General features: G+C 53.7%; 52 protein-coding genes, 6 tRNA genes and 1 rRNA gene. 16 read left to right on the top strand and 43 right to left on the bottom strand.

Going from position 1 to position 57,671, the window contains the following annotated elements:
• The first annotated feature begins 99 nt into the window (after window positions 1-99).
• Window positions 100-720 (top strand): homoserine/homoserine lactone efflux protein, encoded by a 621-nt coding sequence (gene rhtB / locus VH187_RS07765; RefSeq protein ID WP_329700883.1) that lies wholly within the window; start codon window positions 100-102, stop codon window positions 718-720.
• Here rhtB and rhtC read toward each other — a convergent pair whose 3' ends face one another.
• The 3 genes from rhtC to pldA form a co-directional block, all read right to left on the bottom strand.
• Window positions 721-1,341 (bottom strand): threonine export protein RhtC, encoded by a 621-nt coding sequence (rhtC, locus tag VH187_RS07760; RefSeq protein WP_329700882.1) that lies wholly within the window; start codon window positions 1,339-1,341, stop codon window positions 721-723.
• A gap of 63 nt (window positions 1,342-1,404) precedes the next feature.
• Window positions 1,405-3,234, bottom strand: coding sequence for an ATP-dependent DNA helicase RecQ (gene recQ / locus VH187_RS07755; RefSeq protein ID WP_329700910.1), 1,830 nt, complete (start codon window positions 3,232-3,234; stop codon window positions 1,405-1,407).
• A gap of 65 nt (window positions 3,235-3,299) precedes the next feature.
• On the bottom strand, window positions 3,300-4,169 hold the full coding sequence (gene pldA, locus VH187_RS07750; RefSeq protein ID WP_329700881.1) for a phospholipase A: 870 nt from the start codon (window positions 4,167-4,169) through the stop codon (window positions 3,300-3,302).
• 153 nt (window positions 4,170-4,322) lie between these two features.
• Here pldA and yigI point away from each other — a divergent pair, with 153 nt between their 5' ends.
• The 4 genes from yigI (at window position 4,323) to VH187_RS07730 (ending at window position 7,553) form a co-directional block, all read left to right on the top strand.
• A complete protein-coding gene (gene yigI / locus VH187_RS07745; protein ID WP_125353410.1) occupies window positions 4,323-4,790 on the top strand; it encodes an acyl-CoA thioesterase YigI in 468 nt (155 codons plus the stop codon).
• Window positions 4,791-4,840: 50 nt separating this feature from the next.
• Window positions 4,841-5,734: an EamA family transporter RarD gene (gene rarD / locus VH187_RS07740; RefSeq protein ID WP_329700880.1), complete on the top strand. Its 894-nt coding sequence runs from the start codon at window positions 4,841-4,843 to the stop codon at window positions 5,732-5,734.
• A 108-nt stretch (window positions 5,735-5,842) separates the two neighbouring features.
• Window positions 5,843-6,829, top strand: coding sequence for a fatty acid desaturase (locus VH187_RS07735; protein ID WP_329700879.1), 987 nt, complete (start codon window positions 5,843-5,845; stop codon window positions 6,827-6,829).
• Entirely contained in the window at window positions 6,819-7,553 is a 735-nt protein-coding gene (locus VH187_RS07730; RefSeq protein ID WP_329700878.1) for a phosphate/phosphite/phosphonate ABC transporter substrate-binding protein, read from the top strand. The genes VH187_RS07735 and VH187_RS07730 overlap by 11 nt, the downstream gene beginning before the upstream one ends.
• On the opposite strand, the gene corA is transcribed toward VH187_RS07730, so the two are convergent.
• The 8 genes from corA to lptM all read right to left on the bottom strand — a co-directional run bounded on the left by corA (window position 7,531) and on the right by lptM (window position 14,446).
• Window positions 7,531-8,481, bottom strand: coding sequence for a magnesium/cobalt transporter CorA (corA, locus tag VH187_RS07725; protein ID WP_329700877.1), 951 nt, complete (start codon window positions 8,479-8,481; stop codon window positions 7,531-7,533). The genes VH187_RS07730 and corA overlap by 23 nt on opposite strands.
• A gap of 149 nt (window positions 8,482-8,630) precedes the next feature.
• Window positions 8,631-8,687 carry a YsgD/CorL family protein gene (gene ysgD, locus VH187_RS23460; RefSeq protein WP_414713914.1) on the bottom strand — a complete coding sequence of 19 codons (57 nt, stop codon included), beginning with the start codon at window positions 8,685-8,687 and terminating at the stop codon, window positions 8,631-8,633.
• 148 nt (window positions 8,688-8,835) lie between these two features.
• Window positions 8,836-10,998, bottom strand: coding sequence for a DNA helicase II (uvrD, locus tag VH187_RS07720; protein ID WP_329700876.1), 2,163 nt, complete (start codon window positions 10,996-10,998; stop codon window positions 8,836-8,838).
• A 64-nt stretch (window positions 10,999-11,062) separates the two neighbouring features.
• Window positions 11,063-11,779, bottom strand: a complete 717-nt coding sequence (gene yigB, locus VH187_RS07715) for a 5-amino-6-(5-phospho-D-ribitylamino)uracil phosphatase YigB (protein ID WP_329700875.1) — start codon at window positions 11,777-11,779, stop codon at window positions 11,063-11,065.
• Window positions 11,779-12,681 (bottom strand): tyrosine recombinase XerC, encoded by a 903-nt coding sequence (xerC, locus tag VH187_RS07710; RefSeq protein WP_329700874.1) that lies wholly within the window; start codon window positions 12,679-12,681, stop codon window positions 11,779-11,781. Before xerC ends, yigB begins: the two co-directional genes overlap by 1 nt.
• Window positions 12,678-13,385, bottom strand: a complete 708-nt coding sequence (locus tag VH187_RS07705; protein ID WP_329700873.1) for a DUF484 domain-containing protein — start codon at window positions 13,383-13,385, stop codon at window positions 12,678-12,680. The genes xerC and VH187_RS07705 overlap by 4 nt, the downstream gene beginning before the upstream one ends.
• Window positions 13,382-14,206, bottom strand: a complete 825-nt coding sequence (gene dapF, locus VH187_RS07700; RefSeq protein ID WP_329700909.1) for a diaminopimelate epimerase — start codon at window positions 14,204-14,206, stop codon at window positions 13,382-13,384. Before dapF ends, VH187_RS07705 begins: the two co-directional genes overlap by 4 nt.
• A gap of 36 nt (window positions 14,207-14,242) precedes the next feature.
• The gene (gene lptM / locus VH187_RS07695) at window positions 14,243-14,446 is read right to left on the bottom strand and encodes an LPS translocon maturation chaperone LptM (RefSeq protein ID WP_329700872.1); all 204 of its coding nucleotides are present in this window, start codon (window positions 14,444-14,446) and stop codon (window positions 14,243-14,245) included.
• Window positions 14,447-14,584: 138 nt separating this feature from the next.
• Between lptM and cyaY the strand changes: the two genes are divergently transcribed.
• Window positions 14,585-14,905, top strand: coding sequence for an iron donor protein CyaY (cyaY, locus tag VH187_RS07690; protein WP_329700871.1), 321 nt, complete (start codon window positions 14,585-14,587; stop codon window positions 14,903-14,905).
• Here the strand turns inward: cyaY and cyaA are convergent.
• Window positions 14,902-17,448: a class I adenylate cyclase gene (gene cyaA / locus VH187_RS07685; protein WP_329700870.1), complete on the bottom strand. Its 2,547-nt coding sequence runs from the start codon at window positions 17,446-17,448 to the stop codon at window positions 14,902-14,904. The two genes, cyaY and cyaA, sit on opposite strands and share 4 nt — an antisense overlap.
• 336 nt (window positions 17,449-17,784) lie before the next feature.
• Between cyaA and hemC the strand changes: the two genes are divergently transcribed.
• Genes hemC through hemY form a run of 4 tightly spaced genes read left to right on the top strand, consistent with a single transcriptional unit; the run spans window position 17,785 to window position 21,868 of the window.
• Complete coding sequence (gene hemC / locus VH187_RS07680) at window positions 17,785-18,726, top strand: hydroxymethylbilane synthase (protein ID WP_329700869.1); 942 nt, start codon at window positions 17,785-17,787, stop codon at window positions 18,724-18,726.
• Complete coding sequence (gene hemD / locus VH187_RS07675; protein ID WP_329700868.1) at window positions 18,723-19,463, top strand: uroporphyrinogen-III synthase; 741 nt, start codon at window positions 18,723-18,725, stop codon at window positions 19,461-19,463. Before hemC ends, hemD begins: the two co-directional genes overlap by 4 nt.
• A 21-nt stretch (window positions 19,464-19,484) precedes the next feature.
• Window positions 19,485-20,669, top strand: a complete 1,185-nt coding sequence (hemX, locus tag VH187_RS07670) for a uroporphyrinogen-III C-methyltransferase (protein ID WP_329700867.1) — start codon at window positions 19,485-19,487, stop codon at window positions 20,667-20,669.
• Window positions 20,670-20,671: 2 nt separating this feature from the next.
• Window positions 20,672-21,868: a protoheme IX biogenesis protein HemY gene (gene hemY, locus VH187_RS07665; protein ID WP_329700866.1), complete on the top strand. Its 1,197-nt coding sequence runs from the start codon at window positions 20,672-20,674 to the stop codon at window positions 21,866-21,868.
• A gap of 569 nt (window positions 21,869-22,437) precedes the next feature.
• On the opposite strand, the gene VH187_RS07660 is transcribed toward hemY, so the two are convergent.
• The 19 genes from VH187_RS07660 to trxA all read right to left on the bottom strand — a co-directional run bounded on the left by VH187_RS07660 (window position 22,438) and on the right by trxA (window position 39,511).
• Window positions 22,438-22,514 (bottom strand) — tRNA-Pro (locus VH187_RS07660).
• Window positions 22,515-22,555: 41 nt separating this feature from the next.
• Window positions 22,556-22,642 (bottom strand) — tRNA-Leu (locus VH187_RS07655).
• Window positions 22,643-22,662: 20 nt separating this feature from the next.
• Window positions 22,663-22,738: transfer RNA gene (locus VH187_RS07650), tRNA-His, on the bottom strand.
• Between the two features lie 68 nt (window positions 22,739-22,806).
• Window positions 22,807-22,883, bottom strand: a tRNA-Arg gene (locus VH187_RS07645).
• 102 nt (window positions 22,884-22,985) lie between these two features.
• Entirely contained in the window at window positions 22,986-24,371 is a 1,386-nt protein-coding gene (gene thrP / locus VH187_RS07640; protein WP_329700865.1) for a bifunctional threonine/serine APC transporter ThrP, read from the bottom strand.
• Between the two features lie 202 nt (window positions 24,372-24,573).
• Window positions 24,574-25,314, bottom strand: a complete 741-nt coding sequence (gene wecG, locus VH187_RS07635; protein WP_329700864.1) for a lipopolysaccharide N-acetylmannosaminouronosyltransferase — start codon at window positions 25,312-25,314, stop codon at window positions 24,574-24,576.
• An 11-nt stretch (window positions 25,315-25,325) separates the two neighbouring features.
• Window positions 25,326-26,672 carry an ECA oligosaccharide polymerase gene (wzyE, locus tag VH187_RS07630; RefSeq protein WP_329700863.1) on the bottom strand — a complete coding sequence of 449 codons (1,347 nt, stop codon included), beginning with the start codon at window positions 26,670-26,672 and terminating at the stop codon, window positions 25,326-25,328.
• Window positions 26,669-27,748: a TDP-N-acetylfucosamine:lipid II N-acetylfucosaminyltransferase gene (locus tag VH187_RS07625; protein WP_329700862.1), complete on the bottom strand. Its 1,080-nt coding sequence runs from the start codon at window positions 27,746-27,748 to the stop codon at window positions 26,669-26,671. Before VH187_RS07625 ends, wzyE begins: the two co-directional genes overlap by 4 nt.
• A complete protein-coding gene (gene wzxE, locus VH187_RS07620; protein ID WP_329700861.1) occupies window positions 27,745-28,995 on the bottom strand; it encodes a lipid III flippase WzxE in 1,251 nt (416 codons plus the stop codon). The genes VH187_RS07625 and wzxE overlap by 4 nt, the downstream gene beginning before the upstream one ends.
• Window position 28,996: 1 nt before the next feature.
• Complete coding sequence (gene rffA, locus VH187_RS07615; protein ID WP_329700860.1) at window positions 28,997-30,127, bottom strand: dTDP-4-amino-4,6-dideoxygalactose transaminase; 1,131 nt, start codon at window positions 30,125-30,127, stop codon at window positions 28,997-28,999.
• A 4-nt stretch (window positions 30,128-30,131) separates the two neighbouring features.
• The gene (gene rffC / locus VH187_RS07610; RefSeq protein WP_329700859.1) at window positions 30,132-30,806 is read right to left on the bottom strand and encodes a dTDP-4-amino-4,6-dideoxy-D-galactose acyltransferase; all 675 of its coding nucleotides are present in this window, start codon (window positions 30,804-30,806) and stop codon (window positions 30,132-30,134) included.
• Window positions 30,784-31,665, bottom strand: coding sequence for a glucose-1-phosphate thymidylyltransferase RfbA (gene rfbA / locus VH187_RS07605; protein ID WP_329700858.1), 882 nt, complete (start codon window positions 31,663-31,665; stop codon window positions 30,784-30,786). The genes rffC and rfbA overlap by 23 nt, the downstream gene beginning before the upstream one ends.
• 17 nt (window positions 31,666-31,682) lie before the next feature.
• Entirely contained in the window at window positions 31,683-32,750 is a 1,068-nt protein-coding gene (gene rffG, locus VH187_RS07600; RefSeq protein ID WP_329700857.1) for a dTDP-glucose 4,6-dehydratase, read from the bottom strand.
• Entirely contained in the window at window positions 32,747-34,009 is a 1,263-nt protein-coding gene (wecC, locus tag VH187_RS07595; protein WP_329700856.1) for a UDP-N-acetyl-D-mannosamine dehydrogenase, read from the bottom strand. The genes rffG and wecC overlap by 4 nt, the downstream gene beginning before the upstream one ends.
• Entirely contained in the window at window positions 34,006-35,136 is a 1,131-nt protein-coding gene (gene wecB, locus VH187_RS07590) for a non-hydrolyzing UDP-N-acetylglucosamine 2-epimerase (RefSeq protein WP_329700855.1), read from the bottom strand. Before wecB ends, wecC begins: the two co-directional genes overlap by 4 nt.
• A gap of 58 nt (window positions 35,137-35,194) precedes the next feature.
• Entirely contained in the window at window positions 35,195-36,241 is a 1,047-nt protein-coding gene (gene wzzE / locus VH187_RS07585; RefSeq protein WP_329700854.1) for an ECA polysaccharide chain length modulation protein, read from the bottom strand.
• Window positions 36,242-36,254: 13 nt separating this feature from the next.
• Window positions 36,255-37,358, bottom strand: coding sequence for a UDP-N-acetylglucosamine--undecaprenyl-phosphate N-acetylglucosaminephosphotransferase (gene wecA / locus VH187_RS07580; RefSeq protein WP_329700853.1), 1,104 nt, complete (start codon window positions 37,356-37,358; stop codon window positions 36,255-36,257).
• A 230-nt stretch (window positions 37,359-37,588) separates the two neighbouring features.
• Complete coding sequence (gene rho / locus VH187_RS07575; RefSeq protein ID WP_319629701.1) at window positions 37,589-38,848, bottom strand: transcription termination factor Rho; 1,260 nt, start codon at window positions 38,846-38,848, stop codon at window positions 37,589-37,591.
• A gap of 333 nt (window positions 38,849-39,181) precedes the next feature.
• Window positions 39,182-39,511 (bottom strand): thioredoxin TrxA, encoded by a 330-nt coding sequence (trxA, locus tag VH187_RS07570; protein ID WP_329700852.1) that lies wholly within the window; start codon window positions 39,509-39,511, stop codon window positions 39,182-39,184.
• A gap of 152 nt (window positions 39,512-39,663) precedes the next feature.
• On the opposite strand from trxA, the gene rhlB reads away from it, so the two are divergent.
• Both rhlB and gppA read left to right on the top strand, forming a co-directional pair.
• Window positions 39,664-40,935: an ATP-dependent RNA helicase RhlB gene (gene rhlB / locus VH187_RS07565; RefSeq protein WP_329700851.1), complete on the top strand. Its 1,272-nt coding sequence runs from the start codon at window positions 39,664-39,666 to the stop codon at window positions 40,933-40,935.
• Between the two features lie 7 nt (window positions 40,936-40,942).
• Complete coding sequence (gppA, locus tag VH187_RS07560; protein WP_329700850.1) at window positions 40,943-42,430, top strand: guanosine-5'-triphosphate,3'-diphosphate diphosphatase; 1,488 nt, start codon at window positions 40,943-40,945, stop codon at window positions 42,428-42,430.
• A 42-nt stretch (window positions 42,431-42,472) separates the two neighbouring features.
• Here gppA and rep read toward each other — a convergent pair whose 3' ends face one another.
• On the bottom strand, window positions 42,473-44,494 hold the full coding sequence (gene rep, locus VH187_RS07555; protein WP_329700849.1) for a DNA helicase Rep: 2,022 nt from the start codon (window positions 44,492-44,494) through the stop codon (window positions 42,473-42,475).
• A gap of 84 nt (window positions 44,495-44,578) precedes the next feature.
• Between rep and ppiC the strand changes: the two genes are divergently transcribed.
• A complete protein-coding gene (gene ppiC / locus VH187_RS07550) occupies window positions 44,579-44,860 on the top strand; it encodes a peptidylprolyl isomerase PpiC (RefSeq protein ID WP_329700848.1) in 282 nt (93 codons plus the stop codon).
• A 74-nt stretch (window positions 44,861-44,934) separates the two neighbouring features.
• Here ppiC and ilvC read toward each other — a convergent pair whose 3' ends face one another.
• Window positions 44,935-46,410 (bottom strand): ketol-acid reductoisomerase, encoded by a 1,476-nt coding sequence (gene ilvC / locus VH187_RS07545; RefSeq protein ID WP_329700847.1) that lies wholly within the window; start codon window positions 46,408-46,410, stop codon window positions 44,935-44,937.
• Window positions 46,411-46,561: 151 nt separating this feature from the next.
• Between ilvC and ilvY the strand changes: the two genes are divergently transcribed.
• Window positions 46,562-47,455, top strand: coding sequence for an HTH-type transcriptional activator IlvY (gene ilvY / locus VH187_RS07540; protein WP_329700846.1), 894 nt, complete (start codon window positions 46,562-46,564; stop codon window positions 47,453-47,455).
• A 34-nt stretch (window positions 47,456-47,489) separates the two neighbouring features.
• Here the strand turns inward: ilvY and ilvA are convergent, their stop codons facing one another.
• The 6 genes from ilvA to ilvL all read right to left on the bottom strand — a co-directional run bounded on the left by ilvA (window position 47,490) and on the right by ilvL (window position 54,034).
• Entirely contained in the window at window positions 47,490-49,031 is a 1,542-nt protein-coding gene (ilvA, locus tag VH187_RS07535; protein ID WP_329700908.1) for a threonine ammonia-lyase, biosynthetic, read from the bottom strand.
• A 2-nt stretch (window positions 49,032-49,033) separates the two neighbouring features.
• Window positions 49,034-50,884 (bottom strand): dihydroxy-acid dehydratase, encoded by a 1,851-nt coding sequence (gene ilvD / locus VH187_RS07530; protein ID WP_329700845.1) that lies wholly within the window; start codon window positions 50,882-50,884, stop codon window positions 49,034-49,036.
• A gap of 59 nt (window positions 50,885-50,943) precedes the next feature.
• Complete coding sequence (locus VH187_RS07525; protein ID WP_329700844.1) at window positions 50,944-51,873, bottom strand: branched-chain amino acid transaminase; 930 nt, start codon at window positions 51,871-51,873, stop codon at window positions 50,944-50,946.
• Window positions 51,874-51,890: 17 nt separating this feature from the next.
• Window positions 51,891-52,154, bottom strand: a complete 264-nt coding sequence (ilvM, locus tag VH187_RS07520; RefSeq protein ID WP_329700843.1) for an acetolactate synthase 2 small subunit — start codon at window positions 52,152-52,154, stop codon at window positions 51,891-51,893.
• Window positions 52,151-53,797 carry an acetolactate synthase 2 catalytic subunit gene (gene ilvG, locus VH187_RS07515; RefSeq protein WP_329700842.1) on the bottom strand — a complete coding sequence of 549 codons (1,647 nt, stop codon included), beginning with the start codon at window positions 53,795-53,797 and terminating at the stop codon, window positions 52,151-52,153. The genes ilvM and ilvG overlap by 4 nt, the downstream gene beginning before the upstream one ends.
• A 138-nt stretch (window positions 53,798-53,935) precedes the next feature.
• Window positions 53,936-54,034: an ilv operon leader peptide gene (gene ilvL / locus VH187_RS07510; protein WP_001311244.1), complete on the bottom strand. Its 99-nt coding sequence runs from the start codon at window positions 54,032-54,034 to the stop codon at window positions 53,936-53,938.
• 326 nt (window positions 54,035-54,360) lie between these two features.
• On the opposite strand from ilvL, the gene VH187_RS07505 reads away from it, so the two are divergent.
• Window positions 54,361-55,881: a YifB family Mg chelatase-like AAA ATPase gene (locus tag VH187_RS07505; RefSeq protein ID WP_329700841.1), complete on the top strand. Its 1,521-nt coding sequence runs from the start codon at window positions 54,361-54,363 to the stop codon at window positions 55,879-55,881.
• A gap of 25 nt (window positions 55,882-55,906) precedes the next feature.
• Here the strand turns inward: VH187_RS07505 and VH187_RS07500 are convergent, their stop codons facing one another.
• Entirely contained in the window at window positions 55,907-56,245 is a 339-nt protein-coding gene (locus tag VH187_RS07500; protein WP_329700840.1) for a MaoP family protein, read from the bottom strand.
• Between the two features lie 118 nt (window positions 56,246-56,363).
• Here VH187_RS07500 and hdfR point away from each other — a divergent pair, with 118 nt between their 5' ends.
• Window positions 56,364-57,185: an HTH-type transcriptional regulator HdfR gene (hdfR, locus tag VH187_RS07495; RefSeq protein WP_329700839.1), complete on the top strand. Its 822-nt coding sequence runs from the start codon at window positions 56,364-56,366 to the stop codon at window positions 57,183-57,185.
• Window positions 57,186-57,278: 93 nt separating this feature from the next.
• Here the strand turns inward: hdfR and VH187_RS07490 are convergent.
• From VH187_RS07490 to rrf, 3 genes are all read right to left on the bottom strand, one after another.
• A tRNA-Trp gene (locus VH187_RS07490) sits at window positions 57,279-57,354 on the bottom strand.
• A 53-nt stretch (window positions 57,355-57,407) separates the two neighbouring features.
• A tRNA-Asp gene (locus VH187_RS07485) sits at window positions 57,408-57,484 on the bottom strand.
• A gap of 55 nt (window positions 57,485-57,539) precedes the next feature.
• Window positions 57,540-57,655, bottom strand: a 5S ribosomal RNA gene (gene rrf, locus VH187_RS07480).
• Between the last annotated feature and the right edge of the window lie 16 nt (window positions 57,656-57,671).

Below are 57,671 nucleotides of genomic sequence, written 5' to 3'. Positions count from 1 at the left end.
CCCCTGCTAACGCGGAAGATCATATTTTGAATGGCGTAACTTACAACACCTGTGCAATGAGGTATTGTGGCATAAAAACAATCAACCAGGGAGTCTCTCGTGACCTTTGAATGGTGGTTCGCCTATCTGCTAACGTCCATTATCTTAAGCCTTTCCCCGGGCTCCGGGGCTATCAACACCATGACCACGGCCATCAATCACGGGTATCGTGGCGCAGCGGCGTCGATTGCCGGGCTGCAAACCGGGCTTGGCATTCATATCGTGTTAGTCGGCGTAGGCTTAGGCACACTGTTTTCCCGTTCGGTGCTGGCGTTCGAGATATTGAAATGGGCCGGTGTCGCCTATCTTATCTGGCTTGGCATTCAGCAATGGCGAGCCGCAGGCGCTATTGATCTCAATGCGGTGGCAAAAGTGCAGACTCGCGGGCATTTGTTTAAACGCGCGGTGTTTGTGAATCTGACCAACCCGAAAAGCATCGTGTTTCTGGCCGCGCTGTTCCCGCAGTTTATCGTGCCGCATCAACCACAGGTGATGCAGTATGTGGTGCTCGGCGTGACGACCATTGTAGTGGATATCATCGTGATGATTGGCTATGCGACGCTGGCAACGAGAATTGCCGGGTGGATCAAAGGCCCTCGTCAGATGAAGGCCCTGAATAAGATTTTTGGATCGTTATTTATGCTGGTGGGCGCACTGCTTGTGTCAGCGCGCCATGCATGATTAGCGGGAGATAATCAGGTGAATGCCAAATCCGGCAAACAGCGTACCGGCTACGCCGTCAATCCATTTGGCCATGCGCTGATAGCCACGGCGCATGGTCGGCAACGCGAACAGACTCGCGACCACGGTAAACCACGCGAAAGTTTCGACAACAATCAGCACAAAGATGCCCCAGCGCTCTGCACCGCCGATGTCATCTCCGACGAACAGTGAGAACACCGAGCCGAAATAGATAATCGCTTTCGGGTTGGCAAGGTTGGTCAGCAGGCCTTTGAGGAAACTTTTTCCGCCCTGCGCCAGTTCGACTTCCGGCGTTTCAACGGGGGCTTCACTCTTTTTGAGTGCGCCGCGCAGCATCTGATACCCCATCCAGCACAGATACAAACCGCCGCCGACCATGATGATGTTGTGCAGCCAGGCCATTTTTGCGATCAGCAGATGCAGGCCGAGCAACGCCACGCCCGCCCATACCATCACACCTGCGGTAATGCCGAGTACGCCCATCATCGCTTCTTTACGGGAGCGACTGACGGCCGTTTGCGACACAAAGAAAAAGTCCGGGCCGGGGCTCATCAGCGCAATTAAATGCACCATCGCCACGGTGAGAAATAACATCAGCATAGGAAACTCGCGGAGAGTATTGATTCAGTGAATAGTTATCCTGGCACTTTTTCGCCCGGATGACTACTCCTCATCATCCCCGTCGACGTGAGAACGGATAAGTGCCAGAAACTCCTGACCAAAACGCTCCAGCTTACGCACTCCGACGCCGTTCACACTGAGCATTTCACCCGGCGACGTTGGCATTTGTTCGGCCATTTCAATCAGCGTGGCGTCGTTAAACACCACGTAAGGTGGGATGTTTTCTTCATCGGCGATGACTTTACGCAGCTTGCGCAGTTTGGCGAACAGCTTGCGGTCGTAATTGCCGCCGTAGGATTTCTGCGCCACACGCGGTTTGAGCGCTTGTACGCGTGGCACTGCGAGCTGCAAGGGAATTTCAGCACGCAGGACAGGACGCGCAGCCGCAGTAAGCTGTAAAGCCGAATGCATAGCGATATTCTGCGTAGCAAAACCGAGGTGAATGAGCTGGCGGATAACACTCACCCAGTGTTCGTGGCTCTTGTCGCGGCCCATCCCGTACACTTTGAGCTTATCGTGGCCCATTTCGCGAATGCGCTGATTATTGGCACCGCGCAGCACTTCCACCACGTAGCCCATGCCAAAACGTTGATTGACGCGACCAATGGTTGAGAGCGCAATCTGTGCATCGTTCACGCCGTCGTACTGCTTCGGCGGGTCGAGGCAAACATCGCAGTTGCCGCACGGCTCCTGGCGCCCTTCGCCAAAATAGTTCAGCAACACCAGACGACGACAGGTTTGCGCTTCGGCAAACGCGCCCATCGCGTTGAGCTTATGACGTTCGATGTCCAGCAACTGACCTTGCGGTTTTTCCTCCAGACAGCGGCGCAACCATGCCATATCCGCCGGATCGTAAAACAACATCGCTTCGGCAGGTAGCCCGTCACGCCCGGCACGGCCCGTTTCCTGATAGTAGGATTCGATGTTGCGTGGAATGTCGAAATGCACCACGAAGCGTACGTTGGGTTTGTTGATGCCCATCCCGAAGGCGACCGTCGCCACCACGATTTGCAGGTCATCACGCTGGAAGCGTTCCTGCACATCGGCGCGCACGTTATGTTCCAGTCCGGCGTGATACGCGCCCGCGCTGATGCCACGGCTTTGCAGACGCGCGGCGGTGTCTTCCACTTTCGCGCGGCTGTTACAGTAAATAATGCCGGATTTGCCGCGCTGTTCCTGCACGTATCGCATCAACTGATCGAGCGGTTTGAACTTCTCCATCAGCATGTAACGAATATTCGGGCGGTCGAAACTGCTGATCTGGATCAGCGGATCGTTAAGACCCAGCAGGCGCACAATATCACTGCGGGTAGTGTCATCGGCGGTGGCGGTCAGCGCCATAAACGGCAGCGTCGGATAACGCTGACGCAATTGACCCAACGCGGCGTATTCCGGGCGGAAATCGTGACCCCATTGGGAAATACAGTGCGCTTCGTCGACCGCCAGCATCACCGGATTCCAGTGGCTGAGATTGTCGAGGAAGTTGTCGAGCATCAGGCGTTCAGGGGCGATATACAGCAGGCGAATTTTGCCCGTGCGGCAGCCTGCCATTACATCCTGTTGCTGTTCGCGACTTTGCGTGGAGTTCAGACAGGCCGCAGACACGCCGTTGGCGAGCAGTTGGTCGACCTGATCTTTCATCAGTGAGATCAGCGGAGAGACGACAACCGTCAGGCCGTCGAGCACCAGCGCGGGAACCTGATAGCACAGGGATTTCCCACCGCCGGTCGGCATCACCACCAGACAGTCTCGCCCTGCGAGCGCCGTCTCGATGATGGTTTCCTGACCCGGGCGGAACTGCTGGTAGCCAAAGGTTTCCTGTAAAACCTGTTTTGCCAGCGTTACCTGATTGATCACTTCCGCCTGCGCCACACTCACCCCAATCCTGAAATTAAAACAGGCGCTATTTTCAGCGCCTGAGAGCAAGAGTGCAACGTTTAAAACAGATCGTTGAGCATTACACCTACGCCGACTCGCGTCTGGTTGTAGTTGTAATCGATCAGCGACTCGCCGTAACCACTGTACAGTTGGGTATAAATCCGCACATGTTTGGTCATCGGATAGCTCAGACCCAGCTCTGCGCCGCCGTAGCCTGTATTCCAGTTGTACTGGCCTTTGACGCTTAACACGGCATCGCCCAGGTGGTAACCCACTTTGAGCTGGTAATAGCCCATGTACTTGGTGATGTCCGGGTTGTCATCGGTATCGCCCACCACATACCACGGTTTCACTTCTACCTGCCAGTTACCGTGTTGCGCCATCAGACGCGTGTAAAGACGGTTCCAGCTACGGGAAGTGGGATCGGAACGCCCGTTAGAATCGTGGTTAAAGCCAAACTCGACATCACGCAGCGTCCAGCCAGCAAACTGATAATCGGTGGCAAAACCGAGGAACAACTGCGGCTCGTAGTTGGTTTCACGGAACGGCGCAGACTCAGAAGTGTTAGAGAGCTGCCACCAGGACTTCTGGGTATAAGACGCGCCCAACACCGAGTTATCGCCCAAAATACCGCGCCACAGCGGGAACGCTAAACTCAGTTGAAATTTCACCTCATCCTTGCGCGCATTGTCGGCCCAGTTGTAACTCTGGATCGCCTCTTTGTTCATGTCGCTGGTATAGGTGTAAATCACATAATTGCTGTCGTACGGATAGAGCGTAAAAGGATTGTCGTGTTCTTGCAGCATATTAGCGATGATGCTGCCACGCACGGCGGGCGCATCATGTACGTCTTTAATTGTCGCTTCCTGCGCATAAACGGAAAGTGGCAGCCCTGCTACTGCCAGTAACCAACCCAGCCTGGTTCGCATTGGGAGTTCTCCTGAGAAAATTTATTATTAGATAATGAGTCGTGGCTCATTTTACATACTTATCCATTTCTTGCGCGGTTATCGGTTCTGAAAGTAGAAATCAACATTCCATCGGCATAAAATCAACATTTCATTTACCAATGGACAGGTGCTATGTCAGCAGAATTGACCGCCGAAGCCGCGCTGAAACTGGTCGGCGATATTTTTGTGTATCACATGCCGTTTAACCGTGCGCTGGGTCTTGAGCTGGAACGCTACGAGAAATCTTTTGCTCAACTGAGTTTTAACAACCAGCCGATGATGGTCGGCAACTGGGCGCAAAGCATCCTGCATGGCGGGGTGATTGCCTCAGCGCTGGATGTCGCCGCAGGCCTGGTCTGCGTGGGCAGTACGCTTACCCGTCACGACACCATCAACGAAGATGAATTACGTCAGCGTTTATCACGAATGGGCACCATCGATTTGCGCGTCGATTATCTGCGCCCCGGACGCGGCAACCGCTTTACCGCCACCAGCAGTCTGCTGCGAGCAGGGAATAAAGTCGCCGTCGCGCGGGTGGAATTGCATAACGAAGAGCAGGTCTATATCGCCAGCGCAACCGCCACTTATATGGTGGGTTGAAGCAGTAAAATCGGGTAACATCCCTTTACTTTTATGTAACGGATTTTCCCATGGATGCGAAACAAACGCGGCAAGGGGTGCTACTCGCCCTTGTCGCTTATTTTATTTGGGGCGTGGCACCAGCGTACTTCAAGCTGATTCACTACGTACCTGCCGACGAAATTCTCACTCACCGTATTATCTGGTCGTTCTTCTTTATGGTGGCGCTGATCACCGTCAGCCGTCAGTGGGATGGCATTAAACGGCTGTGCCAGACACCGAAAAAGATCTTCCTGTTGGCGCTCTCTGCGGTGCTGATTGGCGGCAACTGGCTGCTGTTCATTTGGGCGGTGAATAACCAGCATATGCTGGAAGCGAGTCTCGGCTACTTCATCAACCCGCTGGTGAATATTGTGTTGGGGATGATCTTCCTCGGCGAGCGCTTCCGTCGGATGCAGTGGTTCGCGGTATTCCTCGCGGCTTGTGGCGTACTGGTTCAGCTCTGGACGTTCGGTTCGCTGCCCATCATTGCGTTAGGGTTGGCGTTCAGTTTTGCGTTCTACGGCCTGGTGCGTAAGAAAATCGCTGTCGACGCGCAAACCGGCATGTTAGTGGAAACGCTGTGGTTGCTGCCGATCGCAGCGATTTATCTGTTCGGTATCGCCGACAGCGCCACCAGCCATATGGGGCAAAACTCATGGTCGCTGGATCTGCTGCTGATGGCAGCGGGCGTGGTCACGACCATTCCTTTGCTGTGCTTCACTGGAGCGGCTACCCGATTGCGCCTTTCAACGCTGGGCTTCTTCCAGTACATCGGCCCGACGCTGATGTTTATCCTCGCTGTCGTGTTCTACGGTGAAACGCCGGGCGCGGATAAAATGGTGACCTTCGCGTTTATCTGGGTCGCGCTGGCGGTGTTCGTCGCGGATGCGCTTTATACCCTGCGCCGCACGCCAAAACTCTGATACCACGGGCTTTGCCAAATGGCGGCAAAGCTCTTTCAGTTAAATTCTTTGTTATTTCAAACGGCTTCTCACATCTTCAGCGGATAACCCCTTTGGATGTGAAGCCGGATGCTTATCCCCGATACCGCTAAACGAACCGCCTGGCTGCATGACGAACAACGTCAGACCGTGCGTCTGCTCGCTAAAAGCTGGCTATGGCGCAGCGAACTTCCCACGTGGCTCCTGATGTTCGTTATCTACGGCGGCTGGTTCGCAACGCTGGCTTTCAACGCCACGCTGGGGATTTTTGCTTCAACCGCCCTGCTGATTCTGTTCACTACCTGGTATCTGTCGCTTCAGCATGAGCTGATCCACGGGCACCCGACGCGCTGGCCACGATTCAATCAACTGTTCGGCCTGCTGCCGCTGGCGGTGTGGTATCCCTTCGGGTTGTATCGCGATTCCCACCTGGCCCATCATCGCAATCAGCTGCTGACCGTGCCGGGCGAAGATCCTGAGACCTATTATTTTTCTGCCGAACGCTGGCAGCAGTTTAGCCGCTGGCAGCAACGCATTATTCATATGCGAAATACTTTTTTGGGCCGTTTGTTCTTAGCTCCACTGTTAGATATTTTCGGCGTGCTTTCAGGAATGGTGACCTCGTTCAGACGAAGGGAACGCCGCGCCATTGTCATGTGGCTGGTGCATTTTGCGCTGTTAGCACTGGTGTTTGGCTGGCTGAACCACAACGGATTTTCCGTTGTGTGGTATCTGCTGGCGGTGAGCTATCCGGCGCTGGCAATCACCAAAATCCGTTCGTTTCTGGAACACCGGGCGGCGGACGACCCGCTGGCCCGGTCAGCCATCACCGAAACCTCGCTGCCGTGGCGTTTACTGTTTCTGAATCTGAACTATCATTCGGTCCATCACGATTTACCCGGCGTGCCGTGGTACGGCTTGCGTAACGTGTGGCTGCGCGACAAGGCGCAATACGAAGAGCGTAATCAAGGCTTTGTGGTGAAAGGCTATCGGGAATGGTGGCGTAACTATCGATTTAGCCCGGTAGATGTCACGGTGCATCCGGGAAAACCAGAGGGAAATCAGCATGGCCGGTAATATCGCGTTCCCGATGTATGACGTTAATCGCATCGCCACGGACGCGCTGGCAAAAGCCTTGCAGCAACGTTTTCCCGACGCGCAGCTTCAACATCCGGCAGATTTGCTCGCGCACTGGCAGGACGAAAACCTGCTGTTGAGCCAGACCTGCGGTTATCCGTTGGTAACGCTACTGACAGACGTGCAGGTGGTGGGTCATTTTCACTACACTGCACCCGGCTGTGAAGGCGGCCACTATCGCAGCCTGATTGTGGTGCGTGATGCCGATAAGCACAAAACCGTGACCGATTTTCGCGGACATATCGCCGCGTGCAACTCACCGGACTCACAGTCGGGCTATCATGCATTGCGTAATTATCTCAATCATGACGACACGTTTTTCCGCTCGATTGTGTGGAGTGGCAGCCATCGCCAGTCGCTAAAGACTGTGCAAAACGGAACCGCAGATCTGGCCGCGATCGACTGCGTCACTCTGGCGTTGCTTACACGTTATGAGCCGCAGGCTCTGAGCGGTTTGTCGATTATTGACGAGACAACATTAACGCCAGGTCTGCCGTTGATAACGTCACGCCACACATCCGCACAAACGCTGGCAGCGTTGCGACAGGCATTACGGGAAATTGCAGAGGATAAAAAAATCGCGGAACCGTTGTTGATCGGCGGCTTCAGTCCGGCAAGCCGCCGCGAGTATGACGTGATACTTACAGCCAGTTCCGGCGCTTGAAGTAGAGATACGGCGCGAGACCCGCCAGGATCATCAGAATAATGGCCGCAGGGTAACCGAAGCTAAGATCCAGTTCCGGCATAAACTTGAAGTTCATCCCGTAACTTGACGCCACCAGCGTCGGCGGCAGGAACACCACCGAAACCACCGAGAAGATTTTGATGATGCGGTTCTGCTCGATGTTGATAAAGCCCATCGCCGCCTGCATCAGGAAGTTAACTTTCTGGAACAAGGATTCGTTGTGCGGCAGCAGGGATTCGATATCTCGCAGGATTTCACGCGCTTGCTCAAGCTGAACCGCTGGTAAACGCGCTTTACGCACGAGGAAGTTCAGCGCGCGTTGGGTATCCATCAGACACAAACGCACTTTCCAGCCGATATCTTCCAGCTCTGCTAACGTCGACAGCGCTTCATCATATTCATCGCCCTGATGGCCTTCCATAATGACGCGGCTCAGCTTTTCCAGATCGCTGTAGATGTTTTCGATTTCATCCGCCAGCTGTTCGATTTTGGTTTCGAACAGATCAAGCAGCAGCTCAAACGCGTTACCGTCGACCATCTCCTGACTACGGGCGCGCATACGGTATAAACGGAACGCAGGTAATTCACGTTCGCGCAGCGTAAACAGGCGACCTTCGCGAATGGTAAACGCCACTGTGGAGTTACCGGCGTGGTCATCAGCATCTTCGAAGAAGAAGAAGGAGTGAATGTGCAGCCCGTCTTCGTCTTCAAAGAAACGGGCCGAGGCTTCGATGTCTTCCAGCTCAGGACGTGTTGCCAGATTTTGGCCCAGTTCTGTCTGTACGCGGTTACGCTCTTCGTCGTCCGGCTCCACCAAATCAACCCATACCGAGGTGGCAAGGTGTTCGATGTCATCCGACTCAAGACGCGTTAAGCGATTGTTTTCCAGTTGAAATGCGCTCAGCATGACCGGGACTCCCAATGCAAAAAATTATCGGACAGTACGGTGGGCACACAGAAACATCGGGGGTTTCAGACCATTAAGCCTGACTCAGAGCGACGGGAATATTGCATGTCACTGACAACCTCTAAGGCCATCAGCGTCGGGTGATAGCCTTAGGAGTTGTTCCTGGATTGCAGGAAATTGAGCCAGTATCTACTGGGTGTGTCCAAGGTATCAGTCCTCTTAGCGTATTCGTGTGCGCATGTTACGCCAGCCTAAATGCAGCGTCAACAGAGAGCGAAGCGCCAGGGCGGATTTCCCCCACTCTGGCGTTTAAGACTCACAGAATATTAAAAATTTATTATGTATTTCTTATGGTTATGCATTTTCGAGGCGTGCATAAGCCGCCACTAACCATTTGATACCCTGGCCCTGGAACGCCACCTGTAAACGGCTGTGTTCCCCGCTTCCTTCCAGATTCACAATCGTGCCTTCGCCAAATTTCGGGTGACGTACGCGCTGGCCCAGCTTGTAGCCCGTGTCGTTTTCCGACATCGGCGTGCCCATCTGACGATGGCTTACCGGGCGGCTCACAGTGGCGCGTAAGCGAACTTCTTCCACGCACGCTTCCGGCAATTCGCCGATAAAGCGAGACGGGCGATGGTAAACCTCTTTGCCGTACAGACGGCGGGTTTCGGCATAGGTCAGCGTCAGCTTTTGCATCGCGCGCGTCACGCCGACATACGCCAGACGGCGTTCTTCTTCCAGACGCCCGCCTTCATCCAGCGACATCTGGCTCGGGAACATGCCCTCTTCTACGCCGACAATAAACACCTGCGGGAACTCCAGTCCTTTCGCTGAGTGCAATGTCATCAGTTGCACCGCATCTTGCCAGGTGTCTGCTTGCCCTTCGCCCGCTTCCAGCGCCGCGTGAGACAAGAACGCCTGCAATGGCATTAAATCTTCTTCTTCGTCGTTGTAGCTGAACTGGCGCGTCGCCGTCACCAGTTCCTCTAAGTTCTCAATGCGCGTCTGGCCTTTCTCGCCTTTCTCTTGTTCATACATCATGAACAGGCCGGAATCTTTGATTACGCGGTCGGTTTGCACGTGCAGTGGCATGTCGGCCGTTTCCTGCGCCAGTGCGTCGATAAGCTCCATAAAGCGTTGTAAGGCGCTAGCCGCACGCCCTGCGAGGGCTTTATCTTTCAACAGTTCACGACAGGCTTGCCACAGCGTCAGTTGACGATCACGAGAGGCCTGACGCACCACGTCCAGCGTGCGATCGCCGATGCCACGCGTTGGCGTATTCACCACACGTTCAAACGCTGCATCGTCGTTGCGGTTGGCAATCAGACGCAGATACGACAGCGCATCTTTGATCTCCAGGCGTTCGAAGAAGCGCATCCCGCCATAAATACGGTACGGCATACTGACCTGCAACAACGCTTCTTCCAGCACACGCGACTGGGCGTTGCTGCGATAGAGAATGGCGCATTGTTCAAGCTGACCGCCGTTGTCCTGCCAGGCTTTAATACGACTCACCACAAAACGCGCTTCGTCCAGTTCGTTGAACGCGCAATAGAGTGAGATCGGTTCGCCGTCGACGCCATCGGTCCACAGCTTTTTGCCCAATCGCCCGTTGTTGTTTTCAATCAGGGCGTTAGCGGCACTCAGAATATTGTTGGTTGAACGGTAGTTCTGCTCCAGACGGATAGTTTCCGCACCGGGGAAATCGTTCAAAAAACGCTGGATGTTTTCGACCTGTGCGCCGCGCCAGCCGTAGATCGACTGGTCATCATCGCCGACGATCATCACTTTGCCGCTGTCGCCTGCCAGCATGCGGATCCAGGCGTACTGAATGTTGTTGGTATCCTGGAATTCGTCGACCAGAATGTTGGTAAAGCGTTCGCGGTAGTGCTGCAAAATGTGCGGCTTGTTGAGCCACAGCTCGTGTGCGCGCAACAATAGCTCGGCGAAATCCACCAGCCCTGCGCGATCGCAGGCTTCCTGATAGGCCTGATAAACCTTTTGCCAGGTTTGCTCCACCGGGTTGCCGAAACTTTGGACATGATGCGGGCGCAATCCTTCGTCTTTCTGACCGTTGATGTACCACATCGCCTGGCGCGGCGGCCACTGCTTCTCATCGAGGTTCATCGCCTTGATCAGACGTTTCAACAGTCGCAGCTGATCTTCGCTGTCGAGGATCTGAAAATCCTGCGGTAAGTTAGCGTCCAGATGGTGCGCACGCAGCAAACGGTGCGCCAGGCCGTGGAACGTACCGACCCACATGCCGCCCTGCGTTGTGCCCATCAATTGACCGATACGATGGCGCATTTCTGCTGCCGCTTTGTTGGTAAACGTCACGGCCATAATCGAATAGGGCGAGCAGTTTTCCACGCTCATCAGCCACGCAATACGGTGCACCAGCACGCGCGTCTTTCCGCTTCCCGCCCCTGCCAGCACCAGCATGTTAGTGCGCGACGCCGCCACGGCTTCACGCTGTTTGTCATTGAGGCTGTCGAGCAGGTAAGAAACGTCCATTGGCACCGCCGAAGAATGTCGGGGTTCACAGAACCCCTGGGAATTTATACAGAGTTGCTGATGATTATATCAGCGTAGTGAGGGATGCCAACCGCGAAATTTCGAGGTGAGGTAACAGACGGCTGTCGGCTATTTGCATCAAATCGCCGTCGAGCAGGTTTATCCAGCAGGCCTGCATGCCACAGCGGATCGCGCCTGCGACATCCGTCGTTAGATCATCGCCCACGTGCAGGATCTGCTTCAGCGGCACATCAAGGCGTTCTGCGGCCAGATGGTACATGTCGCTGAACGGCTTCGAGCGCCCATCGGGGCCCGCACGCAGCACAAACTTAAAATAGTCGTTCAGGCCGAACAGCTCTGGCTGCGCGTTGCCGTTAGTGATAGCCACCAGCGGCCATTTTTCTGCCAGACGCGCGAGGGTGTCGTGCGTTTCCTGCGGCACGTCTATCGCACTGCGCCATTGGGCAAAATTCGCCATCGCTGCATTGGCGCCAACGGTCGCTTCTCTCGCCGTCAGCCCGGCGTTCAGCATCGCCTGCTCAACCGCACGACGTCGCCATTCGGTCACGTCGTGATAAATGTCCGGATCGGCCTGGCGCAGCGATTGACGCAATTGATGAAAATCGCTGTTTTCCAGCGCCTGTAACGCGGGATGATAATTGCGAACGAACGCTAATGACTCTTTTTCCGTCCGGCGAATCACCTGCCGGTTGTCGTAAAGGGTGTCATCCAGATCGAACGTGAGAGCGGCTATCTGGCCGAGTGGGCGGTAAAAACGCATTATTTTCCCCGTTTGGCGCGTGGGTGTGCCTTGTCATACACCGAAGCAAGGTGTTGAAAATCAAGATGGGTATAGATTTGCGTCGTCGAGAGATTGGCGTGACCGAGCAATTCCTGCACGCCGCGCAAATCACCGCTGGATTCCAGCATATGGGTGGCAAAGGAGTGGCGCAGTTTATGCGGATTCACATGGCTGTTCAGCCCCTGCTTGATACCCCACTCCGCAAAACGTTTTTGCACGTTACGCGCCGAAATACGGTTCCCGAGCTTCGACAAGAACAGCGCGTTTTCTTCACTGCCAAACAGGCCACGCAAATCTAACCAATGCTCAATCCAGTGCACGGCATTGCGGCCAATCGGCAAACGGCGCTCTTTGCTGCCTTTGCCCATCACCCACACTTCACCGGATTCCAGATCGAGATGCTTAATGTCGAGATTGACCAGTTCGGACAGACGCAATCCCGCGCCGTACATCACTTCGAGCATCGCCCTGTCGCGCACTGCCAGCGGATCGTTGAGATCGATATCCAGCAGCCGGTTAACATCATCGACATCAATATTTTTCGGCAGGTGACGAGGGGCTTTCGGTGCAGAGACCGCTTTCGCCGGATTAGCCGGTAATTCGCCCTGGCTCACCAGCCAATCGAAAAAGCTACGCAAGGCCGACAAACGCAGTGCGAGACTTGCCGGGCCTAGCCCTTTACGACGGCTACGCACAGCGAAATTGCGCACCACCGCAGCGTCACATTGTTGCCAGCTTTTCACGCCGCTTTCTTCGGCTAAAGCAATAATGGCATCAAGCTGACGCTGATAGTTGAGCAAAGTGATGGGGCTGAGCTGGCGTTCGACGCCGAGATAGCGCAGGAAGCGTTCGGTGGACGCGGCAAGCGGAGACGACGTCATACGCGCTCGACCCAACGCTCCAACAAACCGGGCAACATCAGGGAGATTTCCTGCAGCAGATGCGTGCCTTGACCCGCCTGATAATGATGTAGATCGCGGCTGCTGAATAGCACCACGCCGAGATCGCCATCGCTGCCCAGCATCGACATCGCCACCGAGCCAATGGCTTTAGCATCGGGCATCATCACTAATAATTCAGGACCGTTCAGCGAGCCGAGAAAATGCGGCCCCTGACCCAAACGCTGAATGCGGATCGGTTCGAATGCCTGACGCGAGAGCGCCAGTTGAGTGAATTTAGACGGTGCGCCAATGCGCCAGCGATCGGCAAACAGGCGCACGGTTGCCCCTGCCAGGCCCAAATCACGCGCCCAACGATGGAAGCGATTAAGCAGGTCATCCAGACTTTCCGCTGCCGCCAGACGCGTTTGCAGATGCAGCAGGCGATAGAACAGGCTTTCGTTCGCCGTCGCCTGTTCCACCAGCATCGTCATGTTCTCTTCCAGCGCGTTAATGTGATTTCTCGCTCGCGCCATATGCCATTCGACCAACGACACCGTACCGCGAACCGGATGCGGCACGCGCATCTGCTCTACTGCCGGAGCATTGCGAATAAAGAACTCAGGATGTTGCAGCAGATAGTCGACCACCGCCCGATCATCGAGCGCGTTCAATTCTGCCTGCTGTTCTTCCCCGATTGGTTTCATAAATGAATAAATCCGTCGTAGACGTGTGCCGCCGGGCCCGTCATAAACAGCGGTTGACCCGGTCCTTTCCAGGCGATATCCAACCGCCCGCCTGGCAATTCTACGCGTACCTCTTCGGCCAGCAGCCCCTGCTGAATGCCTACGGCAACAGCCGCACAGGCGCCGCTTCCACAGGCCTGGGTTTCACCCGCGCCGCGCTCGAAGACGCGCAAACGGATGTGGTCGTTTTTTACCACCTGCATAAAACCGATATTGGCACGCTCAGGAAAACGTTCATGGCTTTCCATCACTGGCCCTAATGTTTCCACCGGAGCAGTATCAACGTCATCGACCTGAATCACGCAATGCGGATTCCCCATCGAGACAACGCCGCACATTATGGTTTGCTCGGCTGCACGCATAATATAGGTCTTTTCCGCTTTGTTCGCCCGGAAGGGAACCTGCGAAGGCTCGAAGTTAGGCTCACCCATATTCACCCGCACCAATTCGTCATCCGTTACGGTTAATACCATACGGCCATTGGCGGTACTGACGCGAATATCACGTTTATTGGTCAGGCCTTTGATACGTACGAAGCGTGCAAAGCAGCGCGCACCGTTGCCACACTGAGACACTTCGCTACCGTCAGCGTTAAAGATACGGTAGTGGAAATCGAGATCGGGGTCGTACGGGGGTTCAACCACCAGCAGTTGATCGAAGCCAACGCCGTGATGCCGATCGGCCAGGCGGCGGATCAGCTCCGGAGAAAAGAACACATTCTGCGTTACCGCATCGACGACCATGAAATCATTGCCCAGGCCGTGCATTTTAGAGAACTGCATCATTGACTCCATCCACGCAGAAACAACGGCTTCTTGTTAGTAGTTGACCTGAGTTGGGCCACCATTATCGCCACGATCGTTACGCGTCGGTTCGGTGGTCTGAGTACCCGGATTCACCGGCTGAGTCGGCGGAGCCGCGCTTTTATCTGCCGGCGGAAAATAGAGCGGCCCCTTCAGGCCACAGCCCGACAGAGTCAATAATGCAGCCAAAAGGACCAGCGGTCGAAAAAAGTTCTTCATTCTTATAGTGCCTGTGGTTGATGCTTTCTGCTTTCTATCATCGCAGGAGAAGATGTAAAAGCAAGCGTTTAGCGCCTGACTGCAACGGGAATTGTTTCGCGTTATACTGCCGCCATCACCTGATAATGGAAAAGAACAATGAACGACAGTGAGTTTCACCGCCTTGCAGACCAGTTGTGGATGACCATCGAAGAGAGCCTTGACGACTGGGATGGCGACAGCGATATCGATTGTGAAATTAACGGCGGCGTGCTGACGTTAAGCTTCGAAAATGGCAGCAAAATCATCATTAACCGCCAGGAGCCTTTGCATCAGGTATGGTTAGCCACCAAACAAGGCGGCTATCATTTCGATTTAAAAGACGATGTGTGGGTGTGCGATCGCAGCGGTGAAGCCTTCTGGGATTTGCTGGAGCAGGCCGCCACGCAGCAAGCAGGCGAAACCGTGACTTTCCGTTAAGAAAAGTACTGCTGTAACTGCGGAGCCGTTGCGTCCTGATTGGCAGGCGCAACGGCAGCGATAGCCTGGGTGCGGAACGGCACTACTTGCACGCGGTTGTCGACTTTCACAATCTGGTAGAACTGCGGCAGGTTGAAGTTGATAAAACTTGAGCCGTAGGTAAAGCGGTCATGCGAGGACGAGTAGAAACGACTGACGTCGCGCACCAGTTCCTCTTTGCTGCCTTCGCAGTGGTGATACACCTCTGCCCGGTTGCTCTCATCCAGAATGTAGATATTAAAACCGTTGTCTTCGCTGCTCTCTTCAAAGAAGAACTGGATAATGCCTTCGCTGGCGAAACCGTCGACCACTGGCGGCAATTTCACCTGGTTGGTTTCAACCTTCACCGACAGACCGTGCAGTTTGTTGTGGGAAATTGCACCATAAAACTCAATGGCGTTTTCCAGTTTCTGCACCGACACATTCAGACGCTCGAAGAACAGTCCCCAGGTTTGCCCCGCCACACGCAGCGCTTTGAAGCGCCCTGTTTCATGACGCGTACTGGAAAGACGCAGTTCGATGCATTCAGAAACCAGCTGCTGCACGCGGGTACGGATTAGGCCACGCAAATGCTGGCTGTAGCAGAACACTTCCACGCTATCCGGCGGGGCCGCATCCTGATGCATTTTGCCGAGAATCGTTTTCAGCGCTTCAATCATCGCCTGCTCGCCGTTGAAATGCAGTGTACGCACTTCGTTCCACGAGTTGCGATACAGCAGATCGACGCTGCCCACTAAGCAGTTTTGCTCTTCGCCGAAGCTGAACACATCCAGCTTACGGAAATCGAAATGCACGACCTGATTACGGAACGCAGCGGTCGGGTCATACTCGAGATTGACGATGATCGCCAGATGGCGAATTTCGCATGGGCTGTACAACGCTTTCGGCGTCGGCGCTGGCAGACGCAGCGGGAAGTGGTGCGATACGTCGGCGACCATCTCCTGCAATTTTGCCAGGTCGGCAATGCCGTTGCCCTTAATAAACAGGCGGGTGCGTGACGTCAGCAGGCCGTTGAACCAGGCCCACGCCACCAGCTTATTAAGATAACGGTTATATTCGAGCGGTTGATGACTGACGATCGATTCCATGTTTGGCGCGCGGTTGTAGAGATACCAGCCAGTGCGGTTAGCACGGCCCGGCGGCACATGGATAAAGGTCAGGTTTGGTTCGGAAAGATCCGGGGAAATTTGCGGGTTCACCAGCGTGACTTTGCCCGGCAGCGCTTCAAACGCCGCGTACAGTTTACGCGTCAGAACGCCGATATCCTGCGGGCTTGCAGAAACGCTGAGATTATTACGACGCGCGAAGCGAATCAGATTGCGGTAGCTCTGCATCATCGCATCGAGCAATTCGTTGTGCGCATCGCGAACTTCGTCAATCTTCCAGTTGGCGCGGTTATCCAGCATCGCCAGACGCTCTTCGCTCCAGCCCCACTCTTTCACCAACTGACCAATCACTTCACGACGCCAGCCGACACAGGCGCGTTCACGGCTGAGTTTCTCGCACACTTTCAGATAGAAACATCGACGCACCAGATCCAGACGAGTGTGGTCATCAATGGCTTGCAGATAGGTCGTTACGCGCTCAAGCATCATGCAGTACGGGTCGAGGCCGAATGACACAATCTCGCCATCGTGCAGACGCTGTTTAATATCTTTTGCCAGCAGACGACTGTTTGGATATTCCCAGGAATAGGCTTCGAGCAGCAGGGTTTTCAGCACCGCTTTGTACGGTGAATCGATGCTTTTATAGAGCTGCCACAGGCTGGCACCGAAATATTCTTCAGCAGAGAGCGAACTCATGCCGCCGAGATCCAGCCATTCGTTTGGCGTGAGCACGCCCTGCGAGTAGAGCTTCATGACGTAATCGTCGTAATGCTCTTCTTCTTCGCATGGCACCATATTCCACAGAATACGTTTGCCTGCGAGACGCACGGCGGTGCGATAAAATTCGTCGAGCAGCAAGATGTGCTGGGTTGAACCGCAATCTTCGCCGCCGAGGCTGCCACTTTCGTTATGGCGGAAACGGTTTTCGTCGATCAGGAAGAAGCTGACTTCGACACCCAGCGACGCGGCCCAGCTTTCAAGCAGGCTGCATTTACGCTGCAACAGCTGACGTTCTTCATTATCAAGCCAGGCCTGATGACAGACCCAAATATCGAGATCGGAAGAACAGCTTTGCCCCACGGAGGAAGTGCTCCCCATTGAGTACACAGCGGTGATCGGCAGTTCGCCTTTGACAGTGGTCTGCGGCGGCATGCCGCGATGCAGTTCCAGCTCGTCAAGGTAGTGGCGTTGGGTTTCATCAGGCGTGTAGAGGCAAATGCCTTTGGGTACATTACCGTCAAGGTAACCCGGCATCAGCGGATGATGATAGTGAAGCAATGTCGGCAGAAGACTATAGACCTGCTGAAAAGCCGGCCCCATGGCAGCAAGCGCGCGATCCACGCGCAATTGATTAATGGCATCCAGTCTCTGTTTCAGTGTCTCAATATAGAGGTACAAGACATATCGCCTGATGTTAAAACCTGGCGTATCGCTAAGGCGGTGAACTGCAAGGGATACGGAGGCTTTTAGAATTTCAACAAGAACCGCTACCGTCTGTCGCCATGATGGTGTGGTGCGGGCTAACAAACGGTTTAAAACGTGATCAATCTAACACCTTGCCGATTGACCGTAAAGAAAGTTGCGCTACTAACAAGTTTAGCATCAATTAACAACTGTAAATTCTTCAACACGCCCTCGCATCCCTTTTTGCTCATTTTCAGAAAAACTCGAAAACTAACATCCTTATAGCAACAATGTTAGGATGACTAGCGGACGATAACGACGGTAACAAGCATGTTAGACAAAGTTTTAAGAATTGCCACACGCCAAAGTCCACTCGCACTTTGGCAGGCACATTACGTGAAAGACAGGCTGATGGCGTGCCATCCAGGGCTACAGGTAGAGCTGGTGCCAATGGTGACGCGCGGTGATGTGATCCTTGATACGCCGCTGGCGAAAGTGGGCGGTAAAGGGTTATTTGTCAAAGAGCTGGAACTTGCGCTACTTGAAAACCGCGCCGATATCGCCGTGCATTCTATGAAAGACGTTCCGGTAGAATTTCCCGAAGGTCTCGGCCTGACGACGATTTGCGAGCGTGAAGATCCGCGTGATGCGTTTGTCTCCAACCACTTTGATTCCATCGACGCATTGCCAAAAGGCAGCGTGGTTGGCACGTCAAGTTTACGCCGTCAGTGCCAACTGGCTGCCGACCGCCCGGATCTGGTGATTCGCTCGCTGCGCGGTAACGTTGGGACTCGCCTCGGTAAGCTCGATAACGGCGATTATGATGCGATAATTCTGGCAGTGGCAGGGCTGAAACGTCTGGGTCTGGAAGACCGAGTCCGCCAGGCGTTATCGCCTGAACAATCTCTGCCAGCTGTAGGTCAAGGTGCCGTGGGCATTGAGTGTCGTCTCGACGACGAACGGACTCATGCACTGCTCGCACCGTTGAATCATACCGACACTGCCGTGCGCGTCTGCGCCGAACGAGCAATGAATACTCGCCTCGAAGGAGGCTGTCAGGTGCCGATTGGCAGCTATGCTGAATTAAGCAACGGTGAAATCTGGCTGCGCGCTTTAGTTGGCGCACCGGATGGCAGTCAAATGGTACGCGGTGAACGTCGCGGGCCTGCAGAAGACGCCGAAAAACTCGGCATTTCACTGGCTGAAGAACTGCTGAATAACGGCGCCCGCGAAATCCTCGCAGACGTCTATAACGGAGAAGCCCCTGAATGAGCATTCTGGTCACTCGCCCGTCTCCCCAAGGGGAAGAACTTGTCAGCCGCCTGCGCGCGCTGGGGCGAGAGGCCTGGAGCTTTCCGTTAATTGAATTTACCCCCGGTCGTGAACTGCCACAGTTGGCGGCGCATCTGCACGCATTGGACGACGGCGATCTGCTCATCGCCCTTTCGCAGCACGCCGTCGAGTTTGCCCACGCGCAGTTACAGCAGCTCGGGCAACGCTGGCCTGACGCACCACGCTATTTCTCCATTGGCCGCACCACCGGCCTGGCATTGCATAAAGTCAGCAGCATTGACGTTCGCTATCCCCTCGATCGGGAAATCAGCGAAGTGTTGCTACAATTACCTGAATTACAAAACGTTGCAGGCAAGAAAGTGCTGATTTTGCGTGGAAACGGCGGTCGGGAGTTGCTCGGCGAAACGTTGCAAAGTCGCGGTGCCACGGTAATTTTTTGCGAATGTTATCAACGCAGTAACCGTCATTATGACGGTGCGGAAGAAGCCATGCGCTGGCAATCGCGCGGGGTGACCCGACTGGTCATCACCAGCGGCGAAATGTTAGAACAGTTGTTTTCGCTTATTCCGCAATGGTATCGCGAGCAATGGTTGTTACACTGCGAGGTGCTTGTGGTGAGTGAGCGCTTGGCAGAACTGGCCCGGGAATTGGGCTGGAAAAACATCAAGGTAGCCGATAGCGCCGACAACGACGCGCTGCTGCGTGCTTTACAATAACTCTCAACATTGGAAGCCATAATGACGGAACAAAAAGAGAACTCCGCCGTGGTTGAAGAGACCAGGGAGGCCGTGGATGTAACGCCACAGCCGGAGAATGCTGAAAAGAAAAGCGCTGAGAAGAAAAGCAGCAACAAAGCCCCTTTGGCGCTGAGCGTGTTGGCAATTGCCATCGCACTGGCGGCAGGCATTGGCCTGTATGGTCTCGTGAAACAGCAAGGCACCAGCCAGACCTCTGCTAACGACACGCTGGTCAATCAAGTGACCGCCCTGCAAAAAGCGCAAGAATCGCAGAAAAGCGAACTGGAAGGCGTGATTAAACAGCAGGCTGAACAGCTTAGCGCCGCGAAACAGCAGCAAGCCGCGCAGGATAAACAGCTAGACGAACTGCAACAAAAAGTGGCAACGATTTCCGGGAGCGATGCTAAAACCTGGCAACTGGCGCAGGCCGATTTCCTGGTCAAACTGGCGGGTCGCAAACTGTGGAGCGATCAGGATGTCACCACCGCAGCGGCGTTGCTGAAAAGCGCCGATGCAAGTCTGGCAGACATGAATGACCCGAGCCTGATCAACGCCCGTCGCGCTATTACTGACGATATCGCGAGCCTCTCTGGCGTTGCGCAGGTCGATTACGACGGTATCATTCTCAAGATTAATCAACTGTCTAATCAGATAGATAACCTGCGTCTGGCCGATAACTCTACCGATGATTCCCCGATGGACGACGACGGCGGTGAACTCTCCAGTTCACTCGGCGAATGGCGCGTTAATCTGCAAAAAAGCTGGCAGAACTTTATGGATGGCTTTATCACCATTCGTCGCCGTGATGAAACCGCGGTTCCGCTGTTAGCGCCGAACCAGGACGTCTACCTGCGTGAAAACCTTCGCTCACGTCTGTTGGTTGCCGCCCAGGCTATCCCGCGTCATCAGCAACAAACCTATAAACAGGCACTGGATAACGTCTCCACGTGGGTGCGTGCGTACTACGACACCGACGATGCCACCACCAAAGCGTTCCTGGATGAGCTGGACTCTCTGAGTCAGCAGAACATCAATATGGATGTGCCGGAAACGCTGCAGAGCCAGGCGCTTCTGGAAAAACTGATGCAGACCCGCGTGCGTAATCTGTTGTCACAGCCTTCCGTTGCACCGAGTGCAGCATCGCAGGCTGACACCGCACCCGCTACTGCACCGCAAGGAGAATAAGCATGCTGAAAGTCTTACTGCTCTTTGCATTGCTGATCGCCGGGATCGTTGTGGGCCCGATCGTCGCAGGTCATCAGGGCTATGTCCTGATCCAGACGGATAACTACAACATTGAAACCAGCGTCACCGGTCTGGTGATCATTATGGTCCTGACCATGGTGGTGCTGTTCGCGATTGAATGGCTGCTGCGTCGCATCTTCCGCACCGGGGCACACACCCGTGGCTGGTTTGTCGGACGCAAACGACGTCGCGCACGCAAACAAACCGAACAGGCGCTGTTGAAACTGGCAGAAGGCGATTATCAGCAAGTAGAAAAGCTGATGTCGAAGAATGCCGATCACGCTGAGCAGCCGGTGGTGAACTATCTGTTAGCCGCTGAAGCGGCGCAACAGCGTGGCGATGAAGTACGTGCTAACCAACATCTGGAACGTGCCGCAGAAAGTGCTGGCAACGATTTGATCCCGGTTGAGATCACTCGCGTGCGTATACAACTGGCACGTAACGAAGATCATGCCGCACGCCATGGCGTAGACAGATTACTCGAAATTGCTCCACGTCATCCGGAAGTCCTGCGACTTGCTGAACAGGCCTATATGCGCACAGGCGCATGGGGCTCGCTGTTGGAAATCATTCCATCAATGGCGAAAGCTAACGTGGGTGATGAAGCGCATCGTGATGCACTTGAACAACAAGCGTGGATTGGTTTGATGGATCAGGCGCGGGCCGATCAGGGCAGCGATGGCCTGCGCGAATGGTGGAAAAACCAGGGCCGTAAAACCCGTCAGCAAGTACCATTGCAAGTCGCCATGGCCGATCACCTTATCGAGTGTGACGATCATGACATGGCTCAACAAATTATCATTGATGGCCTGAAGCGCCAGTATGATGACCGTCTGCTGCTGCCGGTTCCACGTCTGAAAACCAACAATCCTGAGCAGCTTGAAAAAGTCCTGCGTCAGCAGATTAAAAGCGTGGGCGACCGTCCTCTGCTGTGGAGTACGCTGGGCCAGTCGCTGATGAAACACGGTGAATGGCAAGAAGCTACCGTGGCTTTCCGCGCGGCGTTAAAACAGCGTCCAGACGCGTTTGATTACGCCTGGCTGGCAGATGCCCTCGACAGACTGCATCAGCCGGAAGAAGCCGCCGCCATGCGCCGTGACGGACTGTTACTGACGCTACAGAACAACCCACCATCCTGAGTGCTGCGCGTGACATAATCTGAAGGAGCCTTTGAGGCTCCTTTCTTTTTTCCACTTCCGGTCACGCCTTTCTCTTCGTTTATTCCGCTATCAGAATTAAACCCATAAAAAAACGCCTGCTCTGAAAACAGGGCAGGCGTTAAAACAGATCTTTTGACAACAATGGGTGCTTCACTCAACGTTATGTCCATGGTGTTTGATGAGGCCGAAGCGACATCTGTCGGTGGACGATAAGCACCGTAAACGGCTCTGCGTCATTCCTGGATTTATGAGGCGTAAACGCGAACATAAGAGATGGAATGAGCATCTACACCGATATTATTGCACAAGGTGTGCCACTCTTGCACCCCTCATTATCAGGGGTTTACGCTATTTAGGAATAGATGAGATGTCGCTAAACGGCGACGCAAAAATAAGGCAAATACGATTTTACTTAAAATCAGGGAATTAAATGTCGCCATCTGGAGACATATTCATTTGTGCGGGATTTAGAACCTGAGATTTTATTGCTTGAGGCAGAAATGCCGAATTCAGAATAGAAAAAACCCCGCCTAAGCGGGGTTCAAAATTGGTCGGCGAGAGAGGATTCGAACCTCCGACCCACTGGTCCCAAACCAGTTGCGCTACCAAGCTGCGCTACTCGCCGATGTACTGCTTTTTGAATTTTTAGTTCAATTCTTTAAGTCGTGGTGCGAGGGGGGGGACTTGAACCCCCACGTCCGTTAAGACACTAACACCTGAAGCTAGCGCGTCTACCAATTCCGCCACCGTCGCATGTCACAACTTATCAATAATGGGGTGGCTAATGGGATTCGAACCCACGACAACTGGAATCACAATCCAGGGCTCTACCAACTGAGCTATAGCCACCACTGATATTCTTTTCACGCGGCCCTGTAATTTCATTACAGACCACCGCAGCTCCAGCACCGGGTAAATGGTGCGCCCGACAGGATTCGAACCTGAGACCTCTGCCTCCGGAGGGCAGCGCTCTATCCAGCTGAGCTACGGGCGCTTAGCGCCGTTGCGGGGTCGGATATTACGGACTTCACGCGATGCTGTCTAGTCTCTTTTTAAAGAAATTTCTCGTTTGGTTATGCTTTGCACGTTTTGATGTTTATTCCTGCGATTTATGTGCCTCACCCACACGACCAAGGCGTAATACTCTGTACAGCAACGTCACGACGGCGAGGAAGATAGCACCAACAAAGAGAGACATACGTGTATCTTCGTTGAAGCCCATGCCAATCAATACGCAAACCAGGAACGCCATCGTTAAATAGTTAGTCCATGGGAACAATACCGAGCGGAACGGGTGGCTGGTCATCGCTTGTTTATGTGCGTCGCGAAAACGCAGCTGGCTTATCAGAATAACAAACCACGGCACCATGCCAGGCAGCACGCTGGCGCTGTAGACATAGACAAACACACGCTGGGGATTCGGAATGAGGTAGTTCAGGCAAGAACCGAGCAGCAGCACGGCAATCGATACAGCCACACCGACCACCGGCACACCGTTACGCGAAACTTTCGCAATCGCCGATGGCAGTTGGCGGTTTTTCGCTAACGCGTAGAGCATACGGCCACAACTGTACATGCCGCTATTACAGCCGGATAACGCCGCCGTCAGCACCACAAAATTGATGATCCCTGCCGCTGCCGTGATGCCGATTTTGGCAAAAGTCAGTACGAACGGACTGCCATTGCTGCCAATTTCGTTCCACGGGAAAATCGTCACAATGACGAAAATAGCGCCCACGTAGAAAATCAGAATACGCCACAGCACTTTCCCGACCGCGCTACGCAATGTGACTTGCGGATTTTTCGCCTCGCCTGCGGTAATGCCGATAAGCTCCACGCCCTGGTACGACGCAACCACGATACATAGCGCGGTCAGGAAGCCTTTCCAACCACCCGCGAAGAAGCCGCCATTTTCGGTCAGATTGCCGAAGCCCAAGGCGTGACCACCGTTACCGAAACCAAAGAAGATAACGCCCAGCCCCACGACAATCATCACGATAATGGTCGTGACTTTGATCATGGCGAACCAAAACTCAAGCTCGCCGTATAAACGCACCGCCGCCAGATTCGCCAACCCCACTAACGCGACGGCGATAAGTGCAGGTATCCATTGTGCCATCTCCGGGAACCAGAATTGGGTGTACACGCCAATCGCGGTTATCTCTGAAATCCCGACCGCTATCCACATAAACCAGTAGGACCAGGCCGTGAGATAGCCGAAGAATGGACTCATGTAACGATGCGCATAAACGGCAAACGAGCCAGTAACCGGTTCGAGGAACAGCATTTCGCCCATCGAACGCATAATGAAGAAGACAAACAACCCGGCGATGATGTACGCCAACAATACTGACGGACCCGCCCACTTGAGCGTGCTCGCTGACCCCATAAACAAACCGACGCCAATGGTGCCGCCGAGCGCAATGAGTTCAATGTGTCGCGCTTCCAGCCCTCGCTGCAGCACCGGTTGTTTCTCCGTCATAAATCCTCGTGTGTTTGTCGCGTGCCGGTCAAAGCCGGTTATTGTTCTGAACAGAATCACTGCTGTGAAATGTCTGCACGCAGTGATGCACAGGCTTGAAGGGTGCGCATGGTTAATTAAAATGGCTGAAATGGCAAACAAAGTATTAGTTACGTGAATGTATTGCACAATTTCCGTGCAATACATTTTTAAGCGAGGGAGATTAAAGCTGGCCGGTGTAGTGCCAGCGAAGATAGCGCAGAAGGCGCAGCTGACGGGTAAGACGGCTTGGCTGCGACAGTAAACGGTAGAGCCATTCCAGCCCCAGCTTTTGCCATATTTTAGGCGCACGTTTTACGTGACCGGTGAACACGTCATAGGTGCCGCCAACGCCCATATACAAAGAATCCGGATGAACCAGACGGCAGTCGCGCATCAAGATTTCCTGCTTCGGTGAACCCATCGCTACGGTGACAATCTTCGCGCCGCTGGCGTGAATGCGCTCAAACAGCGCCTGCCGTTCTTCCGGTTTGAAATACCCGTCCTGGCTTCCGGCGATATTGACGTTCCACTGCTGGCGCAGTTTAGCTTCAGTTTGAGCGAGAACATCTGGCTTTCCACCGATCAAGAAAACGGGCGTGCCTTCCGCTCCTGCTCGCGCCATCAACGCTTCCCATAGATCTGCACCCGCGACGCGTGAAACGTTCGCCTGCGGGTATTTCTTGCGAATCGAGCGCACCACACTGATGCCATCGGCATATTTGAATTCCGCAGCGTCTATCAACGTTCGCACCTCGGCGTTATCTTCCGCCGTCAGCACTTTTTCGGCGTTGATCGCTACCAGCGTCCCCTGCCTCATCTGCCCATCGGCATACAGATAGTCGAGCGCATGCTGCATATCGCGCCAGCCGATAAGCTGCAAACCGCGAACAGTGTAAAGCGGCGCTGCTGTTGGATCCGTCATGTGTTTCCTTATCAAACCAGAGGGTGTGGCAACGGCCTTGATCGCTTATTGATAAGCCCGGCGCTGTCCAGCAGCCAGTAAAGCATTTTGGCGATCAGCAGGCAGAGCCCGAACACCACCAGGAAAAAGACCACGCGAGAAACGAAAGAGTCGAGTCCTTCGCGGGCCAGCACAATCATGTTGAAGATAGCCCCAAAACAGAAACTGTGCAGGATCGCCGCTTTGTAGCGGTTCGTTTCACGGTTGCCAAGCAGATAGAGCCAGTCAAACCATTTAATGATTAGGCCGACCACCACCGCGCCGAGCGGAATAAACCACGCGCCGCCCATCACCAACAACGAACCGATAAGCGTCGGGGAGATCGCCAGCCCGGAATGGTTATTCAGCACTTCCCAGGTAAAGTAGTTGGCGGTGTTCAGCACAATGCCAGGCCGCTCGGGCCACAACCAGGTGGGGATAAACACATAGAAATCGCGCACGATCGGCGCCAGTCCCTGAAAATCAATTTTGTCGTAGTTTTGCAGCAGCAGCGCCAGGTTTTCCCACGGCGAGAAGGTATCGCGCGTCAGATAGAGGAAGGTGTAGAACGCCTCGTCACCGCTGACGTTCAAACCATAGCGTTTCAGCGCCAACCAGAACATCCCGACAATGCCCAGCACACCCGCCGCCGCCAGCATCCACAGAGAGATCCAGCCGCGAATGATGCCGATAAACAGGAAAATGGCGAAAGCGATAATGATGTTGGCACGCGTCCCGCCGACGATCACATAAGTCAGCAAACCAAATGCCACAGTGCTGACAAGGAAGAAAATCCACGCTTTGCTGTCCTGGCGTAAGAAGTACACCACTAACATCGCCGGAATGAAGAAATAGAAGAAGCGTTTAAGCGCCACGCCAGAGACTTCACTGGAGAAAATTTGGCTATAGGAGTGCAGTTTGAACAGCAGGAAGCCGTTATGCATAAAGAACACGCCGACGCAGAACAGCGCAACCAGCGCCAGTATCATCCACGTCAGATGCGTTTCCACCCGGTTCATGGTGAACAGCGGACGGCGCTCTGAGAGTGGCCGCGAGGCACGCAAACGCGTTTTGTACGCCACATAGTAAACCGCATAAAAACAGACCGCCGACAACTGTGCCTGAAGCAAAATTTCAGGCGGCGCGATACCTACGTCGAAGCGGAAGACTAACATCATCGACAGCGGGAAGCCGAAGAAAAACGTCAGCAAAAACAGCAGCGAGAAGAAGACATTAAAGTTAAAGCGCACCCGACGAAACTCAAAGTAAGTCAGTGTGGCGATAAACAGCGATGAAAACAGCCAGACCACAAACAGGCCGGTAAACTGCATCAGGCTCATTGCGCTTCTCCTGCTGCAACCCGCAACGCTTGGTTCCACGGTTCAAGATAGTTTGGACGGAAAAACGCGATCTGTGTTTTATCCACACCCGCCAGTTGTCGCTGTGCTTCACGCACAATGTCGACGTTCAGCGTGTCAGCGGTAAACAGTACCGGAATGTGTTGCTCAACCATATCCTGCCAGAACGGGTTTTCCCGGTTCAACACGCAGGGAATGCCCGCCTGGATTAGCAGACACAATGTGCCAATGCCCTGCTGGCGCGGGAAGAGGAAGTAACCCAAATCACAGCGACGTAGCAGCGCCAGATAATCGTCGAACGCCAGTTTTTCACTGAGGATTTGCAAGTGTTCTGTGCTAAACAACGCCGCACCCGCCGCACGAACCTCGGCAATATAAGCCTCGTTACTCGCCGGATAGCCCATCGGCAGCACAACATTGACTGTGTCGCCAAACTGCTGATGAATCGCTTTCAGCGCGGCAATGTGGTCATTGCTGCGATCGCCGGAGTTGCCGACCAGAATGGTCAGCGTCGGGTTGTCACGCTGCTCATTTGCCATCTCGTTCAATGATGGATCCATGCGCGTCGGGAAATAGAGCAACTCACCCTGCACGTTTGGATGCACACTTGCAAAGGTATTCAAATCGCCACGCGTCGCGAAAACACGGCCCACGCGCCCTTGTGCCAGGCGGCGAAGCGGATAAAACAGACGGAATTTCAGGCCGCGCGACACTTCGTAAAGATCCGCGCCCCAGATATGCCAGTTAAACTGCGCGGGCTTAATGCCGCCGGAAAGCAGAGCCAGCCACAACCCGGTATTGAACTGTCCGTGGAAGAAGAAGCGCTGTTCACGGTTCACTTTGGCTTTCGCCACCACGGCTGTCGCCAGCGCTTTCTTGTTGGGATAAAAAGTCACCGAGAGATTCGGGCCAGCGGCGCGTAATTCGTTTTCATCGCCCACCACCATAAACGCGCGCGCGTGCTCACTGCCAGCCGCCAGCTCTTCGCTGAAAAACCGCAGGACGGTCTGGTTATGGTGCGGGATATCCGATCCCAATACATGTATCAGTGCAGTCATGCGCGTTTACGCCAAATTAAAAATACGCCGCTACACAGCGCAAAATAAACGATATAGGTCGCCATGTAGGCCTGTGCTGCTCCCAATGCGCCATGCGCCGGGATCAGCCAGTGTGAGAACGCAGTCAGCAAGGTGAACTGGCTGATTTCTGTCAGAATATAAAACCGCAGCGAGGCTTTGGCGATCACCAGATAGCCGTAGACGTAAGCGCCTACTTTCAGCACATCACCCACCAGTTGCCACGCGAAGAGGTCACGCATCGCAGTGAACTTCGCGGAGAACAATAACCAAATGGCAAAATCACGCAACAGCCAGACGGTGAGACTTGCCGCCGCCACCGCAGGAAGCACAAACTTGAGTGCTTTACCGATTTCACGGGTGATGTCTGTTTTGACCGTCAATCGTGAGAGCGTCGGCAGTAAATAGACGCTGAACGAAGCGGTAATAAATTGCAGGTAGGCATCGGAAATACTGCTCACGCCCTGCCAAATACCGACTTCATCCCAGCTGAAATGCGCCGCTAGCAGATTTCGCATCATCACGTAAGCCACCGGCAATGTCACCGAGGTTATCAGCGCCATCAGGGTGAATTTGCCTAACTGCCCGGCATAAAACGCATCCCAGCGTGGTTTAAGGTAAGCAAAAGGAATCGCTTTGCGTTTCGCCAGCATGATGCCCGCCGGAAGTACCACCAGCGCAGGCACTAATGCCAGACCCAGCAATGCGCCCTCGTAGCCGCCAAGATGCCAGCTTACAAAATATGCCGCGACGCCAATAAGGCTACCGGCAATCAGTGCCAGTGCGTTTCCGGACGCATCACGAAAACCTTTCAACAACGCCAGCAACAGGTTCGCCCAGGCGATCCCCATTTGGACCAGCGCCACTAAACGCACTAAACCCTGATAATGAGTATGACCGAACAGGCCCTGGCTAATGGGCGCGGCCGCAAGCACGAAAATGACCGCCAGCAGCGTCGAGAAGCCGAGCACCATTGTCGATGAAGTGCCTACGACTTTACGTAAATGATCAGGGTCGTCGTGATACTGCGCGACAAATTTAGTGACGCCGTTGAAGATCCCCGCGCCTGCCAGCACGCCCAATACCGTGACCAGCTGACGGAAATTCCCCGCCTGACCCACGCCAGACGGACCATATGAGACCGCCAACAGTTTTACGACCAGCAGACCCGCACCAATTTTGACCAGCGTGCTGGCTGCCGTCCAGATTGAAGCTTTTGCCAGTGACATATCAGGCGAAGTAGCTCAGCAGGGAGTTAATCACCGTACGTTGATTCACTGTCGCCAGATTGTAGAACAGCGGCAGGCGCAGCAAACGCTCACTTTCCTGGGTGGTAAAGCGATCGTCACCACGGAATTCGCCGAATGCTTCACCGGCAGGCGAAGAGTGCAGCGGGATATAGTGGAACACCGCCATGATTTCCGCTTCTTTCAGCCAGGCAATCAGTTTGCCGCGATCGGCCTCATCGCGCAGCTTGATATAGAACATGTGCGCATTGTGAACACAATCGGCAGGAACAGTTGGCAACTCAATACGACCCGCATCCGCCAGCGGTTTCAGCGCATCGTAATAGGTTTGCCACAGGCTCAGGCGCTGCTGATTAATGCGGTCTGCCGCTTCCAGTTGCGCCCATAAATAAGCGGCCTGCAAATCGGCCATCAGATAGCTGGAGCCAATATCGCGCCAGGTGTATTTATCGACCTGACCACGGAAGAACTGACTGCGGTTAGTGCCTTTTTCGCGGATCACTTCAGCACGCTCAACCAGCTTGCTGTCGTTAATCAGCGTCGCACCGCCTTCGCCACCCGCAGTGTAGTTTTTGGTTTCATGGAAGCTAAAGCAGCCAATGTGCCCGATGGTGCCCAATGCGCGGCCTTTATAGGTCGACATCACGCCCTGTGCGGCATCTTCCACCACAAACAGATCGTGTTTTTTGGCAATTGCCATGATGGTGTCCATTTCACAGGCCACGCCTGCGTAATGCACCGGCACGATAGCGCGGGTTTTGTCAGTGATCGCCGCTTCAATCAGCGTTTCATCGATGTTCATCGTATCGCGTCGAATATCGACAAAGATGATTCTCGCCCCGCGCAACACGAATGCGTTGGCGGTGGATACGAAAGTATAACTCGGCATGATCACTTCATCGCCGGGCTGGATATCCAGCAGCAGCGCCGCCATTTCCAGCGATGCGGTGCAGGACGGTGTTAACAGCACTTTGGCGCTGCCAAAACGTTGCTCCATCCACTGCTGACAGCGACGGGTAAAACCGCCATCGCCGCACAGTTTTCCACTGCCCATGGCAGATTGCATGTAATCGAGTTCGGTACCGACAACCGGTGGAGCATTAAAGGGAATCATCGTGTCACCTGTATAACCAGTAGGCGGTGCTTTCAAGAACAGCCCCGCTTTGAATGTAACGTTTAAGGGCTGCGGTGTTGCCCATTTGGGTGCCCACCCGCAGCGTTGTCAGCTGATGCTCATGCGCCCAGCGCATTGCCGTCTGCATTAAGACTTCACCCGCGCCGCGCCCAGCCAGCAGCCCAATGCGGGCTTCACTTTCGTTTAACTGACGCAGGGAAACAAAAGCGCGGACATCGGCGCTATTGTCACGAAAAATCAGGCATTGATGGTCAAACGTGCCGCGAACGGCATTTTCAATCCATTGCGCGTAGAAGCGCCCGCTTACGTCTTCGGCATACCATGGCGCGCGAAAACGGCTCTGAGCAAACGCCTGTGCGGCGAGCTCCCGCAGTTGCGGAATATCACGCTCGGTGGCGATTTCTGCCTGTGGATTAACGTCGTCTATCACAGCCAATTTAAAATCGACTTCGCCTTCTACCAGTTGGAAGCCCAACTGTTGCAACGCATCGAGCCAGTCGGTGCGCTGCGCTGGAATTTTAGCCTGCACCCGCGCCCAGTTCGCTAAATCATTGGCACACAGTTCCGGAGAATCATCGCTAAAGCGCAAAATCGCGCTGTCGATACCGAAAAACTGCGACTCCCAACTGAGAGGCTCAATACTGGCGTGGACGCGCACGAAGCAGCTCCAGCAGATATTGGCCGTAGCCGGTTTTGAGCAGTTGGTTAGCCGCGCGTTTTACGCCGTCGTCATTCAGCCAGCCATTACGCCAGGCAATTTCTTCCAGACAGGCGATTTTGAATCCCTGACGCTTTTCCACCGTCTGCACAAAGGTGCTGGCTTCAATCAGGCTGTCGTGCGTGCCGGTATCGAGCCACGCAAAACCACGCCCGAGCAGCTCGACCGTCAATTTGCCATCATCGAGGTACATTTGGTTGATGGAGGTAATTTCCAACTCACCACGCTCGGACGGTTTTACGCGCTTCGCGTAATCCACCACGTTGTGGTCGTAGAAATAGAGGCCGGTGACAGCCCAGTTGGATTTTGGCGCTTTGGGTTTTTCTTCCAGCGAGATCGCACGGAAATTATCGTCAAACTCAACTACGCCAAAACGTTCCGGATCCATCACCTGATAGCCAAATACGGTCGCGCCTTCGGTGCGTACCGCCACGCTACGCAGTTTCGGGCTGAACCCCTGACCAAAGAAGATATTATCGCCCAGCACCAGGCACGATGGCTCTCCGGCAAGGAAGGTTTCAGCGATGATAAACGCTTGTGCGAGGCCGTCCGGGTTTGCCTGCTCGGCATAATGCAGCTCAATACCAAATTCCGAACCGTCGCCCAACAGGCGCTGGAAAGCGCTTTTGTCTTCCGGCGTAGTGATGATAAGAATTTCGCGGATCCCCGCCAGCATCAGCACTGACAGCGGATAGTAGATCATCGGCTTGTCATAGATCGGCAGCAGCTGTTTCGATACGCCACGGGTGATGGGATGCAGTCGGGTGCCGGAACCGCCGGCCAGAATAATGCCTTTCATATGTCCTCCCGGGAGGGTTAGCCTTTCAGGCCGAGACGTTCGCCTTGATAACTGCCGTCCAGCACTTGTTGCCACCATGACGGGTTGTCGAGATACCACTGCACGGTTTTGCGCATGCCTGTTTCGAACGTCTCTTCGGGCGTCCAGCCCAGTTCACGCTCTATTTTGCTGGCGTCAATGGCGTAACGCACATCATGTCCGGGCCTGTCGGTCACGAAGGTGATTAAATCCTGATACTGCGCCACGCCTTCTGGTTTTTGCGGCACCAACTCTTCGAGCAGCGCACAAACGGTGCGCACAACGTCGATATTCTTGCGTTCGTTATGACCGCCGATATTGTATGTCTCACCCACAGTACCGGTAGTCACCACGCGATAAAGCGCACGCGCATGATCTTCAACATACAGCCAGTCGCGAACCTGTAAACCATTGCCATAAACCGGCAGCGGTTTGCCTGCGAGTGCATTCAGGATGGTCAACGGGATCAGTTTTTCCGGGAAATGATACGGCCCGTAATTATTAGAGCAATTGGTGACGACAGTGGGTAAACCGTATGTACGCAGCCACGCGCGCACCAGATGATCGCTTCCCGCCTTTGAGGCTGAGTAGGGGCTGCTTGGCGCATACGGTGTTGTTTCAGTGAAGAAGTCATCGCTGCCGTGCAAATCGCCATACACTTCATCGGTCGAAATGTGGTGGAACCGGAACGCCGCTTTTTTCTCTGCTTCCAACGAATTCCACCAGCCACGCGCGGCTTCTAGCAGGGTGTAAGTCCCCACAATGTTGGTTTCGATAAACGCCGCGGGCCCATCAATTGAACGGTCAACATGGCTTTCAGCAGCCAGATGCATGACCAGGTCAGGCTGATGGCGAGATAACACGTCGTCCAACGCCTGGCGGTCACAGATATCGACTTGTTCAAAAGCGAAGCGCTCGTTTTGAGCAACGGGAGCAAGTGAGGCAAGATTTCCGGCGTAGGTCAGTTTATCCACAACAACGACGCTGTCAGTGGTTTCACTGATGATGTAACGCACCACAGCGGAACCGATAAAGCCCGCGCCGCCAGTCACCAGAATCTTTTTCAACGCCACACTCCTTTGGTATCGACCACAAACGCCTGCTGAATACTTTCACCATCGATAGCCTTGAACTGTTTATGATCGACCAGCATCACCAGCACGTCGGCTTGCGCCAGTGCATCCTCAAGGGTTAAGAGTATGGCTTTATCGGTGAGTTTTTTCGGCAATTGATGCACGTTAGGCTCAACCACCAGCGTTTCGCCACTGTGCCAGTCGGCAATCAGTTCGGCGATTTCCATCGCCGGGCTTTCACGTAAGTCATCGATATTCGGTTTGAACGCCAGGCCGAAGCAGGCAATTTTAATTTCGCTGGCGCGCTTGTCTTTGGCGGCCAGGCAATCTGCAACCATCGCTTTGACTTGATTCATCACCCAGTGCGGTTTGTGATCGTTCACTTCGCGCGCGGTGCGAATCAAACGCGCCTGCTGCGGATTTTGCGCCACGATAAACCACGGGTCGACGGCGATGCAGTGTCCACCCACGCCAGGGCCTGGCTGGAGAATATTGACGCGTGGATGACGATTCGCCAGGCGAATCAACTCCCAGACGTTAATCCCCTGGTCGGCACATATCAGCGACAGTTCGTTGGCGAAAGCAATGTTGACATCGCGGAAACTGTTTTCAGTCAGCTTGCACAACTCAGCGGTGCGCGCGTTGGTTATCACGCATTCGCCTTCGAGGAAAATATTGTAGAGTTCGCTGGCACGAGCGGAACAAACAGGCGTCATACCGCCAATCACCCGATCGTTTTTAATCAGTTCAACCATCACTTGCCCTGGGAGCACGCGCTCCGGGCAATAAGCGATATTCACATCAGCCTGCTCACCGGCCTGCTGCGGGAAGGTTAAATCCTGACGCAGTTCAGCCAACCACTGAGCAACCTGCTCGGTTGCGCCCACTGGTGAAGTGGATTCCAGAATCACCAATGCCCCTTTCTTAAGCACCGGAGCAATGGATTTGGCTGCCGCTTCGACAAACGCCATATCCGGCTCATGCTCGCCTTTGAACGGCGTTGGCACTGCAATCAGGTATGCATCCGCTTCAACCGGCGTGGTACTGGCTTTCAGATAGCCGCCAGCCACTGCCGTTTTAACCACCTCATCAAGATCGGGCTCAACGATGTGGATCTCGCCGCGGTTGATGGTATCTACCGCGTGTTGATTGATATCCACACCTACCACCTGTTTCTGACGGGAGGCAAATGCTGCTGCCGTCGGCAGTCCTATATAGCCAAGGCCAATCACAGAGATGGTCGAAAAACTCATAGTGTTACCTGATTGTTTTTGAGAGCTGATAAAATTCGACTACAGGCCTGACCGTCACCATAAGGATTGTGTGCACGGCTCATGGCCTGATATTCCTGTTCATCACGCAGCAATCGTGTCACTTCATTCACAATATGCTGACGATTGGTGCCTACCAGCCTGACCGTTCCGGCATCGACGGCTTCTGGACGTTCCGTGGTGTCACGCATAACCAGAACCGGTTTACCTAACGACGGCGCTTCTTCCTGAATGCCACCGGAATCGGTGAGAATGAGCCAGGCGCGGTTCATCAACCAAACGAACGGCAAATAATCTTGCGGCTCGATCAGGAAAACATTATCCACCTGACTCAGAATACGGTTTACCGGTTCGCTCACGTTCGGATTAAGATGTACCGGGTATACGACCTGAACATCCGGGTTTTCAGCAGCGATTTCTGCCAGTGCATGGCAGATTTGCTCAAACCCCTGACCAAAGCTCTCACGGCGATGGCCCGTTACCAGGATCAGTTTCTTATCACTGTCTAAGAATGGGTAGCGCCCGGCCAGTTCAGCACGCAGCGACTCATCACTTAACACGCGATCACGCACCCAGAAAAGCGCGTCAATCACGGTATTCCCGGTAACCACAATACCGTTGTCGGAAATGTTTTCGTGCAGCAGATTCTGGCGTGAATTTTCCGTTGGCGCGAAGTGATACATCGCCAGGTGACCCGTCATGGTGCGGTTCGCTTCCTCCGGCCATGGCGAATAGAGATCGCCTGTACGCAATCCTGCTTCAACATGCCCTACCGGGATACGCTGGTAAAACGCGGCAAGACTTGCCGCCATCGTCGTTGTGGTATCGCCATGCACTAACACAACGTCCGGTTTAAAAGACTCAAGCACGGGTTTTAAACCCTGCAAAATACGGCAGGTAATTTCCGTCAGCCCTTGCCCTGGGCTCATCACATTAAGATCATAATCAGGAACGATGGAAAAGAGCTTTAATACCTGGTCGAGCATCTCCCGATGCTGCGCGGTTACGCAAACTTTTGCCTCAAAATGAGGGTCCTTTGCCAGCGCATGAACCAACGGCGCCATTTTGATTGCTTCTGGTCGGGTGCCGAATACAGTCAATACTTTCACATCAATTCTCTTTGAAAGGGTGGCGAAAGCAGTGTCTCTCTTGCCACAAAAAATTCTTTTATCGTGTACGACGACGAACCAGTGCAATACCCGCGCCAATCAACGCACCGACAATGCCCCACATCACCATCAAAAAGACACGGCGTGGGCTGTCTCGTTTTACCGGTTCTTCTGGCGTTCGCAAATAACGATAGGTCTGAAAACGTGAGTCCATGCTTGGGCCAACATTCAGTGTCGTCAACATCGCTTTATTCTGATCGTAATCCAGATCGAACTCCGGGCCGACCGATTGCAGATTTTCGAGTCGTGCCTGTAACATCGGACGACCGAGCATGAACAGTTCTGAGTCGGGTAACTGCTCCGCTGGTACATCGGTTTCACTTCGCGAGATGTTGTTCTGTTGTGCCACTTTCAATGCTTGCTGAACGCTATGAAGCTTGCGGTCAAAAATGGTCTGAGCAACCGCTTCCTGGCGTTTTACCTGCGCTTTCATCTGAACAGTGCGTGCCGCCCAGGCACCTTTCAGTTCGTCATTCAAATGACCAGCGGCACGTTGGCTGGCGAAAGCAACATACTGACGCAACAGGTTGTTTGCATCCGGGGCCGTTTCAGCCACCAGCTTGACGCTGTCATTCAGATTTTTCAGCGGATCGCCCGGCGTAAACTGAATATCGTTGATTTGATCGTCAAGCAATGCCGCATCTGCACGCGCATTGCCAGATTTACGCTGTTTGAAATAATCCGTTTGCAGCCAAAACTCACGACGCGTATCCCACGACGCCAGTTGCATGATGAACTCTTTGTAGGATTCATCCATGACTGAAGGTTGATCTGTGCTCGCGAGATTAGCGTTGATGTCAAGATTGCGTAAAAACTGCTGCTGTGAATAGTAGCCGCCGAGCATGTTAACCGTCGGTCGGTCCGTAATCGCCGTAGCGCTCCATTCCTGTCTGGCGAAAAAGGTATAGACGAGAACAATCAGAGCAAAAAGAACAGCGGTCCCGACAATCCAGCGTTTCCCAGCCCATAACGTGCAAAACAGACCGCGAATATCCAGTTCATTTTCAGCGCTCACTGAGCTTGCTCCCGGTAATTGTTGTGTCATCTTTCTTCCAGATTTATTTGGTTAAATGGTGCGTTTTACCATTATGCCGACGAATTCGTCGCTTCACCCGTTTGATGAAGCGCGCCACTTTCCATGCTCGTTTTATACAGTAACCGTACATAAAAAAAGCAAGTATAAACAGTAGTAACATGCCCCATTCTGGAATAACTCGCGTGTATTCTCCTACAACGCCGACAGCAGCCAATAGAGCCGCAGCCAAGGTAATCAGCACAAAAGCCTGCCTGGATGTAAAACCCGCCCGCATGATCAAGTGGTGAATATGTTGTCTGTCCGCAGAAAAAGGACTCATCCCCTTACGCAGACGCCGGAACATGATAGCGACCATATCCATCAGCGGAATAGCGATAATCCACAGTGCCGTCACCGGGCTTATAGGGTGGGTTTTTCCTTGGGTCGTTTCCAACAGTATCCAGATAACAGTGAACCCCAACAGCGTGCTACCCGCGTCCCCCATAAAGACCTTATAGCGACGCCCAAGCACACCAAGATTGAGCAAAACATAGGGAAGGATTGCAGCAATCATAGCGAAACACCACATGGCCAGACTGTATTGCCCGTCGAACCATAGGATTATCCCCATCGCGGCAAAAGATACGCTGGAAAGTCCACCCAAAAGGCCATCTATACCGTCCACCATGTTGAACGCATTGATAGCAGCCCATACTGCAAACAACGTCAAGAAGTAACCAAACGGGCCGAGGACAAGTTCCCAAGAACCGAAGATGTACCCGAGGCTGCTCAGATACAGTTTTCCCTGCACCATCATCACAACCCCGATCAGGGCCTGAACCATTGCGCGAAACTTCACGCTGATGTCATAACGATCATCAAGAGCGCCAATTGCCACCAGCACAGCTGCGCAGCTTAGATAAAGCCTGGCATGGGGGATATAGTAATCAATAAGACCGAAGGTAAAGCAAACTCCCGCGAACACAGAAATACCACCGACCAGAGGGATCATCCCCTGGTGGCGTTTACGGTAATTGGGTTTATCCACTAAACCCACCCTTTTAGCTGCCTTGCGCGCGAAAAAAAGGAATAAGGTTGTGAACAAAAAAATACTGATCAGATCAGCGCATGCTGTCAGTAAATTCACAATGCGTGCTCTCTGGGAAAATTATTAGCAAAAGTATACTCATGATAGTGATTCTCCAGAAGAGGAATCAGCCCGAGTTTTGCAGGAGTTGTTTGTATTCTAACCAAAAAATGCAGATCAGTGAGAGAGATTCGGAATAAAGGTACATTGTCGTCGCAGAAAATGAGCTTTCTTATGCACCAAAAACAAAAACGCCACGCAGGTGCGTGGCGTTTTTAGCATTACGAGACTTACGAACGTTTCATCATGTCGAAGAAATCATCGTTCGTTTTGGTCATCGCCAGCTTATTAATGAGGAATTCCATCGCGTCAATCTCACCCATTGGGTGGATGATTTTACGCAGGATCCACATTTTCTGCAGCTCTTCCTGAGTGGTGAGCAGCTCTTCTTTACGCGTACCGGAACGGTTGTAGTCGATAGCAGGGAACACGCGTTTTTCGGCGATTTTACGCGCCAAATGCAGTTCCATGTTGCCAGTACCTTTAAATTCTTCGTAGATAACTTCATCCATTTTAGAACCGGTATCAACCAGTGCGGTAGCGATGATAGTCAAGCTACCACCCTCTTCCACGTTACGCGCAGCACCGAAGAAGCGTTTCGGACGGTGCAAGGCGTTAGCATCCACACCACCGGTCAATACTTTACCGGAAGCCGGTACTACGGTGTTGTAGGCACGCGCCAGACGGGTGATGGAATCGAGCAGAATGATAACGTCTTTCTTGTGCTCAACCAGACGTTTCGCCTTCTCGATAACCATTTCCGCAACCTGAACGTGACGAGAAGCAGGTTCGTCAAAGGTAGAAGCGATAACTTCACCTTTCACCAGACGCTGCATCTCGGTCACTTCTTCCGGACGTTCATCAATCAGCAGCACCATCAGCACACAATCTGGGTGATTGTAGGCGATGCTCTGTGCGATGTTCTGCAGCAGCATGGTTTTACCGGCTTTCGGCGGTGCAACAATCAGACCACGCTGACCGCGACCGATCGGCGATGCCAGATCCAGTACACGAGCGGTTAAGTCTTCGGTTGAGCCGTTACCACGTTCCATACGCAGACGAGAATTTGCGTGCAGCGGCGTTAAGTTCTCAAAGAGAATCTTGTTACGCGCATTTTCCGGCTTGTCATAGTTAACTTCGTTAACTTTTAACAATGCAAAGTAACGCTCACCCTCTTTCGGAGGACGAATCTTACCGGAAATGGTATCACCTGTGCGGAGGTTGAAACGGCGGATTTGGCTGGGGGAAACGTAGATGTCATCAGGGCCGGCGAGGTAGGAGCTGTCTGCGGAACGGAGGAAACCAAATCCATCCTGCAGAATCTCCAGCACACCGTCGCCAAAGATATCTTCGCCACTCTTCGCGTGCTGCTTCAGGATGGCAAATATGATGTCCTGTTTGCGCATACGGGCCAGGTTTTCCAGCCCCATATTTTCGCCGAGAGTAATCAGCTCAGAAACCGGCGTATTCTTTAATTCGGTAAGATTCATAGTGGTGTGAGGGGTAAATCTCGAACGTATGTGTGAATGGTATGGCAGGGTCATCCATGCCTGTTTGCGGCCATCAACTCATGTCTGTACGTTGCCTGGTCAAAGGAAAGGACGCAGAACTGAAACGACGAGACGGAAAAAGTGACGAGCCTGGAATCTATCAACTTCACGCGTAATAAAGAGGTGGTACGGGAAGTTTTGGCTAAATCAGATTCAAACTAAATAAGGTATGTTTAAAACGAAGTCAACGTTAACTTAGCACGACTCAGAGCGGGCGTCCAGCGGTCCCGACATTTTCGGAACAGTGGACGCCGCATCAACACCCGTGCTGGATCAGGCGAGGTTTGCTTCGAGGAACTCTTTCAGCTGGCCTTTAGACAGCGCGCCTACTTTGGTTGCGGCAACTTCACCGTTTTTGAACAGCAGCAGCGTTGGGATACCACGAATGCCGTATTTTGGTGCCGTACCCGGGTTCGCATCGATGTTCAGTTTTGCGACGGTCAGCTTACCTTCGAACTCTTCGGCGATTTCATCCAGAATCGGGGCAATCATTTTGCATGGACCGCACCACTCTGCCCAGAAATCAACGAGGGTCAGCCCGTCAGCTTTGAGTACGTCCGTGTCAAAACTATCGTCAGTCAGGTGAATAATTTTATCGCTCATATATAACTCCACAGGAATAAGCCTGGTGTGTTGGTGTAGCATTAATCAACTATCAACGTCGTGCTGATGTTGCTTTAGCCAACTAAAAGGTTGACGTTATTTCACCGGATACGCTTTCTTAATGCAATAGTAAGCTGATATTCTACCACACTATGAGCAAAACACATTTAACAGAACAGAAGTTTTCCGACTTCGCCCTGCACCCTCTGGTGATTCAAGCCCTTGAAACAAAAGGGTTTCATCATTGCACGCCCATTCAGGCACTCGCACTCCCGCTGACGCTGGCGGGTCGTGATGTTGCAGGTCAGGCGCAAACCGGAACCGGCAAAACGATGGCGTTCCTGACGTCAACGTTCCATTATCTTCTCTCTCACCCTGCCGCAGAGAACCGCCAGGTTAACCAACCGCGTGCGCTGATCATGGCTCCAACGCGTGAACTGGCTGTTCAAATCCATGCTGATGCAGAACCGCTGGCAAGCGCCACCGGCCTGAAGCTGGGTCTCGCCTATGGCGGCGACGGTTACGACAAACAATTGAAGGTCCTGGAAAGCGGCGTCGATATTCTGATCGGCACCACGGGCCGTCTCATTGATTATGCGAAACAGAATCACATTAACCTGGGCGCGATTCAGGTCGTGGTGCTGGACGAAGCCGATCGCATGTACGATCTGGGCTTTATTAAAGATATCCGTTGGCTGTTCCGCCGTATGCCGGCAACGAATCAGCGCCTGAACATGCTGTTCTCCGCCACGCTGTCTTACCGCGTGCGTGAACTGGCGTTCGAGCAAATGAATAACGCCGAGTACGTGGAAGTGGAGCCGGAGCAGAAAACCGGACACCGCATTCAGGAAGAACTTTTCTACCCGTCGAATGACGAGAAAATGCGTCTTCTGCAAACGTTAATTGAAGAAGAGTGGCCCGATCGCGCCATTATCTTTGCCAACACCAAGCATCGCTGCGAAGACATTTGGGGCCATCTGGCCGCCGATGGTCATCGTGTCGGTCTGCTGACTGGCGACGTAGCACAGAAAAAACGCCTGCGTATTCTTGAAGAATTCACGCGTGGCGATCTCGATATTCTGGTGGCTACTGACGTTGCTGCTCGTGGCCTGCACATCCCAGCCGTGACCCACGTCTTTAACTATGACCTGCCGGATGATTGTGAAGACTACGTACACCGTATCGGTCGTACCGGTCGTGCTGGCGCCAGCGGTCACTCCATCAGCCTCGCCTGTGAAGAGTACGCCCTGAATCTGCCGGCTATCGAAACCTATATCGGTCACTCGATTCCGCAGAGCAAGTACAACACCGATGCACTGATGAACGATTTGCCGAAGGCATTGCGCCTGACGCGTCCGCGTCCTGGCAACGGCCCACGCCGTTCTGGCGGCGGCGCACCACGTAATCGTCGACGTTCAGGTTAAAAACCTTATGCTCAGCGCCGCCTCTTCGCTTTATGCAGCTATCGATCTCGGTTCCAATAGTTTTCATATGCTGGTTGTGCGCGAAGTGGCGGGGAGCATTCAGACCCTGACACGCATCAAGCGTAAAGTCAGGCTGGCCGCCGGGTTAGGCAGTGACAACACACTGTCGCCTGAGGCCATGGAACGGGGCTGGCAATGTCTGCGTTTGTTTGCCGAACGTTTGCAGGACATTCCACACGCTCAAATCCGTGTCGTGGCAACCGCCACGCTGCGTCTCGCCGTTAATGCCGATGCCTTTCTTGCCAAAGCGCAAGACATCCTCGGCTGCCCGGTGCAGGTCATCAGCGGTGAAGAAGAAGCGCGCCTGATTTATCAGGGCGTGGCGCACACGACCGGTGGCGACGATCGCCGTCTGGTGGTGGATATCGGCGGAGCCAGCACCGAACTGGTGACCGGAACCGGTGCCCAAACCACCTCGTTGTTCAGCCTTTCCATGGGCTGTGTTACCTGGCTCGAACGCTACTTTACTGACAGAAATCTCGAACAAGCCCATTTTGATGCTGCCGAACAGGCCGCACGCGATGTGCTGCGCCCGATTACTGACGAATTGCGCCACCATGGCTGGAAAGTGTGTGTTGGCGCATCCGGCACCGTTCAGGCGTTGCAAGAAATCATGATGGCGCAAGGCATGGATGAGCGCATTACGCTCGCCAAGCTCCAGCAACTCAAACAACGTGCGATTCAATGTGGTCGTCTTGAAGAACTTGAGATTGAAGGCCTGACACTTGAACGCGCGCTGGTTTTCCCAAGTGGACTTGCCATTTTACTGGCGATTTTCAGCGAACTGGATATCCAATGCATGACGTTGGCTGGCGGTGCGCTGCGTGAAGGTCTGGTATACGGCATGCTGCATCTGGCCGTCGATCAGGACATCCGCAACCGTACGTTACGCAATATCCAGCGTCGATTTATGGTCGATACCGAGCAGGCACAACGTGTCGCGCAGCTGGCCTCCCATCTTGTCGATCAATGTGAGAAAAGTTGGGAAATCGAACCATTAAGCCGCGATTTGTTGCTAAGTGCCTGCCATTTACATGAAATCGGCCTGAGTGTCGATTTCAAGCAAGCTCCACAGCACGCCGCCTATCTGGTGAAAAATCTCGATTTACCAGGCTTTACGCCAGCACAAAAAAAGCTGCTCGCCACGTTGGTGTTCAACCAGACTAACCCGGTCGATCTGCCTTCGCTTCATCAGCAGAATGCTGTTCCGCCGCGTGTCGCCGACAGACTGTGCCGTTTGCTGCGTCTGGCTATTTTGTTCGCAGGGCGTCGCCGCGATGATCTGTTGCCAGAAATTATGCTGAGCGTGGAGGGGGAAACATTGACCCTGAAACTGCCGTCAGGCTGGCTGGAAAATCATCCACTGGGTGCGGAACTGGTATTGCAGGAAAGCCAGTGGCAGAGCTATGTCCACTGGCCTTTGATCGTCGAATAATTCTGTCTGGAGGCGCGATGCATCCGCGCCCATCCCATCACATTACTTCTCTTTGGCTTTCGCCAACATCGCTTTGATATTCGCCACGTTAGCCTGCCCTTTGTGCATCCGCTCTTCCGGCGACACCACTTTGCGCTCTTGCTCCCAGACGATATCGTCCTGCGGTAATTCCAGCAGGAAACGGCTCGGCTCCGGGCGCACCAGTTCGCCATATTGACGACGCTCTTTACAAAGCGTAAACGTCAGCTCTTTTTGTGCGCGGGTAATGCCTACATACGCCAGGCGGCGCTCTTCATCCACGTTATCTTCATCGATGCTGCTCTGGTGAGGCAGTAGCCCTTCTTCCATACCGACCAGATAGACATACGGAAACTCCAGTCCCTTTGACGCATGCAGCGTCATCAACTGCACCTGATCAAGGTCTTCGTCGCTTTCGCCACGCTCCATCATGTCACGCAGCGTGAAACGAGTGACGACCTGAGTCAGCGTCATCGGCTCATCCAGCTCGGAGCCTTCCAGCATTTCGGTCATCCAGCCAAACAGCGTATTGACGTTTTTCATCCGCATTTCAGCGGCTTTCGGGCTGGGCGAAGTCTCAAACAGCCACGATTCATAATCAATGCCGTGGATCAGATCACGCACCGCCGCCACTGGTTCACGCTCTGCCAGACGCTGTACTTCGCCCAGCCAATGCGTAAAACGAGTCAGCGATTCGTAGCCGCGCCCGGTCAGGGTTTGTGTCAGCCCCATATCGAAACTGGCGGCAAACATGCTTTTATTGCGCGTGGTTGCCCATTCGCCCAGCTTCTGCAACGTTGCCGGGCCTATCTCGCGCTTCGGTGTATTGACGATACGCAAGAACGCGCTGTCGTCATCCGGATTGGTCAGCACACGCAAGTAGGCCAGCAAATCTTTGATTTCGGGCCGCGAGAAAAACGACGTGCCGCCGGAGATGCGATACGGAATACGGTTTTGCATCAGTAACTTTTCGAACACCCGCGACTGATGGTTACCGCGATAGAGGATCGCGTAATCTTTGTAAGCCGTTTTATTGATGAAGTGATGGGCAATCAGTTCCCCAGCCACGCGTTCCGCTTCATGTTCTTCGTTATTGGCGCTCACCACTTTGAGTTCCGTGCCGTAGCCCAGCTCGGAAAATAGCTTTTTCTCAAAAACGTGCGGGTTATTGGCAATCAGGATGTTGGCCGCTTTCAGAATACGGCCAGAAGAGCGGTAGTTCTGCTCCAGTTTAACCACCTGCAATGCCGGGAAATCCTGGCTCAACAGCACCAGGTTTTGCGGACGCGCACCACGCCAGGAGTAAATTGACTGATCATCATCACCGACCACGGTAAAGCGTGCGCGGTTACCCACCAGCAGCTTCACCAGTTCATACTGGCTGGTGTTGGTATCCTGATATTCATCCACCAGCAGGTAGCGGATTTTGTTCTGCCAGCGTTCACGCACTTCTTCATTGCGCTGCAACAGCAGCGTCGGCAGCAAGATCAGATCGTCAAAATCCAGCACGTTGCAGGCTTTCATGTGCGCATCGTACAACCCGTAGCAGTGGGCAAAAATACGATCGCGCTCGCCTTGCGCATGAGCGGCCGCCTGTGAAGGCGTCATCAGATCGTTTTTCCAGTTGGAGATCGTCGAGATCAACTGCTGAAGCACCACTTTATCGTCATCGATCAGCCCTTCTGTCAGCTCTTTCAACAAGCCAACCTGATCGGTATCGTCAAACAGCGAGAAATTCGATTTCATTCCCAACGCGGCAAACTCACGCTTGATGACTTCCAGACCCAGGGTATGGAACGTGGAAATCATCAACCCGCGTGCTTCTTTACGGCCCATGGTCTGGGCGACACGTTCTTTCATTTCGCGTGCGGCTTTGTTGGTAAAGGTCACGGCGGCAATGTGTTTCGCCTGATAGCCACACTGGTGGATCAGGTGCGCGATTTTATTGGTGATCACACGGGTCTTGCCGGATCCAGCACCCGCCAGCACCAGGCAGGGTCCGGTGACGAATTCGACGGCTTGTTGTTGTCCGGGGTTTAAACGCATTAGAGTCACTCAATGAAAAACGGGAGGGCGGAAATAGAGCGTGGTAGTATAGCGAGCCTGAACCATACCACTCAAGGCACGATCATGGCAAAAACAGCAGCAGCACTGCATATCCTTGTAAAGGAAGAGAAACTGGCTTTGGATCTTTTAGAGCAGCTCAAAAACGGCGGCGATTTCGAGAAACTGGCGAAGAAGCACTCCACTTGCCCGTCAGGCAGAAAAGGCGGTCATTTAGGTGAATTCAAACAGGGCCAGATGGTGCCAGCGTTTGATAAAGTGGTGTTCTCTTGCCCGGTGCTGGAGCCAACAGGCCCACTGCACACCCAGTTTGGTTACCACATCATTAAAGTGCTGTACCGCAACTAAAGAAAAAGCCCGGTGGCGCTAGCGCTTACCGGGCCTACATTGCGGGTCAGCGAAGCGCCACCCGACATTTTCTCTTAGCTGGCAACCGCGATACGTTTCATATCGGTCATATAACCGCGCAGTTTTTTACCCACTTTCTCGATCTCGTGGCTGCGAATCGCTTCGTTCACGTCACGCAATTGAGCGTTATCTACCGCGCCTTCGGCAATCGCTTTGCCCAGGTCACCGGTTTGCAGCGTGGTCATGAACTCTTTCAGCAGCGGCACGCAAGCGTAAGAGAACAGGTAGTTACCGTATTCAGCCGTATCAGAGATAACGACGTTCATTTCATACAGACGCTTACGCGCAATGGTGTTAGCAATCAGCGGCAGCTCGTGCAGTGATTCGTAGTAAGCCGACTCTTCGATGATGCCAGAATCCACCATGGTTTCGAACGCCAGCTCAACGCCCGCTTTAACCATCGCAATCATCAGCACGCCTTTGTCGAAGTACTCCTGCTCGCTGATTTTACCGTCAAACTGAGAGGCGTTTTCGAACGCGGTCTTGCCGGTATCTTCACGCCAGGTCAGCAGATTTTTGTCGTCGTTGGCCCAGTCAGCCATCATGCCGGAAGAGAATTCGCCGGAGATGATGTCATCCATATGTTTCTGGAACAGCGGCGCCATAATCTCTTTCAACTGCTCGGACAACGCATAAGCACGCACTTTCGCCGGGTTGGACAGGCGATCCATCATCAGCGTGATACCGCCCTGCTTCAGCGCTTCAGTGATGGTCTCCCAGCCGAACTGAATCAGTTTTTCCGCGTAGGACGGGTCAGTGCCTTCTGCCACCAGCTTGTCGAAGCAAAGCAGAGAACCGGCCTGCAACATGCCGCACAGAATGGTTTGCTCGCCCATCAGGTCAGATTTCACTTCCGCAACGAAGGAAGATTCCAGCACGCCCGCACGGTCGCCACCGGTTGCCGCAGCCCAGGCTTTCGCAATCGCCATGCCTTCGCCTTTCGGATCGTTTTCCGGGTGAACAGCAATCAGCGTCGGCACACCGAAACCACGTTTGTATTCTTCACGCACTTCCGTACCCGGGCATTTCGGTGCGACCATCACCACGGTGATGTCTTTACGAATTTGCTCGCCCACTTCCACAATGTTGAAACCGTGGGAATAACCGAGCGCCGCGCCGTCTTTCATCAACGGCTGAACGGAACGCACAACGTCGGAGTGCTGTTTGTCTGGCGTCAGGTTTACAACCAGATCCGCCTGCGGGATCAAATCTTCGTAAGTGCCAACTTTAAAACCGTTTTCAGTCGCTTTACGCCATGATGCGCGCTTTTCAGCAATCGCTTCTTTACGCAGAGCGTAGGAGATATCCAGACCGGAATCACGCATGTTCAGGCCCTGGTTCAGACCCTGCGCGCCGCAGCCGACGATGACCACTTTTTTACCCTGAAGGTAGCTCGCACCATCGGCGAATTCGTCACGCGCCATGAAGCGGCATTTACCCAGCTGTGCCAGCTGCTGGCGCAGATTCAGAGTATTAAAGTAGTTAGCCATGGTGATACCTCGTGATGTTGTACTGTCTTATTGTTCGGTTCGCGTTTTGCGAGAATGAAACCACATTACAACAGGAAATTTGTTGCGGAAATTGATATATTCACAACATCACGTTGCAATTTATGCAATGTAAAACGGTGGAGTGCAGCCTGTGGATTTACGCGATCTAAAAATGTTCCTGCATCTGGCGGAAAGCCGCCACTTTGGCCGCAGTGCGAGGGCGATGCACGTCAGCCCTTCCACGCTTTCCCGGCAGATCCAGCGGCTGGAAGAAGATCTCGGTCAGCCGCTGTTTGTGCGTGATAACCGTACCGTCACGCTCACCGAAGCGGGCGAAGAACTGCGCGTTTTTGCTCAGCAGACGCTACTGCAGTATCAGCAACTGCGCCATACGCTCGATCAGCAAGGTCCGTCGCTTTCCGGGGAACTTCATATTTTCTGTTCGGTTACCGCCGCCTACAGTCATCTGCCGCCGATTCTTGACCGTTTCCGTGCTGAACATCCGTCGGTAGAAATTAAACTGACGACGGGTGATGCTGCCGATGCGATGGAAAAAGTCGTTACCGGCGAAGCGGATTTAGCCATTGCCGGTAAACCTGAAACGCTGCCCGGCGCGGTGTCATTCGCGATGCTGGAAAACCTGGCGGTGGTGCTGATTGCCCCGGCGCTCGCCTGCCCGGTGCGCAATCAGGTGTCACAAGAAAAGCCCGACTGGTCGACGGTGCCGTTTATCATGGCCGATCAGGGGCCCGTTCGTCGGCGCATCGAACTGTGGTTCCGCCGTCATAAAATCAGCAACCCGTCAATTTACGCCACCGTTGGCGGTCACGAAGCGATGGTGTCGATGGTTGCTCTCGGCTGTGGCGTGGCTCTGATCCCCGAAATCGTGCTGGAAAATAGCCCGGAGCCGGTGCGCAATCGCGTAATGATTTTAGAGCGCAGCGATGAGAAAACGCCGTTCGAACTCGGCGTGTGCGTGCAGAAAAAACGGCTGCACGAGCCACTGGTCAACGCGTTTTGGGGCATCGTGCAGGAGAAAAAATAGGGATTACCCACCCCGTAAGGAGTGGGTAAAAATATCAGGCAAGGAAGAAACGGAACGCCGGGTTTTGCGTTTCGTCGTGGCACTCGTAGCCCAGCTCGTTGAGTCGGGTTTCGAAATCCGGCTCATGTTCGCCAAGCTCAAATGCCGCCAGCACGCGACCATAATCGGTGCCGTGACTGCGGTAATGGAACAACGAAATGTTCCAGTGAGTGCCGAGGGTATAGAGGAATTTCAGCAACGCACCGGGGGATTCCGGGAATTCAAAGCTGTACAAACGTTCCTGTAACGGCTTCGACGGACGCCCGCCAACCATGTAACGCACGTGCAGTTTCGCCATTTCATCGTCAGACAAATCCACCACGCTGTAACCGCCATCATGCAGCAGACTGAGGATCTCTTTGCGCTCTTCCAGCCCACGACTCAGACGGACGCCCACAAAAATGCAGGCATCTTTGGCATCGGCAAAACGGTAGTTAAATTCCGTTACCGAACGCCCGCCGAGCAGTTGGCAGAATTTAAGGAAACTGCCTTTTTCTTCCGGAATGGTTACTGCCAGCAGCGCTTCGCGTTGTTCGCCCAACTCGCAGCGTTCGGAAACGTAACGCAGTCCGTGGAAGTTAACGTTCGCACCGGAAAGCACATGCGCCAGACGTTCACCGCGAATGTTGTGCTGTGCGATGTATTTTTTCATGCCTGCCAGCGCCAGCGCGCCGGAAGGCTCTGCCACCGCTCGCACATCTTCAAACAGATCTTTCATCGCCGCACAAATAGCGTCGCTATCGACGGTGATAATGTCGTCGAGATATTCCTGACACAGACGGAACGTTTCATCGCCGATACGCTTTACCGCCACGCCTTCTGCAAACAGCCCGACGCGCGCTAAATCCACCGGATGCCCGGCATCCAGCGCCGCTTTCAGGCACGCTGAATCTTCCGCTTCCACCGCAATCACTTTAATTTGCGGCATCAGTTGCTTGATCAGCACCGCGACACCCGCCGCCAGACCGCCGCCGCCAACCGGCACGAAAACTCTGTCGAGATGCGCGTCTTGTTGCAGCATTTCCAGCGCCAGCGTGCCCTGCCCGGCAATCACCATCGGGTGATCGAACGGCGGCACCCAGGTGAAGCCTTGTTGCTGTGCAAGCTCAATGGCTTTGGCTTTCGCTTCATCGAAATTGGCACCGTGCAGTAGCACTTCGCCGCCGAAGCCGCGCACCGCATCAACTTTAATATCTGCGGTAGCTACCGGCATCACAATCAACGCTTTGATCCCAAGACGCGCCGAAGAGAACGCCACACCCTGCGCATGATTGCCCGCCGAGGCTGTGATCACCCCGCTGGCTTTCTGTTCTTCCGTCAGGCTCGCCATCATTGCGTAAGCCCCGCGCAGCTTGAAGCTGTGAACCGGCTGACGGTCTTCACGTTTCACCAGCACCACGTTGTCGAGACGCGCAGAGATTTTTTCCATCTTCTGCAATGGTGTAACCTGCACGGCCTCATAGACCGGGGCGCGGAGCACTGCGCGGAGATATTCCGCCCCCTCAGGGGCGGTGGATAGCGGTTGGGATTCGGCCATCATTAGCCCCCAAGTTTGGATTTATCGCGCACCGCGCCTTTGTCCGCACTGGTCGCCAGACTGGCGTAGGCTCGCAGCGCGAAGGAAACCTGACGCTCACGGTTACGCGGTGTCCACGCCTGATCGCCACGAGCTTCCTGCGCTTCACGACGCGCCGCCAGTTCCTGATCGCTCAGTTGCAGTTGGATGCCACGGCTCGGGATGTCGATAGCAATCATATCGCCGTCTTCGATCAGCGCGATGTTGCCGCCGCTGGCCGCTTCCGGGGAAACGTGACCGATGGACAGACCTGATGTACCGCCGGAGAAACGCCCGTCAGTGACCAGCGCACAAGCTTTGCCGAGGCCCATCGATTTCAGGTAGGTGGTTGGGTAGAGCATTTCCTGCATGCCCGGCCCGCCTTTCGGCCCTTCGTAGCGGATAACGACGACGTCGCCCGCGACAACTTTCCCGCCGAGGATCGCGTCAACCGCATCGTCCTGGCTTTCGTACACTTTCGCCGGGCCGGTAAATTTCAGGTTACTGTCATCCACGCCTGCGGTTTTTACGATACAGCCGTTTTCCGCGAAATTACCGTACAACACGGCAAGACCACCGTCCTGACTGTAGGCGTGTTCCAGTGAACGGATACAGCCTTCGGCGCGATCGTCATCCAGCGTGTCCCAGCGGCAGCTTTGCGAGAACGCTTTGGTGGTGCGAATGCCCGCCGGACCTGCACGGAACATGGTTTTCACCGCCTCATCTTTGGTCAGCATCACGTCGTACTGATCCAACGTTTGCGGCAGAGAAAGGCCGAGTACGTTCTTCACGTCGCGATTCAGCAGCCCGGCGCGGTCGAGTTCACCGAGAATACCGAGTACGCCACCAGCACGGTGAACATCTTCCATGTGGTATTTCTGCGTACTTGGCGCGACTTTACACAGCTGCGGTATTTTGCGGGAGAGCTTGTCGATATCGCTCATGGTGAAATCGATTTCGGCTTCCTGCGCTGCGGCCAGCAGGTGCAGAACGGTGTTAGTGGAACCGCCCATGGCGATATCCAGCGTCATTGCGTTCTCGAATGCTTCTTTGCAGGCAATGTTGCGCGGCAGCGCGGTTTCGTCATCTTTCTCGTAATAGCGTTTGGTCAGTTCAACAATGCGTTTCCCCGCATTGAGGAACAGCTCTTCACGGTCAGAGTGCGTGGCCAGCAGCGAGCCGTTGCCCGGCTGCGAGAGGCCCAAAGCTTCGGTCAGACAGTTCATCGAGTTGGCGGTGAACATACCAGAACAGGAACCGCAAGTCGGGCATGCGGAGCGTTCAATCTGATCGCTCTGCTCGTCAGACACGTTCGGGTTCGCGCCCTGAATCATCGCATCGACCAGATCCAGTTTGATAATCTGATCGGAGAGTTTAGTTTTCCCGGCTTCCATCGGGCCGCCGGAAACAAAGATCACCGGAATATTCAGGCGCAGCGACGCCATCAGCATCCCCGGGGTGATTTTGTCGCAGTTGGAAATACACACCATCGCATCAGCACAGTGCGCATTGACCATATACTCCACGGAGTCGGCGATAAGCTCGCGCGACGGCAGAGAATACAGCATGCCGCCGTGGCCCATGGCGATCCCGTCATCCACGGCGATGGTGTTGAACTCTTTCGCGACGCCGCCGGAGGCTTCGATTTGCTCAGCAACCAGTTTACCGAGGTCGCGCAGATGAACGTGGCCCGGCACGAACTGGGTAAACGAGTTCACAACGGCAATAATCGGTTTGCCGAAATCGTCGTCAGTCATCCCGGTGGCGCGCCACAGTGCGCGGGCACCGGCCATATTACGGCCATGAGTGGTTGTGGCGGAACGGTACTTAGGCATGCTCTGTTTACTCCGTCTGTCTGTTAAAGGGGACGATGCGTGCCGTCCCGTTTTTATACTTATGAATTAACCTGATCCAACCAGCCCCATTTGTCTTCGGTTTCGCCCGTGAAGAGGCCGAAGAAAGCTTGCTGGATACGTTTGGTGACCGGGCCGCAACGGCCTTCGCCCACCTGGATACCATCGACGCTGCGTACTGGCGTAATTTCTGCGGCGGTGCCGGACATGAACACTTCGTCGGCCAGGTACAGGGATTCGCGAGACAGCACCTGTTCGCGGACTTCGATATCTAACTCTTTCGCCAGCTTGATGATCGCATCGCGGGTAATGCCCGGCAGCGCAGAAGAGGTAAACGGCGGCGTGAACAGAATGCCGTCTTTCACTTCAAACAGGTTCTCGCCTGCGCCTTCAGAGATATAGCCGTTCACATCCAGCGCAATCCCTTCCTGGTAGCCGTGGCGGCGCGCTTCGCTGCCAACCAACAGAGAGGAAAGGTAGTTACCACCGGCTTTTGCGGCGGTCGGAATGGTGTTTGGTGCGACGCGATTCCAGGAAGAAACCATTGCGTCGATTCCCTGATCCAGCGCTTCGGCGCCCAGATATGCACCCCAAGGGAAAGCGGCAATGATAACGTCAGTGGTGTAACCATCCGGCGGATTTACGCCCATACCTACGTCGCCGACAAAGACCAGTGGACGGATATATGCGCTGGTCAGACTATTTTTGCGAATGACCTGACGACAGGCTTCCATCAGCTCGTCAACGCTTTGAGACACCGGGAAACGATAGATTTTGGCTGAATCACGCAGACGTTGCATGTGTTCACGATGACGGAACACTACCGGGCCTTTGTGAGAATCGTAGCAACGGATGCCTTCGAAGACGGACGTTCCATAGTGCAACGCATGGGACATCACGTGAACCTTCGCTTCACCCCATGGAACCATCTCACCGTTAAACCAGATGTAATCAGCTTTTTTCGTCGTCATTATTCTTCCTTTTGCGCTCAGGCGCGGATTTGTTGTGATGTTGTTGTTCGTTGCTGGATCTCGACGCGGGCGACGTCGACCAGTTTACTTAACTGGCTAAACAGTAATTCGACTGGACGGAGACTGGCAACGGTCAATTCAATATTTATGTTCTGCGAGTCGGTGGCGGTTTCCATATTCATGGCGCAAATTTGAAAACCACGATGGCGTACCACGCGCAAAACACGTTCTAACGTTTCCGGATTAAAGCGCGCCTGTACGGCAACCTGATGATGCATCATGATAATTTCTCCAGCATTTCTGCATTACTGGCACCCGGTGGTACCAGCGGCCAGACGTTTTCGAGCTCGTCGATGGAAACATGAAGCAGATAGGGCCCTTCGCTGTTCAGCATGGTGTCGAGTGCCGCTTCAACCTGATCTTTACGGGTGATGTGCTGACCTGGAATACCAAAAGCGCTGGCCAGCATGAGGAAATCGGGATTATCGGTCAGCGTGGTTTCGCTGTAGCGCTCCTGGAAAAAGAGCTGCTGCCACTGGCGAACCATGCCCAGACGTTGGTTATCCAACAACAGAATCTTGAGCGGCAGCTGTTTGCGCTTCACCGTGCCAAGTTCCTGCACGTTCATCATGAAGGAGCCATCGCCCGACACACAGATTACTGTATCGTTCGGACGCGCCACCTGCGCGCCAACCGCAGCAGGCAGGCCGAAGCCCATCGTCCCTAAGCCGCTGGAGGTAATGAAATTTTCTGGTCGAGTGTAGGTCATATGCTGCGCGGACCACATCTGATGCTGGCCCACATCGGTCGTAACGACACTGTTTGCGGGCTTGCGATCGGAAAGTTGTTTGAGCAACAACGGGGCGTAAATAGCGTCACCCGGATGGTCATATCGCCAAACGTTTTCGACACGCAATTCAGCGGTGTGTTGACGCCACGCATCAATGTTCAAGGGCTGCTGCAAGGCGGGCAATAAAGCATTCAGATCGCCCTGCAAACCTACATGAATCTGGCGCAGTTTGTTCAACTCTGCCGGATCGATATCCATGTGGATGACTTTCGCATGCGGCGCGAAGGTGTTCAGCTTGCCGGTCACGCGGTCGTCAAAACGTGCGCCGACAGCGATCAGTAAATCACACTGCTGTACTGCCAGATTTGCCGCTTTGGTGCCGTGCATGCCCAACATCGCCAGGTAATACGGGTAATCGGCATCAACTGCGCCTAACCCTTTCAGCGTACAGGTCACTGGCATTTGTGTTACAGCGAGAAACTCACGCAGCGCGGGCACAGCCTGCGCCATCCCCACACCGCCACCGACGTACAGCATTGGCTGGCTCGCCGCGGCGATCATCTGACGGGCTTGTTCGACCTCTTCAAACGGGAAATTATCCTCGTCTTCAACCGTGGAGAAATGAGGCTCTAACGCACTCATCGCCACCTGAATGTCTTTTGGGATATCAACTAAAACCGGACCAGGGCGGCCTGAGTTTGCGATTTGGAAAGCTTCGGCCATCACCCGTGGCAACTCTTCCAATGACTGCACGAGGAAACTATGTTTGGTGCAGGCCAATGACAAGCCGAGAACGTCTACTTCCTGAAAAGCATCGGTCCCGATCAGCGGTGAACCCACCTGCCCGGTGATCGCCACCACAGGAACGGAGTCCAGCAACGCATCAGCCAGACCGGTTATCAGGTTGGTTGCACCCGGACCGGACGTCGCCATGCACACGCCAGTTTTGCCGGTCGCGCGGGCATAACCAATGGCCGCTATAGCCGCACCTTGCTCATGGCGACACAGCAGGTGTTCCACGCCGCCGTCATACAATGCATCGTAGATCGGCATGATTGCGCCACCCGGATAGCCGAATACTGTCTCGACTCCCTGCGCTCGCAACGCATGTACTACCCATTGAGCCCCATTCATAGTCACTTCCCCGTCGCTTTTCGCGAGAAACAGAATTTTATGCTAGGCGTCATATTATGTTCCTCATTGTTTTTCGCAGTCATAAAAAAACCCCCGGACCTTTCGGTGCGGGGGTCTTAGTTCGTTAAGGCTTGTTTTCTAAGCCTTTCCTCTTCCAAGTGCAGCCCCGCACGGTGGGATAATAATCACCACCACGCTAATCACGACCAGGCTAATCACTCGTAGAAGGGCTGTCATTTTGTCTACTGTTGGCTTCATGTTCGAAGGAATACCTAAAGAGTTACCACAGATGAGGGAAAGAAAACAAGATTTTTTTATAATGCGATTTCCGATCTGGCTAACGATATTGGCAAAAAGTATTGTTTTTCATAAGAAATACCTGAAATGAAAATTATTCACTCAACGGCCTCATACAAATTGCTTCATGTTTTATCGATCGTGCTTCCAATTGTTTGCAACAGCGATGAAAGATCGCAAAAAGTCAGGAACCACGCACGTAAATTTCCATTTTGTTCATTGTCGCAGGAGGGAGAGACAGCATAGTGTTTTCTCACGGAGGCATTATGTCATTGTCGATTATTTATACCCGAGCAGCACTGGGCGTGAACGCCCCACTCATCACCGTGGAAGTGCATATCAGTAACGGATTACCCGGCTTAACGATGGTTGGCTTACCAGAAACTGCGGTGAAAGAGGCGCGTGATCGGGTCAGAAGTGCAGTTATAAACAGCGGTTATGAATTTCCAGCCAAGAAGATAACCATTAACCTGGCACCCGCTGATTTGCCAAAAGAAGGCGGGCGATATGATTTGCCTATCGCGATTGCGCTCCTGGCAGCCTCTGAGCAACTCAATACGACCAGACTTAACCAATACGAGTTCCTCGGTGAACTTGCCCTTACAGGTGCGATACGTGGCGTGACAGGCGCTATTTCAGGGGCGATGGAAGCCATAAGAGCTGGACACCAGATTATTCTGGCTACCGAAAATGCTCCCGAGGTTGGCCTGATTGGTGGAACAGACTGCTTTATTGCCAGTCATTTGCAGGAGGTTTGTGCTTTTCTTGAGGGACGAACTGAACTGGAACATCCTGCCATACAGGAAGAAGCCTCGATCATGTCTGACGCCGATATTAGCGACGTTATAGGACAGCAACAGGGAAAGCGTGCACTGGAAATTACAGCCGCAGGGGGTCATAACCTGTTGCTAGTGGGGCCACCCGGTACGGGAAAAACAATGCTGGCCAGCCGGTTACCAGGCATCCTTCCCTCTCTGAGCAATCAGGAAGCGCTGGAGAGTGCGGCAATTCTGAGCCTGGTCAGTACAGGGCATGTGCACAAACAATGGCGCAAGCGTCCATTCCGCTCGCCTCACCATAGTGCATCACTGACAGCAATGGTTGGTGGGGGTGCTATCCCTGCGCCAGGTGAAATTTCTCTCGCCCATAACGGCATACTTTTTCTCGATGAATTGCCCGAGTTTGAGCGGCGGGTCCTTGATGCGTTGCGTGAACCCATTGAATCAGGAAAGATTCATATCTCCCGTACTCGAGCAAAAATTACTTACCCCGCTCGCTTCCAACTCATTGCTGCGATGAATCCCAGCCCTACCGGACACTATCAGGGCAACCTTAATCGTAGCTCTCCGGAACAGGTGTTGCGCTATTTGGCCCGGCTATCGGGCCCCTTTCTTGATCGATTTGATCTTTCGCTTGAGATCCCACTTCCGCCGCCAGGTTTGCTGAGCCAGCCTCCTGAAAAAGGTGAAAGCAGCCAGACGGTAAAACAGAGGGTCGTAGCAGCCCAACAACAACAGTTATCTCGTCAGGGGAAACTCAATGCACTTCTGGAAAGCCATGAAATTAAAATCTGGTGCGCGTTGCAGGCTGAAGACGCGATGTGGCTGGAACAGGCATTGATCCATCTGGGATTATCCATTCGGGCCTGGCAACGATTGGTTAAGGTGTCGCGAACGATTGCCGATCTCGCCGGAGCAGAGCAGATTGCGCGTGAGCATTTACAGGAAGCACTCGGATATCGTGCGATAGAAAGGTTACTTATTCATCTACAGAAAATGATGGCGTAAAAAAGGGGCTTTCGCCCCTTTCTTATTAATCGTCGCTTTCGGTGTAGTCTTCTGCACCTTCTGTCTGTGGCTTACCGCCAGACAGGGTATGGAAGCGTTTTGGCCGTTTGATTCGCGCCATGTATTTAATCCACACTCGCTCAATCTCTGTGGCTGGCTCGCGCTCACCGCGGCATACCGCTACAAACTGTTTTTCGTCTTCAGTTGCAGGTTCACGGTGCCCCAGATCCAGCTCATTAAACGCATAACCGTGGCGCTCCAGCAATTGGGCTTCTTTAATGGTGAAATCACCATGACGAGAGAACCCACGCGGATAATTTTTATTGTCGAAAAAACGATTAGTCGTCGTAAAGCTTTCCGCCATCCTACACGCTCCTAATTCTTTGGCTGAGCTATTTATGGCGCGGAGTATTAGTTACGCTTGACAGAGCGTCAAACAAAACATTTAAATCAACACGACAAATAATTTTGTGGAGAAGGTTGTGGATACGGAATTGCTAAAAACTTTCCTCGAAGTGAGCCGAACACGCCACTTTGGGCGCGCGGCTGAAGCGTTGTACCTGACACAGTCGGCCATCAGCTTTCGTATTCGTCAGCTTGAAAACCAGCTTGGAGTGAATTTATTCACCCGCCATCGCAACAATATTCGCCTGACTGCGGCCGGCGAAAAGCTTCTTCCGTATGCCGAAACGCTAATGAGCACCTGGCAATTGGCCCGCAAAGAAGTCGCCAACACCTCCCGGCATAATGAGTTCTCTATTGGGGCCAGTGCCTCATTGTGGGAATGTATGCTGAACGGGTGGCTTGGGCGACTTTATACTGAGCACAATAACCTGCAATTTGAAGCACGTATCGCTCAGCGACAGTCACTGGTAAAACAATTACACGAGCGTCAGCTGGATCTGTTGATAACCACCGAAGCACCTAAAATGGATGAGTTCAGTAGCCAGCTTCTGGGGCATTTCACGCTGGCCCTCTATTGCGCCAACCCTTCACAGGTAAAGGCAAATCTGAACTATCTGCGGTTGGAATGGGGCCCCGACTTCCATCAGCATGAAGCTGGGCTTATCCCATCAGATGATATTCCACTCCTGACAACAAGCTCTGCGGAACTGGCAAGACAACAACTCGCACCGCTTAAGGGCTGCGCCTGGTTACCGATGGCATGGGCAAAAATGAAGGATGGATTACATACGGTGTCTGATAGCGCGACACTTTCACGTCCGCTCTATGCTATTTGGCTGCAAAATAGCGATAAGCAGGCTCAAATTCGCGAGATCTTAAAACTAACAGTGATGGATTGAGAATTTTCGTAAGTACGGAGTGATGGGTAGCGGATGAAAATCCGCTGAATTTTGAGCAAAAAAAATCCTTTGCCGAAGCAAAGGATCATTATATGGCAGGGGCGGAGAGACTCGAACTCGCGACACCCGGTTTTGGAGACCGGTGCTCTACCAACTGAGCTACGCCCCTAAATGACGCTTATCATTAAGCCCGCAATAAAGCAGGCTTAATTTTCTAATAAGTGGCGGAACGGACGGGACTCGAACCCGCGACCCCCTGCGTGACAGGCAGGTATTCTAACCGACTGAACTACCGCTCCACCGAATTTCTCTACAACTCCCGGTTTCGTTCCCCGGGTTACTGCTTAATTTGATGCCTGGCAGTTCCCTACTCTCGCATGGGGAGACCCCACACTACCATCGGCGCTACGGCGTTTCACTTCTGAGTTCGGCATGGGGTCAGGTGGGACCACCGCGCTGTTGCCGCCAGGCAAATTCTGTATGACC

This window comes from Scandinavium sp. (assembly GCF_036271055.1).
GTDB lineage: Bacteria > Pseudomonadota > Gammaproteobacteria > Enterobacterales > Enterobacteriaceae > Scandinavium.
Note: the sequence above shows the minus strand (reverse complement) of the source record. Positions and strands in the feature narration are given on the sequence as shown.

Bases quoted from the DNA above. Each gene is read 5' to 3' on its own strand.
- rhtC (WP_329700882.1), bottom strand. From the start codon at position 1,341: ATGCTGATGTTATTTCTCACCGTGGCGATGGTGCATTTAATTGCGCTG.
- pldA (WP_329700881.1), bottom strand. From the start codon at position 4,169: ATGCGAACCAGGCTGGGTTGGTTACTGGCAGTAGCAGGGCTGCCACTT.
- yigI (WP_125353410.1), top strand. From the start codon at position 4,323: ATGTCAGCAGAATTGACCGCCGAAGCCGCGCTGAAACTGGTCGGCGAT.
- rarD (WP_329700880.1), top strand. From the start codon at position 4,841: ATGGATGCGAAACAAACGCGGCAAGGGGTGCTACTCGCCCTTGTCGCT.
- VH187_RS07735 (WP_329700879.1), top strand. From the start codon at position 5,843: ATGCTTATCCCCGATACCGCTAAACGAACCGCCTGGCTGCATGACGAA.
- VH187_RS07730 (WP_329700878.1), top strand. From the start codon at position 6,819: ATGGCCGGTAATATCGCGTTCCCGATGTATGACGTTAATCGCATCGCC.
- corA (WP_329700877.1), bottom strand. From the start codon at position 8,481: ATGCTGAGCGCATTTCAACTGGAAAACAATCGCTTAACGCGTCTTGAG.
- uvrD (WP_329700876.1), bottom strand. From the start codon at position 10,998: ATGGACGTTTCTTACCTGCTCGACAGCCTCAATGACAAACAGCGTGAA.
- yigB (WP_329700875.1), bottom strand. From the start codon at position 11,779: ATGCGTTTTTACCGCCCACTCGGCCAGATAGCCGCTCTCACGTTCGAT.
- xerC (WP_329700874.1), bottom strand. From the start codon at position 12,681: ATGACGTCGTCTCCGCTTGCCGCGTCCACCGAACGCTTCCTGCGCTAT.
- VH187_RS07705 (WP_329700873.1), bottom strand. From the start codon at position 13,385: ATGAAACCAATCGGGGAAGAACAGCAGGCAGAATTGAACGCGCTCGAT.
- dapF (WP_329700909.1), bottom strand. From the start codon at position 14,206: ATGCAGTTCTCTAAAATGCACGGCCTGGGCAATGATTTCATGGTCGTC.
- lptM (WP_329700872.1), bottom strand. From the start codon at position 14,446: ATGAAGAACTTTTTTCGACCGCTGGTCCTTTTGGCTGCATTATTGACT.
- cyaY (WP_329700871.1), top strand. From the start codon at position 14,585: ATGAACGACAGTGAGTTTCACCGCCTTGCAGACCAGTTGTGGATGACC.
- hemC (WP_329700869.1), top strand. From the start codon at position 17,785: ATGTTAGACAAAGTTTTAAGAATTGCCACACGCCAAAGTCCACTCGCA.
- hemD (WP_329700868.1), top strand. From the start codon at position 18,723: ATGAGCATTCTGGTCACTCGCCCGTCTCCCCAAGGGGAAGAACTTGTC.
- hemX (WP_329700867.1), top strand. From the start codon at position 19,485: ATGACGGAACAAAAAGAGAACTCCGCCGTGGTTGAAGAGACCAGGGAG.
- hemY (WP_329700866.1), top strand. From the start codon at position 20,672: ATGCTGAAAGTCTTACTGCTCTTTGCATTGCTGATCGCCGGGATCGTT.
- thrP (WP_329700865.1), bottom strand. From the start codon at position 24,371: ATGACGGAGAAACAACCGGTGCTGCAGCGAGGGCTGGAAGCGCGACAC.
- wecG (WP_329700864.1), bottom strand. From the start codon at position 25,314: ATGACGGATCCAACAGCAGCGCCGCTTTACACTGTTCGCGGTTTGCAG.
- wzyE (WP_329700863.1), bottom strand. From the start codon at position 26,672: ATGAGCCTGATGCAGTTTACCGGCCTGTTTGTGGTCTGGCTGTTTTCA.
- VH187_RS07625 (WP_329700862.1), bottom strand. From the start codon at position 27,748: ATGACTGCACTGATACATGTATTGGGATCGGATATCCCGCACCATAAC.
- wzxE (WP_329700861.1), bottom strand. From the start codon at position 28,995: ATGTCACTGGCAAAAGCTTCAATCTGGACGGCAGCCAGCACGCTGGTC.
- rffA (WP_329700860.1), bottom strand. From the start codon at position 30,127: ATGATTCCCTTTAATGCTCCACCGGTTGTCGGTACCGAACTCGATTAC.
- rfbA (WP_329700858.1), bottom strand. From the start codon at position 31,665: ATGAAAGGCATTATTCTGGCCGGCGGTTCCGGCACCCGACTGCATCCC.
- wecC (WP_329700856.1), bottom strand. From the start codon at position 34,009: ATGAGTTTTTCGACCATCTCTGTGATTGGCCTTGGCTATATAGGACTG.
- wzzE (WP_329700854.1), bottom strand. From the start codon at position 36,241: ATGACACAACAATTACCGGGAGCAAGCTCAGTGAGCGCTGAAAATGAA.
- rho (WP_319629701.1), bottom strand. From the start codon at position 38,848: ATGAATCTTACCGAATTAAAGAATACGCCGGTTTCTGAGCTGATTACT.
- trxA (WP_329700852.1), bottom strand. From the start codon at position 39,511: ATGAGCGATAAAATTATTCACCTGACTGACGATAGTTTTGACACGGAC.
- rhlB (WP_329700851.1), top strand. From the start codon at position 39,664: ATGAGCAAAACACATTTAACAGAACAGAAGTTTTCCGACTTCGCCCTG.
- gppA (WP_329700850.1), top strand. From the start codon at position 40,943: ATGCTCAGCGCCGCCTCTTCGCTTTATGCAGCTATCGATCTCGGTTCC.
- rep (WP_329700849.1), bottom strand. From the start codon at position 44,494: ATGCGTTTAAACCCCGGACAACAACAAGCCGTCGAATTCGTCACCGGA.
- ppiC (WP_329700848.1), top strand. From the start codon at position 44,579: ATGGCAAAAACAGCAGCAGCACTGCATATCCTTGTAAAGGAAGAGAAA.
- ilvC (WP_329700847.1), bottom strand. From the start codon at position 46,410: ATGGCTAACTACTTTAATACTCTGAATCTGCGCCAGCAGCTGGCACAG.
- ilvA (WP_329700908.1), bottom strand. From the start codon at position 49,031: ATGGCCGAATCCCAACCGCTATCCACCGCCCCTGAGGGGGCGGAATAT.
- ilvD (WP_329700845.1), bottom strand. From the start codon at position 50,884: ATGCCTAAGTACCGTTCCGCCACAACCACTCATGGCCGTAATATGGCC.
- VH187_RS07525 (WP_329700844.1), bottom strand. From the start codon at position 51,873: ATGACGACGAAAAAAGCTGATTACATCTGGTTTAACGGTGAGATGGTT.
- ilvM (WP_329700843.1), bottom strand. From the start codon at position 52,154: ATGATGCATCATCAGGTTGCCGTACAGGCGCGCTTTAATCCGGAAACG.
- ilvG (WP_329700842.1), bottom strand. From the start codon at position 53,797: ATGAATGGGGCTCAATGGGTAGTACATGCGTTGCGAGCGCAGGGAGTC.
- ilvL (WP_001311244.1), bottom strand. From the start codon at position 54,034: ATGACAGCCCTTCTACGAGTGATTAGCCTGGTCGTGATTAGCGTGGTG.
- VH187_RS07505 (WP_329700841.1), top strand. From the start codon at position 54,361: ATGTCATTGTCGATTATTTATACCCGAGCAGCACTGGGCGTGAACGCC.
- VH187_RS07500 (WP_329700840.1), bottom strand. From the start codon at position 56,245: ATGGCGGAAAGCTTTACGACGACTAATCGTTTTTTCGACAATAAAAAT.